The 57671-nt window shown below is 43.5% G+C and carries 50 protein-coding genes (2 of these 50 cut by a window edge); 31 read left to right on the top strand and 19 right to left on the bottom strand.

Features of this window, described 5'->3' with window-relative positions; all coding sequences use genetic code 11:
* Positions 1-681, top strand: partial view of a DNA helicase IV gene (gene helD, locus R7E00_RS12255; RefSeq protein WP_033906474.1) — the end only. Its footprint begins 1389 nt before the window's first position; the window shows 681 of its 2070 coding nt (coding positions 1390-2070); its start codon lies beyond the left edge, outside the window; it ends in the stop codon at positions 679-681.
* Positions 682-758: 77 nt separating this feature from the next.
* On the opposite strand, the gene R7E00_RS12250 is transcribed toward helD, so the two are convergent.
* Together R7E00_RS12250 and torT are read right to left on the bottom strand one after the other, a co-directional pair.
* Positions 759-1214, bottom strand: coding sequence for a methylglyoxal synthase (locus tag R7E00_RS12250; protein ID WP_005376571.1), 456 nt, complete (start codon positions 1212-1214; stop codon positions 759-761).
* 64 nt (positions 1215-1278) lie between these two features.
* Entirely contained in the window at positions 1279-2328 is a 1050-nt protein-coding gene (torT, locus tag R7E00_RS12245) for a TMAO reductase system periplasmic protein TorT (protein ID WP_254901919.1), read from the bottom strand.
* A 43-nt stretch (positions 2329-2371) separates the two neighbouring features.
* Between torT and torS the strand changes: the two genes are divergently transcribed.
* Positions 2372-5335 (top strand): TMAO reductase system sensor histidine kinase/response regulator TorS, encoded by a 2964-nt coding sequence (gene torS, locus R7E00_RS12240; protein WP_262606056.1) that lies wholly within the window; start codon positions 2372-2374, stop codon positions 5333-5335.
* 50 nt (positions 5336-5385) lie between these two features.
* Here the strand turns inward: torS and R7E00_RS12235 are convergent, their stop codons facing one another.
* The 3 genes from R7E00_RS12235 to R7E00_RS12225 form a co-directional block, all read right to left on the bottom strand.
* The gene (locus tag R7E00_RS12235) at positions 5386-5577 is read right to left on the bottom strand and encodes a hypothetical protein (RefSeq protein WP_005376565.1); all 192 of its coding nucleotides are present in this window, start codon (positions 5575-5577) and stop codon (positions 5386-5388) included.
* A gap of 18 nt (positions 5578-5595) precedes the next feature.
* A complete protein-coding gene (locus tag R7E00_RS12230) occupies positions 5596-7950 on the bottom strand; it encodes a fatty acid cis/trans isomerase (protein ID WP_017635366.1) in 2355 nt (784 codons plus the stop codon).
* 80 nt (positions 7951-8030) lie between these two features.
* On the bottom strand, positions 8031-8417 hold the full coding sequence (locus tag R7E00_RS12225) for a winged helix-turn-helix domain-containing protein (protein WP_206954606.1): 387 nt from the start codon (positions 8415-8417) through the stop codon (positions 8031-8033).
* A 306-nt stretch (positions 8418-8723) separates the two neighbouring features.
* Between R7E00_RS12225 and R7E00_RS12220 the strand changes: the two genes are divergently transcribed.
* Positions 8724-10271 (top strand): arylsulfatase, encoded by a 1548-nt coding sequence (locus tag R7E00_RS12220; RefSeq protein WP_005376560.1) that lies wholly within the window; start codon positions 8724-8726, stop codon positions 10269-10271.
* A gap of 134 nt (positions 10272-10405) precedes the next feature.
* Here the strand turns inward: R7E00_RS12220 and R7E00_RS12215 are convergent, their stop codons facing one another.
* Positions 10406-11263 carry a LysR family transcriptional regulator gene (locus R7E00_RS12215; RefSeq protein ID WP_017635364.1) on the bottom strand — a complete coding sequence of 286 codons (858 nt, stop codon included), beginning with the start codon at positions 11261-11263 and terminating at the stop codon, positions 10406-10408.
* A gap of 141 nt (positions 11264-11404) precedes the next feature.
* Here R7E00_RS12215 and R7E00_RS12210 point away from each other — a divergent pair, with 141 nt between their 5' ends.
* The 11 genes from R7E00_RS12210 (at position 11405) to yegS (ending at position 23510) form a co-directional block, all read left to right on the top strand.
* Positions 11405-12931: an arylsulfatase gene (locus R7E00_RS12210; protein WP_017635363.1), complete on the top strand. Its 1527-nt coding sequence runs from the start codon at positions 11405-11407 to the stop codon at positions 12929-12931.
* 106 nt (positions 12932-13037) lie between these two features.
* Complete coding sequence (locus R7E00_RS12205; protein WP_053303500.1) at positions 13038-14339, top strand: anaerobic sulfatase maturase; 1302 nt, start codon at positions 13038-13040, stop codon at positions 14337-14339.
* An 85-nt stretch (positions 14340-14424) separates the two neighbouring features.
* Positions 14425-15408: an AAA family ATPase gene (locus R7E00_RS12200; protein WP_085569081.1), complete on the top strand. Its 984-nt coding sequence runs from the start codon at positions 14425-14427 to the stop codon at positions 15406-15408.
* Between the two features lie 12 nt (positions 15409-15420).
* Entirely contained in the window at positions 15421-16383 is a 963-nt protein-coding gene (locus R7E00_RS12195; protein WP_017821549.1) for a DUF58 domain-containing protein, read from the top strand.
* On the top strand, positions 16384-16962 hold the full coding sequence (locus tag R7E00_RS12190) for a DUF4381 domain-containing protein (protein ID WP_017635361.1): 579 nt from the start codon (positions 16384-16386) through the stop codon (positions 16960-16962).
* Complete coding sequence (locus tag R7E00_RS12185) at positions 16955-18025, top strand: vWA domain-containing protein (protein WP_025767855.1); 1071 nt, start codon at positions 16955-16957, stop codon at positions 18023-18025. The genes R7E00_RS12190 and R7E00_RS12185 overlap by 8 nt, the downstream gene beginning before the upstream one ends.
* Entirely contained in the window at positions 18018-19748 is a 1731-nt protein-coding gene (locus R7E00_RS12180) for a vWA domain-containing protein (protein ID WP_262606055.1), read from the top strand. Before R7E00_RS12185 ends, R7E00_RS12180 begins: the two co-directional genes overlap by 8 nt.
* Positions 19745-21046, top strand: coding sequence for a BatD family protein (locus tag R7E00_RS12175; RefSeq protein WP_262606054.1), 1302 nt, complete (start codon positions 19745-19747; stop codon positions 21044-21046). The genes R7E00_RS12180 and R7E00_RS12175 overlap by 4 nt, the downstream gene beginning before the upstream one ends.
* Positions 21047-21095: 49 nt before the next feature.
* Positions 21096-21521, top strand: coding sequence for a bifunctional diaminohydroxyphosphoribosylaminopyrimidine deaminase/5-amino-6-(5-phosphoribosylamino)uracil reductase RibD (locus tag R7E00_RS12170; RefSeq protein WP_262606053.1), 426 nt, complete (start codon positions 21096-21098; stop codon positions 21519-21521).
* A gap of 172 nt (positions 21522-21693) precedes the next feature.
* Positions 21694-22599: a LysR family transcriptional regulator gene (locus tag R7E00_RS12165; RefSeq protein WP_262606052.1), complete on the top strand. Its 906-nt coding sequence runs from the start codon at positions 21694-21696 to the stop codon at positions 22597-22599.
* 8 nt (positions 22600-22607) lie between these two features.
* Positions 22608-23510 carry a lipid kinase YegS gene (gene yegS, locus R7E00_RS12160; protein WP_054729303.1) on the top strand — a complete coding sequence of 301 codons (903 nt, stop codon included), beginning with the start codon at positions 22608-22610 and terminating at the stop codon, positions 23508-23510.
* An 80-nt stretch (positions 23511-23590) separates the two neighbouring features.
* On the opposite strand, the gene R7E00_RS12155 is transcribed toward yegS, so the two are convergent.
* The 4 genes from R7E00_RS12155 to R7E00_RS12140 all read right to left on the bottom strand — a co-directional run bounded on the left by R7E00_RS12155 (position 23591) and on the right by R7E00_RS12140 (position 27668).
* Entirely contained in the window at positions 23591-23926 is a 336-nt protein-coding gene (locus R7E00_RS12155) for a YgiW/YdeI family stress tolerance OB fold protein (RefSeq protein WP_017635355.1), read from the bottom strand.
* A gap of 15 nt (positions 23927-23941) precedes the next feature.
* Positions 23942-24589, bottom strand: coding sequence for an AcfA family outer membrane beta-barrel protein (locus R7E00_RS12150; protein ID WP_262606051.1), 648 nt, complete (start codon positions 24587-24589; stop codon positions 23942-23944).
* A gap of 165 nt (positions 24590-24754) precedes the next feature.
* Positions 24755-26368: a VRR-NUC domain-containing protein gene (locus R7E00_RS12145; RefSeq protein WP_262606050.1), complete on the bottom strand. Its 1614-nt coding sequence runs from the start codon at positions 26366-26368 to the stop codon at positions 24755-24757.
* Between the two features lie 67 nt (positions 26369-26435).
* The gene (locus R7E00_RS12140; RefSeq protein ID WP_005388232.1) at positions 26436-27668 is read right to left on the bottom strand and encodes an OFA family MFS transporter; all 1233 of its coding nucleotides are present in this window, start codon (positions 27666-27668) and stop codon (positions 26436-26438) included.
* A gap of 576 nt (positions 27669-28244) precedes the next feature.
* Here R7E00_RS12140 and R7E00_RS12135 point away from each other — a divergent pair.
* Positions 28245-28601: an NADH:ubiquinone oxidoreductase gene (locus R7E00_RS12135; protein ID WP_262606049.1), complete on the top strand. Its 357-nt coding sequence runs from the start codon at positions 28245-28247 to the stop codon at positions 28599-28601.
* 102 nt (positions 28602-28703) lie between these two features.
* Here R7E00_RS12135 and dcuC read toward each other — a convergent pair whose 3' ends face one another.
* Together dcuC and R7E00_RS12125 are read right to left on the bottom strand one after the other, a co-directional pair.
* Complete coding sequence (dcuC, locus tag R7E00_RS12130) at positions 28704-30071, bottom strand: anaerobic C4-dicarboxylate transporter DcuC (protein ID WP_005376528.1); 1368 nt, start codon at positions 30069-30071, stop codon at positions 28704-28706.
* Between the two features lie 359 nt (positions 30072-30430).
* Entirely contained in the window at positions 30431-31555 is a 1125-nt protein-coding gene (locus R7E00_RS12125; RefSeq protein WP_017821552.1) for an acyl-CoA desaturase, read from the bottom strand.
* A 271-nt stretch (positions 31556-31826) separates the two neighbouring features.
* Here R7E00_RS12125 and R7E00_RS12120 point away from each other — a divergent pair, with 271 nt between their 5' ends.
* The gene (locus R7E00_RS12120; RefSeq protein ID WP_005376525.1) at positions 31827-32375 is read left to right on the top strand and encodes a GNAT family N-acetyltransferase; all 549 of its coding nucleotides are present in this window, start codon (positions 31827-31829) and stop codon (positions 32373-32375) included.
* 89 nt (positions 32376-32464) lie between these two features.
* Here the strand turns inward: R7E00_RS12120 and R7E00_RS12115 are convergent, their stop codons facing one another.
* Positions 32465-33082 carry an HAD family hydrolase gene (locus R7E00_RS12115; protein WP_017635351.1) on the bottom strand — a complete coding sequence of 206 codons (618 nt, stop codon included), beginning with the start codon at positions 33080-33082 and terminating at the stop codon, positions 32465-32467.
* 363 nt (positions 33083-33445) lie between these two features.
* On the opposite strand from R7E00_RS12115, the gene R7E00_RS12110 reads away from it, so the two are divergent.
* Positions 33446-35491 (top strand): response regulator, encoded by a 2046-nt coding sequence (locus R7E00_RS12110; protein WP_065275248.1) that lies wholly within the window; start codon positions 33446-33448, stop codon positions 35489-35491.
* Between the two features lie 103 nt (positions 35492-35594).
* Here the strand turns inward: R7E00_RS12110 and cqsA are convergent, their stop codons facing one another.
* Complete coding sequence (gene cqsA, locus R7E00_RS12105) at positions 35595-36776, bottom strand: alpha-hydroxyketone-type quorum-sensing autoinducer synthase (protein WP_017635350.1); 1182 nt, start codon at positions 36774-36776, stop codon at positions 35595-35597.
* Positions 36777-37113: 337 nt separating this feature from the next.
* Complete coding sequence (ylqF, locus tag R7E00_RS12100) at positions 37114-38058, bottom strand: ribosome biogenesis GTPase YlqF (RefSeq protein WP_005376521.1); 945 nt, start codon at positions 38056-38058, stop codon at positions 37114-37116.
* A 447-nt stretch (positions 38059-38505) separates the two neighbouring features.
* Here ylqF and R7E00_RS12095 point away from each other — a divergent pair, with 447 nt between their 5' ends.
* The 5 genes from R7E00_RS12095 (at position 38506) to R7E00_RS12075 (ending at position 46335) form a co-directional block, all read left to right on the top strand.
* The gene (locus tag R7E00_RS12095; protein ID WP_262606048.1) at positions 38506-42171 is read left to right on the top strand and encodes an ATP-binding protein; all 3666 of its coding nucleotides are present in this window, start codon (positions 38506-38508) and stop codon (positions 42169-42171) included.
* Entirely contained in the window at positions 42155-43321 is a 1167-nt protein-coding gene (locus tag R7E00_RS12090; RefSeq protein ID WP_054576033.1) for an EAL domain-containing response regulator, read from the top strand. The genes R7E00_RS12095 and R7E00_RS12090 overlap by 17 nt, the downstream gene beginning before the upstream one ends.
* Positions 43314-43910, top strand: a complete 597-nt coding sequence (locus R7E00_RS12085; RefSeq protein WP_017635347.1) for a response regulator transcription factor — start codon at positions 43314-43316, stop codon at positions 43908-43910. The genes R7E00_RS12090 and R7E00_RS12085 overlap by 8 nt, the downstream gene beginning before the upstream one ends.
* Positions 43911-43919: 9 nt before the next feature.
* Positions 43920-45290, top strand: a complete 1371-nt coding sequence (locus tag R7E00_RS12080; protein ID WP_262606047.1) for a GGDEF domain-containing protein — start codon at positions 43920-43922, stop codon at positions 45288-45290.
* Positions 45291-45447: 157 nt separating this feature from the next.
* A complete protein-coding gene (locus R7E00_RS12075) occupies positions 45448-46335 on the top strand; it encodes a LysR family transcriptional regulator (protein ID WP_025767842.1) in 888 nt (295 codons plus the stop codon).
* Here the strand turns inward: R7E00_RS12075 and R7E00_RS12070 are convergent.
* Positions 46332-46940, bottom strand: a complete 609-nt coding sequence (locus R7E00_RS12070; protein WP_054701768.1) for a response regulator transcription factor — start codon at positions 46938-46940, stop codon at positions 46332-46334. The genes R7E00_RS12075 and R7E00_RS12070 overlap by 4 nt on opposite strands.
* A gap of 683 nt (positions 46941-47623) precedes the next feature.
* On the opposite strand from R7E00_RS12070, the gene R7E00_RS12065 reads away from it, so the two are divergent.
* On the top strand, positions 47624-48604 hold the full coding sequence (locus tag R7E00_RS12065; protein ID WP_025998672.1) for a chemotaxis protein: 981 nt from the start codon (positions 47624-47626) through the stop codon (positions 48602-48604).
* A gap of 49 nt (positions 48605-48653) precedes the next feature.
* On the opposite strand, the gene R7E00_RS12060 is transcribed toward R7E00_RS12065, so the two are convergent.
* Positions 48654-49184: a prepilin-type N-terminal cleavage/methylation domain-containing protein gene (locus R7E00_RS12060; RefSeq protein WP_005376513.1), complete on the bottom strand. Its 531-nt coding sequence runs from the start codon at positions 49182-49184 to the stop codon at positions 48654-48656.
* 444 nt (positions 49185-49628) lie between these two features.
* Here R7E00_RS12060 and R7E00_RS12055 point away from each other — a divergent pair, with 444 nt between their 5' ends.
* The 4 genes from R7E00_RS12055 to R7E00_RS12040 all read left to right on the top strand — a co-directional run bounded on the left by R7E00_RS12055 (position 49629) and on the right by R7E00_RS12040 (position 52482).
* On the top strand, positions 49629-50351 hold the full coding sequence (locus tag R7E00_RS12055) for a sulfite exporter TauE/SafE family protein (RefSeq protein ID WP_005390054.1): 723 nt from the start codon (positions 49629-49631) through the stop codon (positions 50349-50351).
* A 102-nt stretch (positions 50352-50453) separates the two neighbouring features.
* Positions 50454-51359, top strand: a complete 906-nt coding sequence (gene rarD, locus R7E00_RS12050; protein ID WP_085569263.1) for an EamA family transporter RarD — start codon at positions 50454-50456, stop codon at positions 51357-51359.
* A 209-nt stretch (positions 51360-51568) separates the two neighbouring features.
* Positions 51569-51955, top strand: coding sequence for an MAPEG family protein (locus tag R7E00_RS12045; protein ID WP_005376510.1), 387 nt, complete (start codon positions 51569-51571; stop codon positions 51953-51955).
* Complete coding sequence (locus R7E00_RS12040) at positions 51949-52482, top strand: hypothetical protein (RefSeq protein ID WP_054574616.1); 534 nt, start codon at positions 51949-51951, stop codon at positions 52480-52482. Before R7E00_RS12045 ends, R7E00_RS12040 begins: the two co-directional genes overlap by 7 nt.
* Before the next feature lie 284 nt (positions 52483-52766).
* Here R7E00_RS12040 and R7E00_RS12035 read toward each other — a convergent pair whose 3' ends face one another.
* Positions 52767-54131 (bottom strand): endonuclease/exonuclease/phosphatase family protein, encoded by a 1365-nt coding sequence (locus tag R7E00_RS12035; RefSeq protein WP_258628168.1) that lies wholly within the window; start codon positions 54129-54131, stop codon positions 52767-52769.
* A gap of 394 nt (positions 54132-54525) precedes the next feature.
* Here R7E00_RS12035 and R7E00_RS12030 point away from each other — a divergent pair, with 394 nt between their 5' ends.
* Positions 54526-54840 carry a DMT family transporter gene (locus R7E00_RS12030; RefSeq protein ID WP_005376506.1) on the top strand — a complete coding sequence of 105 codons (315 nt, stop codon included), beginning with the start codon at positions 54526-54528 and terminating at the stop codon, positions 54838-54840.
* A gap of 79 nt (positions 54841-54919) precedes the next feature.
* Here R7E00_RS12030 and R7E00_RS12025 read toward each other — a convergent pair whose 3' ends face one another.
* Complete coding sequence (locus R7E00_RS12025) at positions 54920-55825, bottom strand: DMT family transporter (protein WP_053303529.1); 906 nt, start codon at positions 55823-55825, stop codon at positions 54920-54922.
* A gap of 169 nt (positions 55826-55994) precedes the next feature.
* On the opposite strand from R7E00_RS12025, the gene R7E00_RS12020 reads away from it, so the two are divergent.
* The 3 genes from R7E00_RS12020 to R7E00_RS12010 all read left to right on the top strand — a co-directional run.
* Positions 55995-56453: an NUDIX hydrolase gene (locus R7E00_RS12020; RefSeq protein WP_005376504.1), complete on the top strand. Its 459-nt coding sequence runs from the start codon at positions 55995-55997 to the stop codon at positions 56451-56453.
* Between the two features lie 104 nt (positions 56454-56557).
* Positions 56558-57130, top strand: coding sequence for a GNAT family N-acetyltransferase (locus tag R7E00_RS12015; protein WP_262606046.1), 573 nt, complete (start codon positions 56558-56560; stop codon positions 57128-57130).
* A 125-nt stretch (positions 57131-57255) separates the two neighbouring features.
* On the top strand, positions 57256-57671 hold the 5' end (the start) of the coding sequence (locus tag R7E00_RS12010) for a coniferyl aldehyde dehydrogenase (protein ID WP_213899953.1). It continues 997 nt past the right edge of the window; 416 of the gene's 1413 nt are visible here — the first part of the coding sequence; it begins with the start codon at positions 57256-57258; its stop codon lies beyond the right edge, outside the window.

Genomic DNA, 57671 nt, shown 5'->3' with positions numbered 1-57671 from the left:
AAACAAGCAGGTGCCACGTTATTTGCTGTTGGCGACGATTGGCAAGCGATCTATCAGTTTGCAGGAGCGGATGTCGATCTTATCACTGGCTTTAAAGAACGCTTTGCTCACTCTACCGTTCATCACTTAGATACAACTTATCGTTTCAACAATCAGATTGGTGATGTAGCGAATACATTCGTGCAGCAAAACCCATCGCAGTTGCCGAAAACACTAAACAGCCACAAACAACGCAAGCAGAAGAGCGTACATACCGCGCCGAGCAATCAAGTGGAAAAGATCTTGGATCACTTGAATCAACAAGCCAAGCAAACCAAGTCAGTTTTATTGCTAGGACGTAACCATTATCATAAGCCCGATTTGTTCGACGATTGGTTGCGACGTTTCCCTAATCTCGATATTCGCTTTATGACTTGCCATGCGAGTAAAGGACGCGAAGCTGACTTTGTGATTATTCTTTCTGTGGATGAGGGGCAATTCCCCGCTAAGAAGAAGCAAATTCACATTGATGGTGCGTTGACGGAGTCCAAAGACAAATTCCCTTACGCAGAAGAGCGCAGGCTATTTTACGTGGCGATTACACGTGCGAAAGAGAAGGTTTGGATCACGCATACTGGCGCGGGATCTGCATTCGTTCAAGAGCTCGTTAATGGTGACTATCCCATCGTGACTTCCCGTTAAATGCAACGTTTAGAATGTTAAAAACAGCAAGGGCGATACTTGGTATCGCCCTTGCTTTATTTGGTTGGCATCAAAGCTTACATGCGCTCAGCAAGATAGGCTTCGTAATCTGGTACTTCGATGTCTACTTCTTGCTCAAGAAGAGGGGAGTTAAACAGGAACTTAGCGGTGGCTCGGTTCGTTGCTACAGGAATATTCCAAACACTAGCAATACGAAGAAGCGCTTTAACATCTGGGTCGTGAGGTACGGCATTCAGTGGATCCCAAAAGAAAACGAGAACGTCGATTTTGCCTTCTGAAATGAGAGCGCCTAGTTGTTGATCACCGCCCATCGGACCACTGATCATGCTCTTGATCGCAAGTCCAGTTTCTTTACTCAGCATGTGTCCTGTCGTGCCAGTTGCGTAAAGGAAGTGACTCTGTAGCTTTTCTTTGTTTTCTTTTACCCAGCGAAGTAGCTCAGGTTTGCAGTTGTCGTGAGCAACCAAAGCCACATGTTTATGGGTTGGCATGGTACGAATGGTTTTTTGCATCAAGATGTTTCCGTTTGTATGATTTTAAAATTGTTGTGACTCAATAGAACACGTTTTTGGTCTTTCAATCAACAGCCTTAACACGGAATGTCGGCCTATATTCTGACGGAGATAACGATTCTTCGATCGTGTCGTCATGAAGCGTCTTCGGAGTCAGTGGTTTGATGGTTGGTGAGGCATGTTTGTCATAAGCTTCACCTCTTAAGTAATGCGTTGCTTGCATCACGGAAAGCCGACCTTGCTGCACCATTTTATCTGTTGGTGCGAAGAGTACTTTGTTACGTAACAGGCCTCGATATACACCATGACTTAAGTACACAGAAACTAAACCGATCTCCTCAGCTTTGCCTGCACTGCGCAGCTCACTGATGGCCGCTTCAATCGCCACTGCACTGCCAACAATGTAATCTATATTTCCCATATCGATCACACGTTGAACTAGGTTACGTTGTAACTCCTTGTCGTTGTCTGCCCAAAATGAGTCAACAATGTTGATATCACTTCCTTGTATCGCTTCATAAAATCCGGCAGTAACGGGTTTCGTACCACCACGAGTTCGCGGCCCCAAAAGTAAGGCAATGTTGGTTTTTCCTGACCCCTTTGGATGGCGAGCTGCCAAATATTGACCCGCTTCGTATCCCATCCAATGCCAGTCAACACCAACAGTCCCTTTTAGCAACTCACTTTGTTCTTCATCCAAGTCGAGTTGGTTCACAGTAGCAAAAACGGGAGTATTCCCCACCCAATTTTTAAGTGAATGCTCGTAAGCCTGTGGGTCCACGGTCCCAAGGATAACCGCATCTGCTCCCCATTGGTTACACAGTGCGAGTTGTTGTTCTTGACGGGTTTTGTTTGGGTAGCCGCCCGCTTCAAGGACTCGTAGCTCGACACCTTCTCTTTTCGCTTCGGACACCATTCCATAGTTTACTGACAACCAGTATGAATCCTTTAGGTGAGGGTATATTGCACATATTTTCTCTGCGGCAACCGCTGGCAAAGAAGCAACTAGGGTTAAAATGGCTGCAGAATGTTTGAAAAATGTGCGAAATGCGTGTTGATTTTTAACCATGAAATGAAGTTCGTTGGCATAGATTAAGTAAACACTGCAAAATATAACGTAATATGTCGCTGAACACGAACATTAAGGTCATGAAAATATGCTGCTAGCAACTGCAAGCATCGGTCGTAAACTTTTGTTGTCTTTCATTGCGATGGCAATACTGGTCATGTTATCGGCACTTATTGGTGTGTCTGGATTTTCTTTGGTTGCCAAAACCGAAAGAAATGTCGTGGATTCTGCGATTCCCGCCATGATTGAGGCGAGGCAAGTCTCTGAGTTGAGTACTCGTATTATTTCGTCTGTACAAATGTTGTCGAACGCAAGAAACGAGCAGGAACGAAAGGAGTCAGGGCGAGTGCTGTTCGAACAGCTCGAGTCTTTACTCACTCACATCAAGGAGCTCGGGAGTGAGTCGTTCGATTCTCAATTGTTAGAAGCTTTAGAGAATAACGTCCAGAACGTTATCGACAATTTGGCAGAACTCGGTGTTTCGGTTGAAAAAAAGCTGTGGCTTGCAAAAGAGATAGATACTCGTGTTGAAGAAATGCGTCTGCTCAGTGAAGAGCTAGAACAACTAACTCGTACGCAAGTTCAGAATACAAGCACCATTGCTGTTGCTAACGTCACGCATATTTATGACTTATTAGAATCGAATAAAAAATCGCAAGTTTATCAGGCGCTAGATGCACTGGTGGAGGTCGATCTTGATCTGACTGAGCGATTGCATGAACTGCACTTGTTGGCCTTTAAAATGTTGAATCAGATTGAAGAGGCACGGACATTAACGAATATTGAGCGAATTCAACAGGTTCAAAGTGATTTCGATAGCAACCTCAAAATCATGCAACGCCGTGTACTCGCTGTGGAAGATCCTACGCGCTCTAAGCAAATGAGCCAACTGCTCATAGAGCTTGGCAAGCGTCAGGTCGTATTTTCTATACTGATGCAGCAATACGAGAATAACGAACAGTCACAACAACTGATGCAAAAGACATTAGAGTTGTTCTCAGAGCTTAATGGCACGGTCAACAAATTGGTTGATGATTCAAACAAAACCACTACCGTCGCTGTAGACCAATTGACCAGCACACTGAAATTCGCTCAGTGGTCTTTAACCGTTATTTCAATTGTTGGTTTGATTGTATTGGTGCTGATTTTATGGCGTGTGGTGTACCTTTCTGTTGTGAAGCGGTTAGCGGAATATTCCGCTGCGTTGCTGTCTGTGGCGCAGGGTAACTTAGCGGTTGAGTTGGAAGTGAAAGGCAAAGATGAGTTGGCGCATATGGGGCAGGCCATCATCACGGCTCGTAATACCGCGCAAGCACTAAAAGTGGTAGCAGAGGGTGAAGCTCAAGCCAAGCGAGAGCTTGAGGAGCATAAAGAGCATTTAGAAGAGCTCGTTGAGCAGCGCACTTCGCAGTTAAAACAAGCAAACCGCCGTTTGAATGAAGAGGTTTTGAATCACGCTAAAGCTCGCAAGCAAGCAGAGCAAGCGAGCCGAGCAAAATCGGCATTCTTGGCGACGATGAGCCATGAGATAAGAACGCCAATGAACGGAGTGTTGGGGACAGCACGCTTGCTGATTGACTCAGGCCTCAACCCAATTCAAAAGCGTTATGCAGAAATCATTAATCGTAGTGGTAAAACGTTGCTCGCGATCCTTAATGATGTACTGGATTACTCCAAGATTGAAGCGGGGCATTTAGAAATTCGTCACATGGGCTTCGATTTACACCAAATGGTGGAGGACACTTTCCAGTTAATGAACAGTCGAGCACAAGAGAATAAGCTGCTGTTCTCCTACCATATTGAAAGTGATGTTAGTCGCTACTGGAAAGGGGATGTCACCAGAATCAGTCAGGTGCTGAACAATCTCGTTGGTAACGCGATTAAGTTCACTGACGAAGGAGAAATTGATATCTACGTTAGCCTGAACCCTGAGGACGAGTCGCAAGTCCTGTTTGAAGTATCAGACACTGGAATAGGAATTGCCAAAAAATACCAGAGAACGTTGTTTGATGCCTTCACGCAAGCTGAAGGTGGGATGAGCCAAACTGGAGGTACGGGGCTTGGACTTGCCATCAGTAAGCGAATCATTGAAGCGATGGGCGGTGTTTTAGAAGTCGATTCCGAAGAGGGAAATGGTAGCCGATTCTGGTTCTCTATTCCGTTAGAGGAAAGCGAACCTGTTGAAACAGGAACCGTGGCAACCGCACGTTGCAAAGTGAAAGCAAAGGTCTTGCTAGTAGAAGATAATGAAGTCAACCGAGTGGTCGCGGAAGGCTTTCTAGAAAGCATGGGGCATCAAGTCGTGATGGCAGAAAACGGCTCACAAGCAGAGCAACTGATCAGCACACAAGATTTTGATATCGCTTTGGTCGACATCAACCTCCCTGATTGTGATGGAACTGAGTTGATCCAACGCTTAAAGCGGATTGAGTGTAATAAGCCGGCCAATAAAGCGCTTGCCGTCACGCCAATGATTGCAGTGTCTGCACACGTTTTTGCGGAAGAAGTTGAGCGCTATCTAGCCGCTGGTTTTGACGGATACTTGCCTAAGCCATTAGCAAAAGAGGCACTCGCGGCATTGATTCAGGATGCGCTAGACGGAAAGCCGTTGTTGTTGCCACAAAATGCCGACTGTACCCCGTTTGATCAAATTTCACCTCAAGAACAAGAGCTACAATCAAAGATCGTTCAAGCACCTAAAATAAAGGAACCCGATGTGGTTATCATTAATCCGAGCGTGATTGAGTCCGATATGAAAATCTTGGGCAGAGATAAGATGTTGCACATTATTAATCTGTTTAGAGCCACCAGCACCGATGTATTAAGCAAGCTGCAAGCGTCTGCTGAGGACAATGATAGTAAAGAAGTAAAGAACCTTGCCCATAAATTAAAGGGCAGTGCAGGAAGTTTAGGACTAACTGCGTTAATGAACGCTTGCCAAGCAATTGAAGCCGCGCCTCAACCTCTAGATACCTATAATGCGACTAAAGATGATTTAGTTTCTCAAGTGTCTGCATCAATTCAAGCTCTGGATGAGTTAATGGCGAAGTAATCCATCGAGCATTGAAAATAAAAAAACCTCCGGCTTTCCGGAGGTTTTTTCTATTCGGTCATGTCATCTTCCCACTCGAATCGAGTGTCTAGGGCATAAGGGTCATCATCAAAAGGATGTTCCACTTTGCCACGTAAGTATTCGAGTTGATGCTCAAGCATATTGACCGTTTCGTAGTCTCCCTCAGAACAAGCAACGTAAATCTGTTGTTCAAGAGCGGCAATGTTATCTCGGATACCCATGAGAACCCCCTTAAATCATCATCGATTCTCAAAACGATTATAGTCAAGTAATCCAAATTCGATCGGTTGTTTTGTACGGTACCAATTGTGTAAACGATCGCTAAATGACCAGAATTTTTCTGAGCTTCTACGAATCGCAAAATTATCCAATAACTTAACGTAATCGGACTCGTTTTGGATGGCACTAAATTGATCGACAAAATCTTTTACTTGGTTTTCGTTGATCGAGAAAAATGCCGCAGGGTAGCTTCCCACAACGCCGCGTACAATGGTCATGTCATCGTTAGCAAAGTCACGGTTACTTTCTTCATCAAACAAGCTAGAGATGTTTGTGTGTGCATTGTTGTGAAGTAAGGTGAACAGTTCATCTTCCCCTGATTGACTTCTCACCATAAGCATAGTGATTTGCGGAACGGTTTTTAGGCCTTCACCACGAACGTGGTCAATACGTTTTAGCTGCTTTTCACTACTCGCAGAAAGAGCCGTGTCTTGAATTTCGTAGCGAGGCAGAAGCACATCTGAAACATGTTCGCTCAACAACTCCACCAACTCCGTTTTTGGATCGTCACTCTTATACTGAACGCTGGTTGGTTGGTTAAACGGCTTCACATTTCGTTGTAAAAAGTCACTCAACTGCGGGCTTTGATCTTTATACCAGCTAGATTGCAGTTCATGGCGCATATCGGCGGGTAACAATGAGATAAAGTTACTTTCGCCTTCTAGACGCAAGAAGTCCATAAACATTCGTGTCATGAGCTGATGGCCGAAGTTACCGTAAACGTCAAACCCAGCAACAAGCAAATAGTGGATACGCTCTAGTAACGCGTAGTCAAGAATCCACACTGTTTTAGGCTGCTCACCAACTAACCCTTGAACAACAGAAGCACTATCAAAATGGCGGAATATCGTTAATGCCGCATTATGGTTGGTGCCATTACCGTCCCAAATTACATCGGTGGATAGGTTTTCACCTTCTTTAAACCAGTTATTAGTGAACTCAGATTTAGCCTCTAGGTAGCGAGCTTGCTGGCGCGCGTACTTGACCCAGTTGGTAACAGGTAGCGTGTTACTTTCTTGTTCTGCCGGTAGTTTTAGGTTATCAGCCTGAGATCGGTAAAACTCATTTACTTCTGGGATGTCTGCTTTATCTGGATCAAGGAAAAACACCCAAAAGCGATCATTGATAACATTCAATGCCAGTTGGCCACGACAAACTGGGCCTTTGATGTATGCCATTATTGTATTTTGTGCATTATCTAGCATGAACTTAAAGCGCGACTTCACTGGAAGGTCGATGAATGATGTCATCGGGTTTGCAGCAACTTCTGGTTCATAACTCGGTAGCTGACTAACCATGTAATCAGCATCAATAAACCAAGTTTTCCAGTTCTCTATGCGTTGCTTGTTTAACGCGAATGGCATGTGAGTTTTATCTACTATGGTCCCTTGCTCTGGAATAATTCGATAAAACACACGTTCAACCCCTGGATCATCGTACGGGCGACGCGTTGAAATACGTTTGACGGGCTGTCCTGGTGGTGTAGCAGAGCGGACGAGCGTGAAGAATCGGGGATCTTCATCGAGTTCCGAAAAGTAGAGATGAGATAAAAATAAATGCTCATATATATACCTAGCCATCAGCTGATTTTTCAAATCAGAGTGGTTAAGTAATGCTTCGTACTTATCTATTTGCGCTTGCTCTTTCTCACTAACAGGTCGGTGAACGTTCATTATTGCGCCGTTTTCCAACCAAGTCATGAGTGTGTGGTATTCACTGTTTGATAGGTTTGGCATACCAAAAGGCATTCCCCAGGTCGGGTTATCCTTTTCGTATTGCTCGTATTCTTCAATCGTTGGACAGGTTTGCTCTCGGTCTATCGAAAAGTCAAAGCCTTCTAACTGGACTTGGTCAGGCAATGGGTGGCGCTCTTTTTGTTGTAGCAAACGTGCGATAAGGCCTGCATCAATGTTGGCTGCCATGCTTTGATCACGTTCGTTGAGAACCGGATGAAAACCCGCATCGCGCCACTCTTGGGTTGTTTCTGCATCTTCGAATAAGCGTGTTGGTGCTGCGGCTGTGAGTCTTGTTCCTTCATATACCAGTGCTTTACTCGCACCACGGTCAATGCCCTCAACAGAAGAGAGCTTAAGTTGACATGGTGCATCGTAGCACGCGTGGCAGACGACACAGCGGTTATCCATAATGGGTTTAACTTCGCTTTGGAAGAAGTTTGCTTGAGGGGTTTCCACGTCAACTGTGCGTTCACGCACGAGCTGTGGACCAAACAGTTGGTCATAGTTAAGACCAGCATAGGTTGCACAGCCGGCAAACAAAGTAGCAATGCAAAGTGTAAAAATTAAGCGTAAATTCATTGAGTTATTTTACGTGATTAGAATTTGCATTAATTAAAGCAAAATAAGCGGTCAATTACCAAAAGTTGGGTCAATTAGCGTTAATTTTTCTGTTGATTGTCTGAGCGCTTGAAAATGTAACCCTGGCGGTGGACTGTCTGAATTCTGTCTGTTGGAACGCCTTCGTGAACTAGACGCTTTCTCATTCTGCTCATGTGCATATCGAGTGCTCGATCATGTTCAGTAAATTCACGTTTTAGTACTGTTTCGTAAAGAAAATGCTTACTAAGTACTTGATCTTGATGGTGAGTGAGAGTTTGCAGCAGCTTAAATTGAATGCTTGTTAACTGAACAGATTTCTTGTGTGGCAAGTAATTGAGTACCACAGAGTGAGTGCGCTTATCTAGTAATAGCTCCTCATCATTATGGTGAACGCCGTTGTGTTGGCATTGGGAAGTTTTTCCATTTGAAACCTTGGAGTCAAGCACACGGGTACCTTAATTATTAATAGTAGTAAAACGTATTATCATTAATATTTATATAAAAGCAATCAGGTACTTTATGAGCACTGTGATATGCGTAGACAATCTTAATACTTGAGATTAACAGTAGCGATGAATGGTGCGATGGCGCTCTGAACTAAAGTGCTATTGGAATGCGTATTAGCTACAAATAACGGTGTAATGTTAGGCAAAGATAGAAAGAATTCTCATTTAGTAAATTCGCTTATCCGCTATTTGTGAACTATACATTCTGTTGCAGGAAGCACTTTTCTAATACACACAGAGGTTTATATGACAGCGAAATATGGCGTTAAACGCCGATTAGCGATTCTTGCCGCCGCTTTAATCGGTGCGACAAGTAGCAGTATCGCAGCAGAGAAACCAAATATTCTCGTCATTTGGGGTGATGATATTGGCCAGTCCAATCTCAGCGCTTACACGTTTGGCTTGATGGGGTACAAAACACCAAATATAGACAGTATCGCCAAAGAAGGCATGATGTTCACTGACTATTACGGTGAGCAATCTTGTACAGCGGGCCGTTCTACTTTCATTACGGGCCAAACCGTTCTTAGAACAGGTTTGAGTAAAGTGGGGCTTCCAGGTGCTGATCTTGGCTTGAAGGAAGAGGACGCAACCATTGCCGAAATGCTGAAGCCGATGGGCTATATGACAGGGCAATTTGGTAAAAACCACTTAGGTGATAAAGATGAGCACCTTCCTACTAATCACGGCTTCGATGAATTTTTTGGCAACCTTTATCACTTGAACGCCGAGGAGGAGCCAGAAAACGTCGATTATCCTAAAGATCCTGAGTTTCGTAAAAAGTTCGGTCCGCGCGGCGTTATCCGTTCGTACGCTGATGGCAAAATTGAGGATACAGGACCTCTAACCCGCAAGCGCATGGAAACCGTGGATGAAGAGACGTTAGATGCGGCACTCGACTTTATGGATCGTGCAGTCAAGGCTGAAAAACCTTTCTTTGTCTGGTGGAACGCAACTCGTATGCACTTCCGTACTCATGTGAAAGAAGAGAACTCTGGAAAAACAGGTATCAGCGAGTATGCAGATGGTATGGTCGAGCATGATAACCATGTAGGTCAGCTACTGAAAAAAGTGGATGATTTGGGTATTAAAGACAACACAATCGTCTTTTACTCCACCGATAATGGCCCACACATGAACTCGTGGCCAGATGCAGGTACAACGCCATTCCGTGGAGAGAAAAATACCAACTGGGAAGGTGCGTACCGAGTTCCTGCGATGGTACGTTGGCCGGGTAAAATTAAAGCTGGCTCTGTTTCGAATGATATCATGCATCACATGGACTGGATGCCAACGTTCGTTGCTGCCGCGGGTGATGACAATATTAAAGAGAAATTGCTCAAAGGTTATAGTGCGAATGGTAAGAAATTCAAAGTTCACCTAGACGGCTATAACTTCCTACCATATTTGACTGGTAAAGAGGATAAGGCCCCACGAGAAGAAATTTTTTACTTCTCAGATGATGGAGACTTAACTGCACTTCGCTATAACAAATGGAAGCTGGTCTTTATGGAGCAACGAGCAAAAGGTACGTTGCGTATTTGGGCTGAACCATTCACCACACTTCGTGTTCCTAAGATCTTCAACTTGCGTATGGATCCTTACGAAGTGGCTGATATCACTTCTAACACTTACTACGATTGGATGCTAGACCGTGCTTACATGCTTGTTCCTGCGCAAGCTTACGTAGGCAGATTCCTTGAAACGTTTAAAGAGTTCCCACCAAGGCAAAAAGCAGCAAGCTTCTCGCTCGATCAAGTGATGGAGAAACTAAAAGAGAACCCAAATAAGTAGGAAAAGCTAAGTGAAGTATCACATATAGAAAGAGGCTCATTAAAATGAGCCTCTTTTTTATCTGTAAAATTCTATCTATTCAGGTTTGTAGAAAGCTTGATGACGAAAACGCCTAACGCTTCAATTGACAAGAGTTATAAACAAATTGGTTCGTAGTGGGCTGCCGTTAAGTTGGCTTTGATTTTTTCACGTAGAGCGATGTGGGCTGGGTTGTTTACCTCTCGCTTATGGTAGACGAACTTGTAAGGGATAGAGCGTATCGAAATGGGGCAGGGCAAAATTTGAAGCTTGAGCGCTTTGCTCCACTTGTTTGCAAAAGATTGAGACACGATCCCTAAACTGTCTCTTTGGGCGACATACAGCGCCATGCCCGCTAGCGAAGATGTGATCAAGTCGACTTTTCTTTCTTGAATTGTTTCCTTTGCTAGTTGCTCGAACCCCGACATGTTGTTCCATTTTCCTGAAAATAAACAGTGAGTTTCCTCATAAAATTGCTCTTTTGTGAGCGTGCCGTGTACACGGGGATGGTTCTCACTACAGATAACCACGGCTTCTTCCTCATAAGCATCTTCAATAATAAACGCTGCATCTTTCGTGATCACCGTATCGATTACTAGATCGACTTTTTGTTGTCTTAACAGCTCAAATAATAGGAATTTTTCGGGTGGTGATTCATAAAAAATAGTGTTCTTTATCGGGTCCATAATGTGCAACAAAATTTCCGAACAACACACTTCAAAATGATTTTTATCAGATATCGCATTGTCAATAATATTAACCGCTTGCTGGAATTGCGGCAGTAATTGATAAGCGGTGGAGGTTAGTGCGATACCTCGCCCTTTTTTAACGAATAATTGCTTATCGACGACTTGCTCTAAACGCTTTATTGCAGCGCTCACAGCAGGTTGTGTAAGCCCTAATTGTTCCGCGGCTTTTGTATAAGATTGAAACTCCGCAACAACAAGAAAAGTTTGGATCAAATTCAAGTCCATAACGTCACTCATAAATTTAATTTATAGGTTAACTAATTTTGACTGCATTTATCGCCTGAAATTAGTGCTTTATCTTATATCAACAATGGTATTGAAAAGCGAATACCATTTTTTACGCACTAGCGAACTCTTGGAGATAATATGAAAAATGCGACCAAAACGAGCAGTAAAAAACTCGTACTTAACGCATGTACGTTAGCTTTGGGCGCTGCATCTGCAGTTGCACATGCAGCGGACAAACCCAACATTCTTGTCATTTTTGGTGATGATGTTGGTTACTGGAACCTTAGTACCTACAACCAAGGCATGATGGCGTACAACACGCCAAACATCGATAGCATTGCTAAAGAGGGTGCGAAGTTCACTAACTTCTACGCACAGCAAAGCTCGACAGCAGGCCGTTCTGCATTCATCACTGGTCAAATGCCAAAACGTACAGGTCTATCAAAAGTGGGCTTACCAGGCGCTCCGGAAGGTATCTCGGAAAAAGATCCGACGATTGCAACCGTGCTTAAGCAAATGGGTTACGCAACCGGACAATTTGGTAAGAACCATTTAGGTGACCGAGACGAGCATCTTCCTACCAACCACGGTTTTGATGAATTCTTCGGCAACCTATACCACTTGAACGCAGAAGAAGAGCCAGAGAACGTGGATTACCCTAAAGATCCGGAGTTCAAGAAGAAATTTGGCCCTCGTGGCGTTATCCATTCTTACGCTGACGGCAAAATCGAAGATACCGGTCCACTTACGCGTAAGCGTATGGAAAATGTTGATGGTGAGTTTCTTGATGCCGCAGAAAGCTTCATAGAAAAACAAGTAAAAGCGGACAAGCCGTTCTTTACTTGGTTTAACACCACTCGCATGCACAACTTCACACATGTTCCTGAAGAATACCAAGGTAAAACAGGTGCCGGTTTCTACGCGGATGGTGTTAAGCAGCACGATGACCAAATCGGTCAGCTACTTAACAAGATCAAAGAGTTAGGTGTGGATGACAATACAATCATTGTTTACACCACTGACAACGGCCCTATGGTTGATTTGTGGCCGGATGCAGGGATGACACCGTTCCGCTCAGAGAAAAACACTGGTTGGGAAGGGAGTTTCCGTGTGCCAATGTTAATTAAATGGCCTGGAAAAATTGAGGCAGGTAAAACATTCAACGGCATGATGTCATTAGAGGACTTTTTCCCGACACTAGTTGCTGCGGCAGGTGATACCAAAGTTAAAGACGAACTGCTAAAAGGCAAAAAAGTTGGCGATATGGACTACAAAGTTCACCTAGACGGTTACAACCAACTGCCATATTTAACGGGTAAGTCAGACAAATCCGCACGAAATGAGTTCGTTTACTGGAGTGACGACGGCGATCTTGTGGCATTGCGCCAAGGAAAGTACAAGTTCCACTTTATGATTCAAGAGAATGAAACGGGTATGGATGTATGGCGTAAGCCGTTCACTAAACTTCGTGTGCCACTGATCTTTGACTTGAGCATTGATCCATTTGAACGAGGCGATCAAGGCATGGGTTATTCTCGTTGGATGTACGAGCGTTCATTCTTAATGATGCCAGCAATGGATACAGTGAAAGAGGTGATGGGTACATTCAAAGAATTCCCTCCTCGTATGGAAGCAGGTTCGTTCGTACCTAAGTCTTCTAAGTAAATTAAGATTATATAGCGCTTTTTGGAGCGCTATATACCCAAATAGCTTCACTTTTGCTGTACAGCGCTCAGGAGGTTATTTGGGTATATGTAATAGTGAGAAACGTATGAGTAAGATTTCCCCTCGCCATTCTACTACTATGCCTATTGTTCCTCTTAAAACGGCGTCTAAAGCGCCGGTTCTGGGCGCGTATGACCGTCGATTCCATGTGATGGCAAAGCCAGGCGGAGCAAAGTGCAACATCGATTGTCAGTACTGCTTTTATCTGCATAAAGAAAATCTACTGCACCAAGAAAAGCAGCCAAAAATGGACGACGCAACACTGGAAGCGTTCGTGAAAAGCTATATCGAAAGTCAGGATGGCGAAGAAATTGTATTCTCATGGCAGGGCGGGGAGCCGACGCTGCTTGGGTTGGACTATTTCCGCAATGTCGTAGCTTTGCAAAAGAAACATCAGCCGAAAGGCGTTCGCATTGAAAACGATCTTCAGACCAACGGCATTTTGCTAAACGATGAGTGGTGTGCGTTTTTAAAAGAGCACAACTTCCTAGTTGGCTTGTCGATTGATGGACCACGAGAGCTGCACGACAAATATCGCAAAACCCGCAGCGGTAAGCCAACGTTTGATCTCGTGATGAAAGCGGTAGATAAGCTCAAAGCGCATGGCGTGAAATTCAACGCGTTGGTCACGGTGAATCGTCACAATGCGAAATACCCGCTCGAAGTATATCGATTTTTAACCCAAGAATTGGGTGTGACTTATATTCAGTTTGCGCCGGTGGTAGAAGCCAACAACTTCCAAACAACCGCGCCGCAGTTTTGGAACGAACAGATGATCCCAACCAAAGGCAGTGATCTGGCTAAACCGGGGCATCCAATGTCGATTGTAACGGATTGGTCAGTCGATCCTGAAGACTGGGGACGCTTTTTAATGGCGACCTTTGAAGAGTGGGTGAATAACGATCTTGGCCGTGTGTTGGTTAATCTGTTTGAAACCGCGGTGGCGCAAGTAATGGGGAAACCGTCTCAGCTTTGCGTGACGGCGGAGTTTTGTGGCAAAGGGTTGGCGATTGAGCACAATGGCGACGTGTTCAGTTGCGACCACTATGTGTATCCAGAATACAAACTCGCCAACATTCATGAACACTCACTGAATGAAATGGCCTTCTCTACAAGACAATATACTTTTGGCATGGCAAAACGCGATTCATTGCCGACGTATTGTAAGCAATGCCCTTACTTGCCTTATTGTTGGGGTGAGTGCCCCAAAAACCGTTTGATCAAAACGCCGAATGGTGAGAGTGGTCTAAACTATTTGTGTTCGGGAATCAAAATGTTCTTTGATTATGCGTTACCGATGTTGGTTGGTCTTGCACAACTTCTCCAATCTCAAGAACCGCAAAGATAACATAGTGAATATAACCTTAAGTTATTTCATTTGTTCTTATACTTAACTATCGAAAAGACGGCTTAAACCATTGAAAAGGTATCCTATGAACCACGCACAACAAGCGATAAAAGAACTCATCGAACAAACAGAAAAAAGCGTCATTGGACAAAGCCACGTGGTTCGAGCTTTAGTCATTGGGTTATTAACAAATGGGCATATTCTGCTAGAAGGTTTACCGGGAACGGCAAAAACACGTTCCGTAAAATCGTTGGCGAACTTGTTAAACACCAGTTTTGGTCGAATCCAGTTTACGCCGGATCTTTTACCATCTGACGTGACGGGTACTGAGGTTTATCAAGAGCTGGATGGTAAGCCGCAACTCCATTTTCAGTCAGGGCCCATTTTTAACAGCATTGTACTTGCTGATGAGGTCAACCGTGCACCAGCCAAAGTACAAGCGGCACTGCTTGAAGCCATGGCCGAAGGCACAATCACGGTAGGCGATAAAACTCACGTATTGCCAGACTTATTTATGGTGCTTGCAACGCAAAACCCAGTAGAGCAAGAGGGCACGTACCCACTGCCAGAAGCGCAAATGGACCGCTTTATCATGAAGGTTACCGTCGATTATCCAGAAGATGACGCCGAACGTGACATCATTCGTTTGGTGCGCTGTGAAGAATTGGGTGCGGAAACCAGCAGCGAAATTGTTACGCCAAAACACATCGAGCCAGACGTGGTGCTAGAAGCGCGTCGTCAGTTACCAAACATCGTGGTATCAGACCTAGTGGAAAACTACATCGTTGCGTTAGTGATGGCGACTCGTAAGCCAGAGCGTTATGCCGATTCAAACTTAGCAAAATGGATTGAGATTGGCTCTAGTCCTCGTGCTTCTATCGCACTCGACAAATGCGCTCGTGCGTATGCGTGGATGCAAGGACGTGACCACGTTACTCCTGACGATGTGCGTGCCATGGTTCCGTCTGTATTGGGCCACCGTTTTTCTTTGACCTACGATGCACTGGCAGATGGGGTCGATCATCAACGAGTCGTACAAGAGCTGCTAGATTGTGTAGAAATTGGGTAAGTGGGAGGCATTATGGCTAAGCCAACTCTTGCGCCAAAATCACAGGGGATGGATCCCCGTTTGTACTGCGATTACGCTCGTTTAGTACGTCTGCAAGCACAAGCAGAATCATTCAGTTTACTCCCTCACCTAAAGGCGGGTAGCGTACTCTCTGGCCGACACAATTCGTTGTTTCGCGGTCGTGGATTGAACTTCGAAGAGCTGCGCCATTACCAATTGGGTGACGATATTCGTAACCTTGATTGGAAAGTTACGATGCGTACAGGTAAGCCGCACGTACGCAGTTATACAGAAGAAAAAGATCGCAACGTAATCGTGTGTGTCGACCAGAGAAGCACAATGTTTTTTGCTTCGACGCAAGTAATGAAATCGGTTGTCGCGGCAGAGATCGCAGCGATGTGTGGGTGGCGAGTATTAAAAGATGGCGACCGAGTCGGTTTTGTCATCGCATCCCCGCAGGCGTTGTTTCACAGCAAGGCACAGCGTTCGCAAAACGATCTTCTGGCGCAACTTAAACGTCTCGCTAAAGCCAATCAATCGCTCAATGTGGACTCCTGCAATTCCGAAAAAGTAACGTTCAGTCAATGGATTGAGCTTATTAAACGCATGAAGCTCAAGCAATCCACTTTGATTTTTATCAGCGACTGGAGCGACTGCGAGGAGCACCACCTTGATCACCTTAAACAGCTACAACAGCACAACGATGTTCTTGCAGTGATGGTCAGTGACCCATTAGAACAAGCGCTACCAGACGATTTGGCAAAATCGAAATGGGTGGTTGGTGATGGGCAGTATCAACTCAATTTAGACAGCAAAGCAAAGGTAGAAGCTGCGAGCGCAAAGCTTGAGGCTCGAACTAGCTTACAGCGTCAATCACTCTCTCAACTTATGGCGATGAAACACCTTCCGCACATCGAACTCGATACGACAGGTGAGCACATTAAACAATTCCAAAAACTGGTAGGAGGGCGTTAAATGAGTGATCTTCCTACGCCTCCAAGTACCTACATACTCAGAGAGCTGCATGATGTGGCCGTACCATCTAGCGTGAGTTGGTACCCGCAAACTATTGGCTGGAAAATTTTAGCGGCAGTTGCGTTCATTGCATTGGTATATTTCGCATATCGCTTGGCTCGGCAATGGTGGCATAATCGTTACCGAAAAGAAGCACTACTGGCGATTTCGCAAATCAACCCGAGCGACAAAGACATGCCAAAAGTATTGTTCTCTGTGCTTAAAATAGTGCTGATTCATATTGATAGCCGCAACGCGAAATTGTTTGATACCGCCTTTCTGCGCAAGCTCGATGCGCTGTATCCGCAAACCAGAGACTCTCAAGCAAACTCGCAAATGGTTTTTAACGATGAGCTTTCAAAGTGCTGGCTACAAAGTATTGTTGACCCAAGCGTTACGCTAACCAACGAAGAGCGAGTAACGCTTATTGCTCGTGCGAAAAACTGGGTGAGTGAGCACCGTTGTGATGCTCAAAAAAGCGCGGCAAATAAATCACCACGATTGAAACGCAAAGCACATCAGGGAGGTCAACATGAATGATCTTCTTGCATCGATAACTGGTTTGTCTGGTTTTGAATTTGCTCACCCAATGTGGTTTCTGGTTTTGCCCTTGCCGTTGGTGGTGTACTACTTGGTGCCCGCATATCGCACTAAGCAAATGGCGATCAAAGTGCCGTTTTTTAGTCAGCTGGTGGAAGCGATTGGCGAGACGCCATCAGAAGGTGCAAGCCAGTTGACCCCGAGTTGGTGGCAACGAGCAACGTTAATTCTCTCATGGCTTTTGGTGGTGTGTGCGATGGCAAAACCCACCGTGTTAGGCGAGCCTCAAGTTCGCGAGAGTTTAGGCCGCGATGTGATGGTGGTGGTGGATCTTTCGGGCTCCATGGCCGAGCCAGATTTCACCTCACGTACAGGCGAAAAAATTTCTCGTCTTGATGCGGCAAAAGAAGTGCTATCGGAGTTTGTTCAGTCTCGTAAAGGTGACCGATTAGGCTTGGTGCTTTTTGGTGATGCTGCTTTCGTGCAAACGCCATTTACCGCAGACCAAAAAGTGTGGCTCGAACTGCTTAACCAAACCGATGTGGCAATGGCAGGGCAGAGTACCCATCTTGGTGATGCGATTGGCTTAGCGATTAAAGTTTTTGAGCAAAGCGATAAGTCGCGTGGTGCTTTAGAACAAGACCAAAACCGTGAAAAAGTCGCGATTGTATTAACCGATGGTAACGACACGGGCAGTTTTGTTGAACCGATTGATGCGGCGAAAGTTGCGAAAGCCAAAGGCGTGAGAGTACACGTCATTGCGATGGGCGATCCGGAAACGATAGGTGAAACCGCGTTGGATATGGACACGATTCATCGCATTGCGAAAGAATCCGGCGGTGAAGCGTTTGAAGCACTCAACCGTGATGAACTATCGGCTGCCTACGACGAAATTGGCAAACTGGAACCTCAACTTTACGAAAGCACCACATACCGCCCAAAACAAAGCCTTCATCATTACTTGATGGCGTTAGTGGTCATCATGCATTTGCTCGCGTTCAGCGTCGCAACACTCAAAAGAAGGGCTGTTACACGATCATCATTAGGAGAGAGCGATGTTTGATTCTCTTAGTTGGACGCAATTCTTTACGCAGTTTCATTTTATTCGACCACTGTGGTTACTGGCTTTGGTCCCCATGTTTTTCTTGGTGTGGTTACGCTGGCGAGAAGAAAGCAAGCCAAGCTGGAAGGATATTCTGCCCGAACATTTACGCAATGCTTTGACGATAGGTGAGCGAGGTTGGCGTAAGCAACTGCCGCTTAAGCTCTTGATGCTGATTGTGTTCATCGCCATTGTGATTTGTGCAGGCCCAACGTGGCAACGTGAATCTTCCCCGTTTGGCGAAGATAAAGCCTCTCTGCTGGTGGTGCTTGATAACAGCGAATCGATGCTGCAAAAAGATCTCCCACCAAACCGCCTTGAGCGTTCCAAACAGAAAATACGCGATTTGCTAGCCGTGCGAAAAGGCGGAAAAACGGGGTTAGTCGTGTTTGCGGGCAGTGCTCATGTCGCGATGCCTATAACTCAAGACAGTAAAGTATTTGACCCGTTTTTGGCGGCCATTACGCCAGAAATTATGCCCGTGCAAGGTAAGCTTGCCGAAAAAGCCTTGCCGTTAATTGACCAACAATTGCAAGGTCAACCAGGCTCTACCGTTCTGTTGGTGAGTGATGGCGTTAATCCAGCCACGATTGAGCAATACCAAGCGTATTTCTCGGGCAAATCTTATCAACTGTTAATTCTTGCGGCAGGGAATGCTGACATTGTGAGTAACAACCCAATGGATTTGGATTCTCTACAAGAACTGGCTAGTCAGGCTAACGGTCGATTGGTGGAAGTGACCGTCGATAATAGTGATATCGAGCAACTGAATCGATACGTTGAGCGCAATATGCAGCTTAATGGCGAATCTTCAATGCCTTGGAAAGACATGGGGTATCAACTTCTGTTCCCAATCGCGCTGATCATGATGCTGTGGTTTAGAAAAGGGTGGTTAGTGCAGTGGTGCGTGATTGTAATGGTGAGCGGCACGTTATTGATGCCAACAAGTGCATTGGCCGAGAACATTTCAGTTAAAGCCGAGCAGCCACAAGTTGTGCAAAAAGTGACGGCTTTCGACAAGGTGGCGCAATGGTGGTGGGATTTGTGGCTAACGCCAGATCAACAAGGACAGCGTTTGTTCAACCAACAAGCGTATTTAGAAGCCGCGAAACACTTTGTCGAACCATTACGCAAAGGGACGGCGTACTACTACGCTAGCGAGTTTGAACTCGCCCACAGTGCGTTTTTGGAGATGCAAAACGACCCGTCCGAAGAGGTTCGAGATTACGGTCTTTATAATGCGGCGAGTGCATTGGCGCGTCAGCGTGAATATTTGGCTGCACGTGACTTGTTAAAATCCCTAGCCAACAAGCCAACGTTGAGCAAGAGGCTAAGACCGGATGTTGAGCATAACTTGAAAGTGATTGGTGGTATTGTAGAGGACATCAACCGGATGAGTGAGAGTCAGGCAGGAACGGAGCAAGAAGCATCAACCGAGCTAGGCGATAACCCTCAAACCGCAGAAGGGGCGGATGAAAAAACGTCAGCGGAGTTGATGATTAAAGAGACGTTAAGTGCAGACGACATCTTAGGTAGCCAAGAATTAGCCGACAAATGGTTAAAGCGAGTCGAAGCGGATCCTAAATACTTCTTAAATGCGAAGTTTCAGATTCAATTGCGTTCAATAGAAACCGGAGAATCAACTTCTACTGCGAACGAAAATACAGAGGAGGCGGTGCAATGATGAAAAGCCACCGTTTTACGCCCTTTGCTTTACCCTTGTGGTTAGTTATCTGTTTCGGTTTCCTCCTGAGCAGTAGTGTGTTGGCTCAAGATATTCGTGACGTTCAACGAGAGCATGGTGTTGAGTTACAAGCGTGGGTTGGTAAACAACCAACGGCTGGAGAGAAGCGTAAAACACCAAGTTTTAGCGTCAATGAGCAAGTTATCTTAACCATCGAAGTGGCAACGCCGCGTTGGTTTACGGGTGGTACGAGAATTGGCAATATTGAAATACCCAATGTTATCGCCAAACAGCGTAATCAACTAGCAACCAACTTTACTGAGCAAAAAGAGGGGCAAACTTGGTCGCGTCAACGCTGGGAAGTGACTTTGTATCCTCAAGCTTCTGGTGATTTTGTGATTCCACCTGTCGCAGTGGGCGTTCAGGTGTCTGCGCCGGACGGCGAGAAGGTGTCAGGCACACTTTACACCCAGCCGATTAAGTTCAAAACCGTATTGCCATCGGGCCTGCTGAGTGGTGAGATACCTTGGTTTTCTGCAACAGATGTAGAGGTAAAGCAAGAGTGGGATACCTCCACTGAGTCACTCAAAGTTGGGGATGCAATCACGCGTAAAATCACCATTTCGGCTCAAGATTCACTATCTGTATTGCTACCAGACTTGTTGAAAGGAGAATCAACAACCCGTTATCAAGCGTATCCTCAACCCCACCGTTTGACAGATACGCAAACACGTGGTGATTACCAGTCAACACGCACAGAAGAGAGCGTGTACGTGATTCAACAAGGTGGTGAATTAACCCTGCCGGATTATGAGTTCCGTTGGTGGAACAGTAAGACTCAGCAAGTGGAAACGGTGATGTTAGAGGGCAAAACTTTTGCCGCGAAGCACACGTTGAAGTCCTTCATCAGAACGTACTTTGAATGGATTGTTTCCACGCTTATGTTGCTGGGTTTTGTGATTATTTCATCGGTAGCCATTAAACGTTACTACCGCAACAGACCAACACCAGCATGGTTGACGTTCCACCGTTTGTTAAAGGCTAAACGTTGGTCTGAAGCAAGGACCATATTGTACAAACAATTGCGTTTAAATACGGCCGAGCTAGAAATGACCAAAGCCGATACGAGTGAATCGTGGCAAAAAAGTGCGTCGCGAATGCAAAATGGTGAAAATAGCGCTCATTTACTGAAGTCGATGTGGCGCAAAATCCAGACCAAACAAAAACGCTTTAAATTCCGTATTCCGCGAGCGTTACCAGAACTGGACAAAGTCATTGGAAGAGATGGCAATGAATAAAACGGGGCGCTAATATAGCGCCTCGTTTTTATTAGAGAATAGAGTTCAAATGAGCCAAGAGTTTATGCGCCGCGCATTGGAAGTGTCCCAAAATGCGCTTCCTGAATGTCAACCCAACCCGCCGGTTGGCTGCGTGTTAGTGAAAGACAATCAAATCGTTTCTGAAGGTCATACTCAAGCGATTGGTGGCAATCACGCGGAAGTGGAAGCGCTGAATGCGTATCAAGGCTCGTTAGAATCGGTGACGGCATACGTTACGCTGGAACCGTGTTCGTTTGTTGGTCGCACGCCAGCTTGCGCGGTGACATTAGTCAAATCCGGCATAAGCAAAGTCGTCGTAGCCATATTGGACCCCGACCCACGCAACAGTGGTCGAGGTATCGAGATTCTAAAACAAGCAGGTATAGAGGTAGAAACGGGTTTATGTGGAGAGGAAGTCTGCGAGTTTCTTACCCCTTACTTAGGCAAAGCCTAATCCAAGCTTTATGTTGCACAGTGATGCCAGTTTATGTGGTGAATGAAGTGCGTCAAAATTGAGTTAAAACTCATTAAAATAAGCCATCCCGCTCATTTTTTATACGTTGTTACGCGAAAAATCATGTTGTTAGAGATAAGATAGAGAAAATGACTTTCGAAAATTTAATAGCATGAAACCGACTGACCTTAATCTTATTCCTATTTTCACTGCCATCTATGAAGAGCGTAACTTGTCTCGGGCGGCGGCGCGTTTAAACATCACCCAACCTGCGGTGAGTAAAGCTCTATCAAGGCTACGTGATATCTACGATGATCCATTGTTTCATCGTTGCGTTAAAGGTGTCGAACCAACCTCGTTCGCGATGGATATTTATCCTGCTCTTCTTGCTTCAGTACAAAATTTCACTTCGACATTATCAGCCTCTAGAGAGTTTGACCCTAAAGTGTCGAATAGAGTGTTTTCTATTGCCTGTGTGTCCGTTGCAAGCTTTGAGTTGCTACCTCAAGTCATGAAACAAATCCGTGTGTCGGCGCCAAATGTTGCATTAGAAGTACATCCGCTTTTTACGGAAGACTTTGAAAGTGATCTGCGGTTACAACGCTACGATTTGATCATTGATATCACACCAAGAGCAAGAACGGTGTTAAAACTGGAAACTGTACTTATGGAGCGTTTGGTGGTGGTATGTAGCGAAGCGCATCCACGCCTGAATGATGAGATTACGGCTGAACAATTTTTTGAAGAAGAACACGTAGTGGTTTCGCAGTGGCAGAGTCGTAAGAGCTTGTTAAACGCCGATGACATTGTCGACTTGGATAAGAGAAAGATTAAGTATCGAGCCTCAGGCGTACTAGAAATGCTCCCAATTATTTGTGGTAGTGAATACATTGGTTTAATGCCTGAGTCGATGATCAACTTGTTCAATAACACCTATCATGTTAAATCTTTATCAATGCCATTTGATGAACAAATGTATGAGCTTTGTACAATCTGGCATCCTAGTCGCACAAACGACAGCGCCCATCAGTGGTTACGTTCACAGATTAAGCAAGCAGGAAAAGTCATCAACCAATAGGAAGTGCAATGAAAAAGACAATACGTGCCATCCTTAACGGAAAAAAAGCTGGGAATCCAGAGTTAAGAGATGCAATCATGAAAATGAGAGAAAAAGGCATCGACGTACAGGTGCGTGTGACGTGGGAATCTCAAGACATGCCGCGGCTAGTTAAAGAAGCGGTTGATGAAGGCATTGAACGTATTGTTGTCGCTGGTGGCGATGGGACCGTCAATGAGGCGGCTTCTGCGATTATTCAAATTGTCAAAGAAAAACGCCCTGAGTTAGCCATTATTCCCCTTGGTACCGCCAATGACTTTGCTGCCGCTATTCAAGTACCTAATTCCATTAAGGCGTCTTTATCTCTTGCTGTTGAGGGGCAGTCCGCTTTGGTCGATTGCGTCAAAGCGAACGATCGCTGCTTTATTAACGTGGCAACAGCAGGGTTTGGCGCAGAAGTTACAGCAGAAACGCCTGTTGAACTCAAAAACTTTCTTGGCGGTGGAGCTTACACGCTAACTGGTGTTGTAAAAGCACTTGGCTTTAAACCATATGACGGAACAATAACGATTGAAGGTGGTGCGTATCAGGGAGAAATGTTGCTCGGTGCGTTTTGTAATGGGCGCCTTGCTGGAGGTGGGCAAGAGTTAGCTCCAAAAGCGATGATTAATGATGGGCTGATGGATCTAACATTGGTGCGCCCATTTTTACCTCATGAGCTGCCTAAAGTAATCGACGAGATCAATAACCCGAGTGAGAAAGGAGAGTTTGTGAAGTACACAAGAGCAAGCTGGTTGGAGATAGACTTCCCGAATCCATTACCTCTTAATTTAGATGGAGAACCCTATCATTCGAGAACCATTAGATTTGATGTTCAGCCTAAGAGTATACGATTAGTCGTACCGCAAGATTGTCCTTGCTTGACTAGCTAAACGAGCGTTTTCCATGATTATTGCTTAACACAGCCACTAAAATGTGGCTGTGTTGCTTGTGTTGAGGTATCGTCAACTTCTTAACGTTTTTGAATGGTCTCAACGTCTATCTGCGTAGTTGTCCAATCTGAGTCAACCTCTCCTCGAATCATTACGGTATCTTTTGGTGTCACTTCTTGACCCATCCAATCTTCGTTGTCGATCTCTACTTCGATTTCACCAGTGTTGTCTTTGAACAAGTAAGTCTCGTTACCAAATGATTGAACAATATGCCCGGTTAGCACTACAGCGCTGTCGTCGGTTGCGTTGCGCGCCTCTTTCACCGTATTGATTGCACTGACTTCTGGACCATTAAACGCGGCGAAAGCCGAGCTTGAAAGTAGGGCAAGCATGGATGTTAACAATACTCTTTTCATTATCCTCTCCTGATATTAGAAGTAATAAGTTGTGCCTACATTAAAGGATGCAGTGTTTGCGTAGCTGTCTAGTTGGTATTTTGCGTTTGCGCCAATGGTGAGCTTTGGCAACACTTGGTATTCCGCGCCCACAGAGAACATTGCGCCTAACTCGTTGTTTTTCTCTGAGCTATGGAAAAGCGTGTTGCTTATTTCCACATCGTCATTCACGACAAGCTCATATTCTTGATGTTGAGCAACCTTGGCGTCGTATTGCGTGTAAGTTAAACCCGCTTTGAATTTTGTTGTCCATTTATCACTTAATGCATAGTTAAACACTGGTGCTAGCGAGACTTGTTTGGCTGTGATCGAGGAATCCCAATCCATTTCATGATGGTAATCTTTGCCATCAATTGTCTTGATACCAAGGTTCTTAGAACGGCCGTCATCAAGGTCAAACTGGCTGTAACCTAGCTCAATTGCCCAATTGTCATTAAACGAGTAACCGATAAAACCTGAGAAAATACCATCCTCAAGTTCTGGATTAAGTGTTACATTTTCAGCTGAAAAGTGAGGTTCCAAGTCATGGTCAGTGGTGCCTAGTCCATATTCCAGACCTACATAAGGAGCCGCAGATACCGAAACTGAGCAGGTAACAAGTAACGCAAGAAGTGTTTTGTTCATTTTATTTTGCCTCTTCAAATCAACTTAGTGAGTAGAAGCGCATTTTGTGTGAAGAAGCGTGAAGCGATCGTGAAGAAACGAAAAAATGTTTAGAAAAAAGAGCAAGGGGCGATAACCGAGGGGCGGTTTGAGTGAACAAACACCAAGCTCTTTATATAGAGTAAGTTAAGTTGCTGCGACGTAACACACCGCAAACGGGACATTAAGGCGAGTAAACTCTTTAATCCAACGCCATTGGTTGTCTTGGAGTTTATCGCCTGGCCCTTTTACTTCAATCCATTCGAACTCGTTTCCTTTAAAAGCAATCAGATCAGGCATCCCATTGCGGTAAAGCTTTAGGTCACTCAATTGTATTTTAAATAGCGCCACCAACATGCTAGTTGGGATTGTATCGAGTGCCGTTTCGAGTAGCTCTTTACTTATTAAGCTCCAATGCACAAATGGATTGCTGATACCAAACTTCTCATCGTACCTAGTTAACAACGTATGAGTATTGCCCGTTTCCAACTCATCAAACGTCGCATCTATCAAAGCTTGGCGTTTGGTAACAAAATCAGAATGGTACAAATCCAGAGGACGATGTTGATAGGCATTGATGAATGCGCCTTCGATGGGAGCGAAAATCGCATCCCAAAAAGTGAGACCAAGTAATGCATTAAGCAGTGCATTTTCGGCGTAAAATACAGTCCAGCCTAAGGACTCAAAATACGCTTTGCTGGCGAGTTCGACTCGCTGTTGAGATAAATCCAGTTCAAGGCGGTATTCCGTACAGGTTGGCTTCGTCACTCTTGGCACTTTCTCGCCTTGTTTTCGTTTTAACCGTTGCTCAAGTTTTTGTGCAACTTCGAGCTCAGACACATCGATCGGTGAGTGAAGCATATCTGTGACAATGTCACCAAATAAATCATCATGGTTTAATTTGTCATAGATACGTGCGCGTCGTTCTCGGCTCGGTGTGAGTTGAGTTTGCCCAAATAGAGATAGGGCGGTCTCTAGATCATTAAGCCGTTCGTAATCACGTGCTATGTCATTCAACATGTGCTCGCGTTTACGATCTACGTAACGGTGTTTAACGGGCTGAGGCATTGCCTCAATTAATAAGTCGAGATTGGCTTTGTCTTTTCGGTCAAATTGCCAGTACAGGTTGGCCAACTGGCTCAGTTCAATTAAACGGTCTATTTGCTCACGTGAATCAAAGAAACGGCGCACTTTACTCAATTGATATTGCTCGAACTGATGCAAACCTAAGTCATCAAGCACAAACTGACTTAAGTCTTGATGGGTGTTGGCAAAAAACAGAGTGAGCAACACGTCGATCATATGAGCTGAATTGAGTTTGACGATCGTAAACTCAAGCTTCTCTATACGAACAAATTCCGCATTACTCAAACGTTCGACAAGGGCGTCTTTCTTGAGTGATTTCGGCAGTTCGGGATAAAGTGTGGAGATTTCTGGTTTGGTCAGTAAATTGGCCGCTAACTCTTGATGAGAAAGGGGTGGGGAAAGGGCTACAAACTCATGCTGACTCAATTCTACCAGTGCTTCATTGATAGAAGGTATTTCTTGATAACTCAGCTTATCGCTTCGAAACCAACACCCCTTTCGGCTGTATAAACGCACCAAAAGGCACTGGGCGTGTTTGCTCAAAGAATCAAACGAGCAAAGCCATGCGTGTTCTTCCTTGGTCAGTAAATCGCTGTACCAAGTTACTGCGTGATGAGTCAGCTTGAAGAAGTTCTCTAGATAGTAGTCTGGTGCAAATTCGATAGGGCTTTCCATAAACGACCGATAACAAAAAAGGCTTAACCCATAGGTTAAGCCTTTTTGCTATCAAATCAATTCGCAATTATGCGTTTTTTAGCTGTGCTACTTTCGCTTCAGACAATGGCTTAGTGATGAACGCTAGTACGATACATACTGCCATCATTGCTGAAGAAATTGTGTAAGCCAAGGTGTAGCCGTCGCCATTTGTCATCGAGAAACCAACAACCGCTGCGCCGATTGCACCACCGATACCCCATGCTGTGTAAAGCACACCGTAGTTAGTGCCGTAGTTTTTCAGACCGTAGAACTCAGCCGTTAGAGTAGGGAATACCGCTAGAAGTGTGCCGTAACCTACCGCTGCGATTGCTGTACCGATGATCAGTGTAAACTCAGAGTCGAACGTCGCGAACAGCACCATGTTTACGCCTTGTAGAACGAACGCGAGTAGAAGCGTACGAACACCGCCGATTTTATCTGCAAGCATACCCGCGGCAACACGACCGCCAGAGTTGAATACAGCAAGAATAGACGCTAGGTAAACCGCGTTTGGCAAGTTTGCTTGAACGCTTGCGATTGTCGTGATGTTACCAATGATCATTAGACCAACAGAAGCTGCAAACGCGTACATGATCCATAGAGAGTAGAACTGTGGCGTTTTCAACATTGCTTTCCAAGTTAAGTCATCTGACTTTTTCACCGCTTTAGGTGCTTGGCCTTCTTTTACTTTAGGCTCAGCAGGTGTGTAGTCTGCTGGTGGGTTGTTGATGGTTGCTGCAAGAGGAACTGCAATCGCTAGGATACCAACACCAAGAACCATAAAGCTAGTTTGAATGCCCATGCTGTCTATTAGCGCAGAAGTTACTGGCGCAAGGTAAATAGCCGCTAGACCGAAACCTGCCGCAATAATGCCGTTAACCATACCTTTCTTCGAAGCGTGGAACCACTTCATCGCAGAAGGTGATAGGCATGCGTAACCAAAACCGATACCTGCACCTGTGATCACACCGAATGTAATGTTCAACATTAGTGGAGAGTTCACAAAGCCAGAAGCGATCATGCCCAGACCTGTAAGAACAGTACCTAGGATAAGGATCATTCGAGGGCCCATGCGGTCTTGAAGAATACCTGCAATAAGAAGACAGATAGAGAAAGTGATGGTTGCAGTTGCGTAAGGTGCAGAAGCTTCTGCAGCACTCCAGCCTGATTCAGTTACCAGTGCCTTGTTGAATACACTCCAAGCATACAGGATGCCAAGACAAAGGTTGATACAGAACCCTGCTAACAGGATGCGCATAGCTTTATCAATCTTGCTCATTTTTATTCTCAGTTTTTCCTCTTATTGGCAATGCCGCAAAGAAGGTTGGTTTAAAGATGTTTTTTCTCAAAATTAGTTTGCGTTTTTCAACGTTTAACGCAATGAGCGCGGATTATAACCAATAAATATGTGATTGGAATCTCTTTTTACGGTTACTGATAAAATAATTTGCAACATTAAAAGTGGATGTGAATTCATGGTTTTGTATGTAGTAAGAACGTTGTAAAAAAGTGGCATTTTTTGTTCACTAATAACGAATGATGAGTCAAGACAGAGAGGTTTTACGCTGTTGAGTGCACAGTTCACATTTCAAATAAAAAATTTCAAAATGTTTCCATGTTAACCATCTGTAACAAAAATGGCGAATTTATCATCTGGCTGTCGTAAGTATCAGATGCAAAGGGTTTCTTAATTTTTAATTGTTAACCTTTTGTAATAATTGAAGCTGATTAGCTTTTGTGTTCATTAAGTGAGCAAAAAAGTAACTTGTAATTGCTGATTTTAGGCGCAGAATATAGTGAAAAATGAGTTTTCATTTATGAAGGGATGCTTTTTAGATTTGTTGTGAGGTGACTTATGAAACTGTTCCTATTACTCATGGCTTCGGTATCCGCTGGTATCGCATCAGCAGACCACATCCATTCATTTATGTTGGGCTTATCTATTGCTTCTTTAGCGGTAGGTAGCTGTTATTTCTTCGCATTTCGCAGCTCGCGCTTTCCACAGCTTGCTTTATTCCTACTCATTTGCGGTATGCTTTCTAAGTTGACGATAGCCGTAGTCGGTGTGATGTGGGGAATGTCCGCGGAATTAATCACGTCTCCAATCGTATTCGCACTTTCATATTTATTCTTTTCGCTTGCCGTTACCTACTTATGGTTTAGCTACAGAGAGAGCATCACTAAGATTCCTGACCGATTTAAGTCAGCGTAAATCATCACATTAGAATAAAAAAACGCCAGCACATTTGCTGGCGTTTTTAATTAAACGTAATTTTGTTCGGATATTGCTTTTAGTTTGATCGTGGCAATACCGTTAGGCACTCATTGGAACAAGCACCATAGTACCAATAATCACCGTGATAAGGCCTGCTAGAACTGGAACGGATGTGCGTTTTACAACCTCAAACGGGCTGATGTTTGCCATACCTGATGTCGCAACGATTACGCCAGATACTGGTGAGATAGTACGGCCTAGGTTTGATGCTTGAAGCATCGGGATAATTAGGAACGCAGGGTTTAATCCCATTTTAGCAGCTAAAGATGGTGCTAACTCCACGAACGCATAGAAAGGCGCGTTGCCCGAACCCGTTGCAATTGCTGCTGCAACTGTCAATGCAGTTAGAATAAGCATTAAAGCAACGCCGCCTGCACCAGCATTGTCTGCGAGATGAAGTAGGTTATCGATAGCGCCGATAGACATCAGACCTTGTGCAAAAACCCCTGCGGCAACCAAAAGCATCACAACGCCTTTAAACGCGTCAGCCATGCCCGCGTAACAAGAATCTAAATCTTCTAGTGATTTCTTACCATCGAACTTATTTACAACATAATGGATCAGAGCTCCAAGGAAAATCGAACCAACCACAATAGTGTAGATGTCTAGACTAAGTCCTGGAATGGTACGACCGTTGAATAGGAAAACGCCGATGATAGGTAGAAATGGAAGAGCTGCATAAAACGCTGGTGCGTCAGCTTTGATCTCTGATACATCAATTTTTTCCATTGGCGTATTTTCTTTCTTATCTAAGTATTTGTTCCAGAAGAACGCTGCCGCTGCCATGACGATGATTGCGCAAATAGAAACAGGCAACACAGTTTGTACCGCAAACACATCAAGCTCTAAACCAGACTTTTCTGCTGCGATAACAACATCACCAGAAGTAGGAGAAAGGATGATTGCCGCTGGAGAGGCACACACTGCAACGGCTGCTGGACGAGAAATGCCCATCGCGACCATCATTGGGAATAGTGTCGCCATTAATAGTACGCCAAGGCCTGTTGCAGAACTTACCGCAAGAGACATTAAACACGCCACAATGTAAGCCGCTACCAAAAGGACGTAAGGAGACTTGATGACAGAAAGCGGTTTAGAGAACTGTTTCACTACCACGTTGTTCGCGCCGATATGAGTCATGTATGACGCAAAACCACAAAGCAGCATGATTTGCATACCAAGACCGCCACCGCGGTATTGAAGCATGTATTTCACGTATTCAAGCGCATCTGTCACCATGTTACCAGTTGAGGTGATTTTTGACGGCAGCACGTCGTGCCCCAAAACGCCAGTCATAAGAAGTAAAGCAATACCAGCGGTCAGTAACACGCCCGCAGCTTTATAGCCTTTGACAATAAAGTAACCCACCGCAATGGTAACCACTAAGCCAATTAAGAGCTCTAACATAGGGATCTCCGAATGTTATGTGAAAAAGAAAGAAACTGTTTCAGTTTATGACAAGGAATTTACAGAATTCTTAGCTGTGGCACGAGACAAATATGGGGCTTGCATGATCTGAGACAAATAATAATTTAATAAATAATTTCGTTAGATTGTATTGTTGGAATTTGGTTTTCTAAGTGTTATGTGCTGGTTTGAAGCTATTTATAGGAAGGAAAATATGACTAGGAAAGTGAATGAATAAAGAGTGAATTGATTCACAATAGGAAAAAGACTTTACTCAGTAAGCAATTATTGGAAAACACTCTTCACAACAAAAAAGCTTCGCCGAAGCGAAGCTAAGTAATCGTAAGAATGAGGATAAACTATGCGTATCGACGAACCATAAGGTTCCAACTACGCTGCTGCCGTTCGAACTCTGCTTTAATTTGCTGGTACTTCATTTTCGTTACAGAACATTCGTATTTTTTTACCACACTGGCAGTTTTGGCACCGAGTACTTCTTTGCGCATCTCGTAGTATTCCTGCATGTGATGAACTAAAGTATCAAACTCGTGCTGTAGCTGATCGAGGATTGTTTGCGTGTTCGGTTTCGATTCTAGCTTTTCTCTTGCTTTCTTCAAAAGTTGACTCGCACGGGCTTTTTCAATTCTAAATGTAGGCGTTGTGCGCAACTTAGATGTGAGTCCTAGCCAAGAACATGACTTTATCAACCACTTCGTTGGGTCGTAATGCCACCAATACACGCCATTGCGATAGTCATTCTCGAAAATATGATGGAAATTATGGTAACCCTCTCCAAATGTGAAAAAGGCGAGTACACCATTATCGCGAGCAGTGTTTTTGTCTGTGAAAGTTTGCTTACCCCAAATATGTGCGAGGGAGTTAATGAAAAAAGTCGTATGGTGACTCATAAAGAGTCGAGCCGCACCAACGACCAATAACATCCCCCAGATATCACCGTAGATCAGTCCGAGCATGACTGGGAAACCAATATTAGTCAGTAGGGCAAGTGGAACATAATACTTATGCTGCCACATGACGATTTTGTCGCGCTTTAGATCACGGCAGTTTGTATATTCGTTTTCCTTTGATTTATTGTAATCACGTAACATCCACCCAATGTGAGAATACCAAAAACCCCGCTTGGCTGAGTACGGATCTTTATCGTTATTGTCGACATGTTTGTGATGCACACGATGATCAGAAGACCAATGTAATGCACTATTTTGCAAAGAAAATGCTCCTCCAATCGCAAAAATGGCGCGCAAAATAGGATGAGCTTCGTATGTTTTGTGGCTCCAGAGACGATGATAGCCTGCTGTAATAGAAAGGTTAGTAAAACTAAATGCAATCACTCCCCAAATTAGATGTTCCCAACCCAGTCCAAAATGATATGCATACCAAGGCATTACAATAAAAGTTAGAACAAAACTGGCAGAAAATATTAATGTATTCAACCAGATAACAGGTGGTTTGTTTTGAGTCACAGGTGTATCCCTAACTTTGAGCTAACAACTGTTCGCCAGAATATCAGCGTACACATGTAAGTCAAATTAAAGTTAGACAAATGTGATGATTCCTTTGGGTGTAGATTAAGGAACTTGATGGGATATTTTGCTTTTAATTGAATAATGAGTAGTATTAAAAAATGAGCTCTGGCTTAAGGTGTATAAAATCTGCCAAGAAACAAGTGTTATAAAGGTGGAATATACCGAGACTCTATAAAGAAGCAAAAATGTAAGAAAATAGGAATACGTAATGGATTTACGATTAGCGGAATATAAGGACTACGAGCGCATTGCGCATCTTCATGCGGATAGCTGGAAGCGTCATTACCGTGGCATTCTTAGTGATAACTATCTTGAGAAAGAAGCGATTGACGACAAACTACTGATTTGGCAAACCCGTTTGACCAACCCACCATTCAATCAGCACATTGTCTTGGCGGAGGAGGGAGGTTTGCTACTTGGCTTTGTTTGTGTGTTCGGCAACCATGATTTCGAGCGTGGAACCTTTATTGACGCATTGCATGTTGATGACAGTTACCGTGGTCGTGGGATTGGTAAGCAGCTATTACTTGCTGTCGCAGAATGGCAACAGCAGTACTTTAAAGACACAGGTCTTTATTTAGAAGTTGTGTCGCAAAACATTTCTGCGATTGAATTCTATCGCCACATTGGTGGTCAAGAGGATCAAGAGCGAACTTGGCGCGCACCTGATGGCAAAGAGGTGTTAGAAAAAGTATTCCGTTGGAAGAACGCCCAGTCATTAGTTAGTGGGATTGAGGAAAACGTGATTTACTCCTAACCTAGCGTTCTAAAACATTAGATAAGAGCAGTCTCAACACTGCTCTTTTTTGTTTATGCACCCTAACGTTATGTTTTAATGAAAGCTTTCTAGAAGTTAACCCCCATGGCTTTTAGTTCGAGCTCACATTGCTGAGCATTTTCAAACTGAATAGCAGCCATGCCAACTGCTCGGGCACCTTCAACATTGTAAGGCATGTCATCAAGAAATACTGTCTCTTCGGGGTTAAGCTGATACTTTGAAAGTAGAGTTTGGTAGATCTCCGCTTGTGGTTTTAGTAATTGAACTTCAGAAGAGATGATTGCTCCATCAAACAGTGGCCAAAACTCATAGGTAGTACGAAGATGTTCCACAATTTCGTTGATGTTGTCTGTGAGCGCATATACGCCATATCCGGCTCTTTTTACTCGTTTTAACAGCTCTATACTGCCGTAAAGTAATATTTGAGTGTGTTTTACATAATAAAAGAAGCGGTCCATTTCTTCCGTCGTTACTTGGTGTTCACGTTGATAACGCTGTTTTGCTTCCCTTTCGGAGATCGTCCCTTTATTTAAATCTTTCCAGATTTGTGATGAAAATAGCATCTGAGCCATTTTCTCTGACTCTACGGAACCACCAAATGTTAAGCGAACGATTTCTACTGGAGACCAGCGTACCAACACATTACCTACATCAAAAATGACATTTTTTATCTGGACAGAATTCATAACACACCCCAAGCCAATTGTTCTTCACCACGCTATATGCGGTGAGTGCTGTTTTTGAATCGTTGGAAAGTCGTGCCAAAGGCGCGACTTAAGTTTCTTACACAAAATGAGATTAACATCCAATTGGATACAGAGCGATTATCGCAAAATTGCACTAAACTATATGCAACTTTGTTTATTTGGTTGTAAATCAAGTGTAGCTGTCTTAAAAGATTGAAACTAAAGATAAGTATTGCGAGCTGTTTACGTCATTTCGCGCTGCTTATAAATGATGATTAATATATAATTAGTTAATAATAAAACGATAAAAGTGAATCAAAATCACACTATTGTGCGTCAGGCGGAGTAAGCAAAACAGATTATATGGACTCGATACGTAAGGTTTATCAATATGCAGAACCAAACCTAACTCTCGTTGGCTGGATGGGGTTTCTTGGCTTTCCGCTGTACTACTTTGTCTGGGAGTTTGCCTTTCCACAGGCTTATGAAAATTTATCTCTTAGATTGTTTTGCTCGTTATTGTTTTTCGGCATCATTTTTAGAAACCGCTTATCATCGACTTGGAGAGATTATGTTCCTATTTACTACCAAGTGACGATAACGCTGTGCTTACCGTTTTTCTTTTTTTATATGTTACTGATGAATGACTGGTCCAATGTATGGGTTATGTCGTTTATGTCTGCAATTTTCTTACACATTTTACTGGTTCATGTTACTAGGGTCATGTTTGCTCAAACCTTTGCTGGGATAGGTTTAGCAACATTCTTCGCTTGGGTTGCAAAAGGGTTCCATCTTGACTTGACCATGGATTGGACTCATGTGCCAATCTTTCTGTTTATTTATGTCTTCGGTAATTTGTTCTATTTTCGTAACCAAGTTGAACATGAAGCGAAAGTCTCGCTGGCAAAATCATTCGGGGCAGGGATCGCACATGAAATGCGTAACCCGTTGAGTGGGCTTTGCACTTCAATAGATGTTATCCAGTCGATCTTGCCCAACATGAAAGAGGCAGGAAAAGAGCAGTACGTCATGAGTGTAGAGGATGTCACCTTATTACGTGAAGTGAGTCAGGATGCAATGAACATTATCCAATCGGGTAATGAAACCATCGATTTATTGCTAACTTCGATTGATGAAAATCGAGTTTCTCGTTCTAGCTTCAAAAAATATTCAGTTCACTCGGTCGTTGAACAGGCAATTGAAAGCTTCAGTTATAAACGTGCCACTGATCGGTTTGCCATATCGCTGGATGCGAGAAGTGAGTTTGAGTTTCTAGGTAGTGATACATTACTTAAATACGTTATGTATAACCTCTTCAAGAATGCCTTCCATCACCGTAAATCTGAAGATTTTCACATACATGTATCCATGATAAGTTCAGAACGCTTTAATCAAATTGTTGTAACCGATAATGGTGCTGGCATTGCTCCTGATGTTCTACGCAATATCTTTCAAGACTTTTACACCACTGGCAAATCAGGAAGTTATGGTTTGGGTCTACCGTTTTGTAAAAAAGTCATGCGTTCATTTGGGGGGAACATTGAGTGTCAATCTCAGTTAGGGGAGTGGTCTCAATTTACGTTAACTTTCCCACTAACGACATCTGATACCGTTACTGAAATCAAAAACGATCTGACTAAACTCAAAACCATTCTAACGGTGACTAGCCAAGATATCTTGGTGTCTAAAGTAACAGATATTAGCCGTTTTATGGGCTTTGACTCGACGATTTTAGATGCCAACCAAGTACTCAAAAAGAAAGAGTACGAGTTCGAATTCGATCTGATTTTTATCGATCTTGAGAGCTTAGATCCAAGAGCAAACCAATTGGATAGATTAGAATCTCTCTTGTCTTTCACTGAAGCACGCATAGTTTATCTTTTTGAGCATCATCCGACTCAGAGAGCACGTAAGGCTGCATATGAACCTATTTGGATCGAAACGCAAGCCTGGTTATTGAATACTAAACCAACTATTGAGCGTCTCTTATATGATTCAAGCTATGTACCGACACCAACGGCCTCGGTGACGTTAGATAATTCAAATAAGCGCACAATTATGGTCGTGGATGATAATGAATCTTTGCGTAAATTCACGGCAATGTTACTTGAAAAGCAAGGCTTTGAAGTGATTCAGAAAGAAGACGGGCAGCAGGCTCTGGATACACTAGAGCAAGAAGATGTTGATCTCATTCTGATGGATATCGAAATGCCAATTATGGATGGTGTAGAAGCGTCTAGGCGAATTCGAAGCTCGGATAAAAACTATGCGTCGGTACCTATTATTGCACATACAGGGGATAGTTCACCTGTCACGTTGGACAAAATTGGGTCTTCGGGTATGTCTGACTTCATCGTAAAACCGGCGGATAAAAATCGTTTGTTCGATAAAATCGCAAACTGGATCTAATCATTCGCGACTTGTTTTCTTGAGGCGAGTTGCTCACAACGAATAACACGAATAAAGAGCTCAGCAAAACTGTTGAGCTCTTTAGTTTTATCTACACACTAACTTACACAAACTCTAAGTCAGGGTGTGCAAATGCTTGTTGGCAGACAGTGAGTACATGATCAACTTCAGCAGCTGTCATGTCTGCATTGACTGAAAAACGGATGATGTTTTTGTTCCTTCCAGTTGCAGGGCGGCAAAACACTGCGCCGTAAACATTTCGCTCTTCGAGAAAGTCGCGGACTCGCTCAGTGTTTCTCTCGTTACCACATTCTAATGCGATAATTTGTGATTCACTGCGAATAGTAAATCCAATGCGTTTTAAACCAACGGCTAAAGACTTGGCTCTTTCAAACAGAATATCTCGCTTATCATCTGATTTTCTTATGACGTCCAGTGTTTTCTCTAGCCGAATGATCTCTTGCGGTAATACGGTAGAACTAAATATTGCAGGGTACGCCACAAATGGAAGCGTCTTCGCCAGTTTTTCTGGGCCTAAAATCGCGCCAGCACGATAAGCAAATGTCTTGGCAAGACTAACGGTAATAAAATCTACCTTATGAGTTAAGCCAAGACCCTGCAGTATCCCCGCACCTTGTGGACCGTGTGTACCTAAAGAGTGTGATTCATCTACAACCAGGCCGCAGTCAAACTCCTGTGCTATTTCGTAGATATCACGTAGAGGAGCGATGGTCCCGATAGTGCTGTAAACCGAATCCACAACAATGATCCCTGAACCGTGACGTGAAATCTGTTTTCTTAGGTGACTGGTGTTGTTATGCATGAACGGATGAATTTGTGCTCCGGCAATACGTGCGCCTTCCCACAAAGACATATGTGCAAAGAAATCAATGTACACAGGTATGTTCGGTGCACAAATAGTCTGCAATAAACCGACATTCGCAGCCCAACCAGATTGAGAAAGTAGACAACTAGGCATACCAACGAAACTGGCTAGTTGCGTTTCAAATACAGGTTTCGATTCATCGTCTTGTAAGAAAATCGCGGACATCACGACGTTGTCATCGTGCTGGGAAATCGCATCACGATGCGCGTTTTGAATCTCCTTATTATGAGACAGTGCAAGGTAATCATTGCTTTGCAGGACAACGGCATTACACGGTGGGCGTTTACCAAGAACAAGGTGTTTTTTGTTCTCATTCGGTTCGATTAGATCTTGAATATAAAAATCTAGGCGTTCCTCGATAAAGGAGGGAAGTGGTTTGCTTTGTATAGTTTCACTCATAATAAATCTCTTCTTCATATGGAAAAACGCCAGCGCTGACACTTATTCATATTGCGGATTTTGGGGAGAGTGTCACTAACCAGGTTGCATAAGTTTGCAGACCCTTGCAAACTCGACATTTGAGGGTTGGATGGTGGCTGTAACTCTATAGGGGCCCGGGGTCTAAACTAGTTTGTGCTTAAAGTTTATACGGCGATTTTGCGGTGTTTTTTCGTGCTTCATATCTGGGATTTTGGATGAGGAATATAAAGTTTGAAAAGTGAAAAAAATGGGCGCATTAGATAACAAAAAAGGCGCGAAAATCGCGCCTTGAAACATGAGTAGATAAGAGACAAGCTTATCGCTTATTACGTAAATAGCGCTTACGACGCTCTTCTTTACGCTTCGCTTTCTCTTCTTCTTTACGGGCGGTTTCAATCTCGACTTCAATCAGCTCTTGAGTGATCATTTCTGGGCGTTCTAATGTAATTTGGCCCAAAGTGCCTTGACGAAGTTCGTGCAATAAGATCTCTGATACTTTGTGCAAGTCAACACGTCCACCTGCACGTAGTGCACCGCGGCGACGACCAATTTCTTCCATGATCTCGATATCTGATTCTGGAAGCTCTTCAATTTGATAACGCTCTTTAAGTTTGTCTGCATAATGAGCTGCTAGGTATTCAATGGTATAGAATGCGACTTCGTCATATTCCATCGCTGTATCTTTTACCGCGCCAGTAGCCGCAAGGCGGAAGCCACTGTGTGGATTTTCCACTTTTGGCCATAAAATCCCTGGAGTATCAGATAATACGATGCCATTTTGCAGGTTGATACGTTGTTGACGACGTGTAACCGCGGGTTGGTTACCTGTTACAGCGATTGTTCGACCTGCGAGGGTGTTAATGATCGTCGACTTTCCAACGTTTGGGATGCCCATGATCATGGTGCGAATGTTTTTACCAATTTCTTCTCGGTGTGGGGCAAGTTTGCGGCAAAGCTCCATGATTCGATGCACTTCTTGTGGTTCAGAAGTCGTGATCGCCATTGCTTTTACATGTTGCTCTTGCTCCAAGTGCTCAATCCACAGTTGAGTTAATTCTGGATCGGCCAAATCACGTTTGTTCAAAACTTTAACGACAGGTTTGTCACCACGGATTTGAGAAATCAAAGGGTTTTCACTACTGAAAGGAATACGAGCATCCAGTACTTCGATGATCACATCCACTTGAGGGATTGCTTCTTCGATCTCTTTACGTGCTTTGTGCATGTGGCCAGGAAACCACTGGATTGAGTTATTAACCATTTGAATTTAATACCTTAATTTTTCTAATGCTCCAGCGGTTGTAAAAGTAGCAATGTGAGTCTTGAGTAATACAATACTAGAACGCATTTTCTAAAACTGTGTTTACTTCAAGCTGCTCGAAACCGCGGAGTTGAGCTTTCTTTCATGTTAATACGTCAGTTTATCATGGAATGATGATGAATCATTCAAGATGAAAGTAAAAAGCTATGGCGTGCAAACCTAAAAGCACACATCCCTTATGTATACCGACTCGCAGTGAATATCCGTCTGGGTGAGAGACCGAACGCAAACGCTGTGTAGTCAAAGGTGGATTGTGTTGTCAGATTGTTCTGACGAATTTTGGTTTTTTACTTTTATATCAGAGTGTTATTTTTATTTCACTATTGAGCTAAGTTTGACTTTTATCTGACAAAAACTAGTCTGAGCTTCCATTCAGAGGAAGCAGTCATGCTCAGTATTCTTAGAAGTATTACGGTATCGTCCGTCGCCTTAATTTTTTTAGCGAGTTCTTTTTGCTCAACTGCCAAACAGAGTCCTAAACCGAAGGTCATCGTTGGTGTTATTGCGCAAGACGAAGCTAAAGACTCGTTTGACGGTAGCGTTGGTCCTTCGTACGGAATTAGTCTTGAGTATTTGTCTAACATTACTAAAGCTTTGGATTATGAGTTAGAACTTCGGACTTACAAGCATATTCCGTCTTTACTTGCGGATGTCGAAAGCAAGAAGATTGATGGTGCGGTTGGATTTAGTAAAACAGCAGCAAGAGAAAAGCGTTTCTTGTTTTCGATGCCTTTCTTTTCGAGCACTATCGCTGTTTGGTATCGGAATGCCACTTACCGAGATAGTGATGCGCGTGATCTTAAATGGGTGTGTGTTGAGGGCAGTGTGTATTGTGACAACCTCACTGAACGTGGTATCGATAAGATACATTATGTTAAAACACGTTTAGAGGCGTTTAATGAAGTTAAGCGAGGTAAAGCGAACGCGCTGATTTACACTTATGTTGGTATTACCCAATATTTGGATTTGAATGACATTGTAAAAGGGGTTGTCGATATTCCCAGTTGGTTGAAAAACGAAGAGGTGAGTTTTATCGCTTCGTTGGACAAACAGAGTCTGATCGATGACATCAACAAAATCCTTCAGTGGGAGCAAAATGGAAAAAACATTCGCTCCGTCGCCTCGAAAAATCCTTACCATATCAGTGATAAGTTATTGGTAGATTACCGACGTAATCATCAAAACAAACTAGTGATAACTTACAGCAGCAGTGACGAAGCTTATCCGTTTCTCTACCGAGATTCGCAAACGGGCGAGTTAGATGGCTTCTTTCCAGATTTTGTCGACTTATTGCAGTCTCGTACTGGCTTGAGCTTTAAGTATGTGAAGCCGACGTCGAGCCTTTCAAATGGATTAACGGCATTTGATGCCGATATAGTCCCCATCTCTTATGTGGGTGAGCTACCTAAGTCAGATTGGTTGTTCACTAAACCATTCATGCACAGTAATTACGTGGCTATCCAAGCGGAGCAGAGCAAGCGCGATAAATCTGCACTGAAAGAAGCGGGTATTCTGCTCACTTTGAAAAAGCAAGGGTTAGTTCATTTGGGCACTTGGCAGCAAGGCCAAGTTGATCATTATGATGATTTGAAAAAGCTGCTTACCGATTTGAAATCGGGCGTTTTGGATGTGGCTTACATTCCTGACGACATCGTTCACAACATGATTGCACAAGATCAAGTCGATGGCTTGGTGATCAATGCGGAGGACGTTTTGACGTTCTCTAATGCATTTGCGGTTGCAAACCACAATACACAACTTCAACACATGTTGAACAGCATCATCGAAACCATTGATTCTAACGAGATCGAAAAACTGCTGCGTTCTCACCGAAGCTTCAAACTGACTTATGGCTATGACGCGGAGCAGATCGCTACATTTGTTGTTGCTGGTTCATTCATATTCTGTCTCATGTTAATTGTGGCGTATTTCATCTTATCTCACATGCGACTTAAAGTGAGGTTAGCCGAATTTAATGCTGACAATGAGGAAGCGGAAAAGCAATGGCTGATGGACATCATCAAAGAGATCAATAGCTTGGTTTTTATCCATAGTGAAAATAACCATATGGAGATGAGCAATTGTGCCAACTACAACAGTAAACAGTGCCAACAATGTAAGTTGAAAAGTGATTCTGCGCACGCTCCTCTGGTGAATAATTTTGATGAACTGACCACTGTTATCGCTGGAAAGCGTATTTCAGAAGAGGTTGCCTCGTCGGGCTGTGAACTTGATATTAAACATGTATATCGAGAACGCAAAGTCATCGCTTCTCCTAGCGGTAAGAACAAGTTTGTACTGACTGTTATTCAAGATATTACCCAGCAAAAAGAACGTGAGCAGGCGTTAATCGATGCGCAAAAAGAAGCGCAAACCGCGGTACGTGCGCGCGAAAACTTTTTGGCAACCATGAGTCACGAATTAAGAACGCCATTGTCGGCAGCACACGGCATCCTCGATTTGCTAAATCGCCAAGTGACGGCAGATTCAAATCGCGAGTTAATTGCCCAAGCCATACGCTCGCTCAATCATTTGAATACGCTAGTAGACGAAGTACTGGATTATTCAAAGTTAGAAGCAGGGCACTTAACCGTCGCCCCAGTTAAGACTGACTTGCTTAAAACCTTGTGCGATGTGTTTCGAAGCTTTGAACCACGAGCGCTCGCGAAAGGTTTGGATTACAAAGTGACAATCAAACCATTTTCGAATGCTTTCATTGAAATCGACGCGCTGCGATTGGTGCAAATTACCACCAATCTACTCTCCAATGCGGTGAAATTCACTGCGGAAGGCGAGGTTGGAATCAGTGTCATTCTTCATGAAAAGCAGCTTATCTTGAAAGTGGCAGATTCAGGTATCGGCATGACGGATGACCAACTCGAAGGCATTCTCAATCCTTTTGTTCAAGCGGATGACACTATTACGCGTAAATATGGCGGTACTGGATTGGGGCTAAGCATTGTTGACCGATTGATCGACTGCATGGGCGGCGTGCTCTGCATCGATTCACAATTTGGCTTGGGCACGACGATTACCGTCAGACTGCCAATTGAGCATTGCGACTCTGAGCCAGACGTTTGTTTGAACTGGACGTATAGCGAGAGCTTACCACTTAATGTTCGCCAGTGGTGTGACGCGTGGAAAATGCGTCCAGCGACGTTAAAAACAATGGTGGCGAACCTTCACCCTATACACGACAGCGATGCCAGTTTTAATGGCCTAATGCTGCGTGACGAACAAAGGGTACTTGGCAGTCTTACGCTAAGAGAGATTCAATATCCAGATACATTGTTCAATTTGCTCAGCCAAACGCAGCAAGAAACCAAGCTTAGTGACGTAAATCAAGAAGTGGTTTCTTGGGTTCTCGGCACGGTACTGGTCGCAGAAGATAATCCCATTAACCAAAGTGTGATAGCAATGCAGCTTCATGAACTTGGAATCGAACCTGTCATTGTGAATAACGGCCGCGAAGCATGGGAATACATCAACCAAGATGAAAACATTGTGTTGCTGCTGACCGATTTTCATATGCCAGAAATGGATGGCTATGAGCTTGTTAGGCACGTGAAAAACTCCGAATTTAAAGCAATTCCAATCATCGGTGTGACAGCAGAAGATGCTCGTCTTGCCATTGAACGTACACAGGATATCGGCATTGATGATGTGCTCTACAAGCCCTATGACCTTAATCAATTAAAAACCGTTTTGATTCCATTTATCGGCGAAAAAGAGAGGGGTAGGCTGCCCGGCTGGATTAAACGGTTCAAAGCACAGGACGCAAAAGAGATTGCGCGCGTGTTTAGTCAATCAATGTCTACAGATATAAAAAACTTAAACGCCGCATCGACTGAGCGAGACAAAAAACGGGTCATTCATGGCATCAAAGGAGCGGTTGGGGCGATAGGGGTAAGCATGCTGGCTGAGCTTTGTATTGAGGCAGAACGAGTTACTGCTGCGGAGTTTGACAGGCGAACAGCGGAGCTAATTTTACGAATCGAGCAGGAGATCGAAAACATAAACTATTGGGTAGAGACAAATGAATACACAATTTAATGTGATGGTGATTGATGACCATCCGCTACAAACCACAATACTTACGCAAATATTGGAACGCTATTGCGCGCAAGTCATCCCTTTTAACTGTGTGGATGCCGCTATTCAGAGTGTGCAGGAACAATATTTTGACGTGATTTTTTGTGATATCCAAATGCCCGGAAAAGACGGCATCGATATGATGGAAATGCTCGATAAAGTCCAGTACCAGGGGCAAGTTGTACTGGTCAGTGCAATGGAATTGACCATTATTTCTGCGGTAAGAGCCATGTGCGAGGGATTTAGTTTTGAAGTATTAGGGAAGCTGCCTAAGCCATACGATGAAAATGAAGTCGTTGATTTGTTGGGTAAAATAAAAGATGAAAAAGCGAAACAAGTCAGCTTTGCGCAACCTATTGAAGTGGAAGATCAAGAATTCCTGTTTGCTCTGGCTGAAGGGCGCGTGAAAAATTATTACCAGCCTTTAGTCGATGTGCAAAGTGGGGAAGTGCTTGGGTATGAAGCGCTCGCGCGTTGGAATCATCCTATTTATGGTGTGTTACCCCCTCATTATTTTTTGCCAATTGTAGAGCGTTGCCGCCTTTCTGGAGAGTTGTTTCAAGCTGTATTGAGTAATGTTATCTATGACATGAAACACCGCGGATTGACGCAAAACGTATCCATCAATGTAGACCATGAAAACTTAGAAGATACGGCGTTCTCTCATTACTTTTTACAGCAATGTTTAGAGAGCGAGATTGACCCATCACAAATCACCATTGAAATTACAGAGCGAGATACATTTCAGACTAGCGCGTCCCTGTACAAGAATTTACTCAAGTTGAGGATGAACGGTGTCACTGTCTCAATAGATGATTTTGGCACGGGGTCATCGACGTTTGAAAAACTGGCTCAACTGCCATTCAACGAGTTAAAAATCGATCGTTCGTTTGTACAAGGTGTCGAATGCGACATCAAAAAACGCAACATCGTTGTTGCTATTTGCGCGTTAGCGAAAAGTTTGAATATACGACTGGTCGCGGAAGGTATTGAAGACGAAGTCACATTGCAAGCGATACGTGAGTATGGCATTGATCTTTGCCAAGGCTTCTACATTGATAAACCCATGCCACTAGAAGCCATAACCATACTAAATGAAAGATATGAATAAATTGAATTACTTGATCTTTGACGATCATCCTCTCGTTTGTGTTGCAATCAAGTCGTTGCTGGAAGAGTTAGGTAAAACAAATGGGGTATTTACTGCAACATCAGCGAAGATGGCATTACAAATATTGAAAAAGGAAGAAATTCAACTGTTGATCTTAGATGTGAACTTGGCAGATTGCGATGGGTTTGATTTCTACAAACGTATTAAATCCCATGGTTATGAAGGCAAAGTCATTTTCTTCTCCGCTGAAACTAGCCAAATGTACAGCCAAATGGCTTTTCGTTCTGGCGCTGATGGCTATGTGTGTAAATCGGAAAATCACGACATTCTTAAAGACGCGATAGAAGCGGTAGAGAAGGGGTATACCTTCTTCAAATTTAAGCAAGTTGTTAATAGCGTTCGAGAAATGCCACAACTTTCAAGCAGAGAAAGCGCAGTAATGAAGTATTTATTACAAGGAAAGTCCAATCGAGAAATCGCTTCAGTGCTATCAATAAGTGACAAAACAGTCAGCACATACAAACGTCGTCTATTGGATAAATTTAACGTAAAGAACATTGTTGAGCTAACAAGAGTGGCGGGGGCGTAAGACCGCATCATGACACTTAAAAGTATCGCGTTGTCTCTTTTCATCGCAACATTACTATTCGTCACTTCTGTCACAATGATTGGTGCGGTGTTAATTTCTTATGAAGTAAAGCAGTTCAACACTTACGCGAATAATTTAGCCAAAATAAAACAAAAAGTAATTCTCATGGGGCTATTGACGGAAGCGCAGCTCGAGCAATACAAAGGCATGAGCGTGAGTGAAGTAGAAGCGCAAACAGAGCTGAGCTTTCAAGATGCGATTTACTCCCTGTCACGTTATGAAAAACTTAATTACGTTGAAGCTGTTGCACGGAAATCGCTTCATCAGGCTGAAGCGTATTTATCAAATGCGTTCAATCGACAAAATGCCGTTATGTATTTTCGTTCTTATACTGGAAACAAACTCATCTTAGAGAAACCGATTGAAGCGCTAGAGGGAGTGAAAGCCACATTTGATGTTGATTGGTGTAAAAGTAACTATTCTTGTGTGTTAGCCGCGTGGAAAGAGCAACTAACGGACCGGGTATTGTTTTCCCTACCATTTAAAACGACATACTCCGATGACATGGCGATAAGCATCATGAGTCCGGTTTACTTTCAAGGTGAGTTAGTGGGAGAGTTTTCGGAACAATTGTACCTCTCGCCGCTTTATAATGATGGGAAAGCGGTGGATGTTCAAATTGCGAATGGGAACAAGCAAATGGTGATTTACTTCGCTGGCTACCCCTTTCCATCATTCGCGTACACCCAATCATATGTCGCAGACAACAACAATCTCATTGTTTACATGTACCCATTCAGTAAAATTGTACTGGATTACGTGTTCTTGTTTATCATCTTCTTTTTCGTAACCTTAGCGTATTACAACAAAGCTTATGAATCTAAAGAGAGCAAACTTCGCCTCGCGAAAGCACTGACGAACGTGACGAAAGATGATTTAACGGGATTGTTTAACCGCAGAGTCTTTCAAGATAGCGAATTCAAACGTCGTTTGGAAACCGCGCCATATTCTGTCATTGCAATAGATGGCGATAGGATCAAGCGAATCAATGACCATTACGGTCACCATGTAGGGGACGAAGTTATTGGGATTATTGCTGATGCTATGTCTAAAGTGTTTCGAAATAGTGATTATCTAGTTCGAACTGGTGGTGATGAGTTTGTTGCGATTCTGCCGGGTTGCAGTATCAGTCAATCTTCAATATTGGCGAAGAAGCTTCGTAGTGTCGTTAAAGATAACCGACTAAAGACCTTGGATATCGAAGTTAGTGTGAGTACTGGTATCGCGGCGAATGAATTACACGAAACGCTTCAGGACGTTATTGTACGTGCAGATGAAGATCTCTATGAGATGAAAAAACACAGACAAAAGTCCCATTAAGCAGCGCTAGTATTGACTCAATGTTAAGTTACGGAACATAACCATGACATAACTGTTTGATTAATTTGACCAAACAGAATGAGTGGTCTTTTATATTAGAGCAGTCAACAAATAGTGATTGCTCTATTTATTCTCGACCTTACATTTGGTGTCGCACGTGAACAAAGATCTCGACTTAAACTTACTTAAAATACTTGTCTTACTGGATAAGCACCGTCAGCTCAAGCCCGTTGCGAAAGCGATGGGGAAGAGCGAAGCGTCAATTAGCAAATACCTTGCCCGATTGCGACTCCAGCTAAACGATGAATTGTTTATTCGGCATCCTCACCACATGGAACCGACGGACTATTTAAAACGTCAATTACCTAAAATTTCCGATGCACTCGAGAAGCTTGAAACTTGTCTAATTAGAGATGAGTTTGAACCGGAAAATTACGAAAAAGACATCACCATTTGTTTGCCGCAAACCGCTCAATACTCATTTGGGCATTTACTTGCAATGGATTTAATGGCGCTGTTTCCCAAGGCGCACATTTCGATAGCAACGATTACAGAGTATACGATAGAAGAGATAATCCTAGGCAAAGTGGATGCGCAGTTACATTACTTCAACGAGGATGTTCCGAAATCTGTTTATCAGAAGTTCATCGGCTATGCGCCTGCTGTGTTAGTTGTCCCTGAAGAGCTGGGAATTACCACCCTAGAAGAAGCAGCCAAACTTCCCTTTATCATGTTAGAGATTATCGGTTGGAAAGAGAAAGAGCAGCTCGTTAAGCGTGCAATGGAAAGCCACGGTATGGTCATCAACCGTATTGCGGCTCTAGACAACGTAAGCAGCGTATTGAAGCTAATTAAGCAAAAAAGCGCCGCAACCGTGCTACTTGAATATCAGGCGCCAATTGATGGATATAAATTTATAAGAGTGCCAGAGCATTTTTACCCAGATGGCTGGCCAAAAGTGGTTGTACAGGTGAAGCAAAGCTTAAGACATGATGCAATGCACCAGCTGTTAATCGGTGCTATTGCAAAATACATGAGCGCTTAGCGGCAAAACTCAATGTTTTCTGACTGAGGAATAGTATGCAGAAGTTCAATCAACGTGTCCGCATGGTACTTTTTCAGAATACGCGTTTTGTAGGTGCTGATTGTTTTAGCGCTGAGTGAAAGTTGTTCAGAAATCTTCTTATTAGAGTAGCCTTGTACAAGATAATGGAACACCATGGCTTCGCGATTTGAAAGTGTTACGTTACCCGACGATGGTGTGTGAGTCGACTTAAACATTGAGTAACCGCGTGAAACACTCACAATTGCGTCGATAATGGTCTCTCTTGTTTCATGCTTGCTTAAGAAGCCGTTTGCGCCCATTTCGTACGCTGCTTTAGAAAGACTCGAGTAGTCGCGTGAAGAAACAAATAACAGTCGGCCACGATATCCCGTCGCTAAAATGTTTTTGGCTAAACGCATACCATCGCGGTCGCCAAGCACTACGTCTAGAATAATCAAATCAATCTTTTGGCCTCGAACAAGATCCATCACTTCCGCACTGTCAGTGGTTTGAATCACTTCAGCTGTGTTGACTACAGATTCAACTAGAGAAGCAAGAGCTTCGCTATACAATGGTTGAGCGTCGATAATAAGAACATTATTCAAAGTTAACCTCACCTAATACATCAACTAGTGTGCTGTCAGGCGACAGCGCAATTGGATGAATAGGATTGTAGGAAAAACCTTGCTAAGAGGAAGGAAAATGACTCTTTCCAAAAGTGAAAATCAGTGTCTTGATTATGGGAATAGCGATGTCAGGTATTGAAATACCTAGTGATAGGATGATTGCTTAAAACTTACGCTGACAGAAAACTAACAAACTGAAAGTGTTCTTTCAGTGTTCTATGCCTTCAGATTTTCTTGCGATGCCTCTAGCGCTTCGATTTAAACCCGTGTGTTCACAAGCGCAGTTTTATACCAAGCCACTTGAAGAGAGCTTGTTCTAAACCAGGCATGAGCACGGTAGCCAACTTTGTGATGATATCTGTTAGATAGGTTTGGCTATTGACGCTGAACATCACTTCAAATTATTTCTAAACTTTTCATTGACTCGGCCGCTAAAAGTGGAGGTGTTAATTCGCACTTTGGCCACTCATAATGTCGTGTTCAAAAATGAGACAATTTTACATGGTTTGGTATGGAAATGTGCGTTAGCCGTCCTTTTGATGGTTTACAAATTTTGTTGTAACGACTAAAAAGGACTTTTGGATTTTTAGCCAGAGAATGGCTTCTCATGGCGTTTGCATCAAACTTTTCTGATGCGTATTTTTGGTTGGATAATTGGCTTTATGAGTAACGTAACCAGCACCATTTTGACAGAAAGTGGTACCAATGAGCTTGAAATCATCGAGTTTCATTTAGAAAAAACATTGCCAGATGGCAGCACAAAAACTTGTTATTACGGCATTAACGTTGCGAAAGTACGAGAAGTGATTCGCGTGCCAGAAACAACCGATTATCCAAACGCACAACCTCATATGATTGGTGTGTTCTCATCCAGAGATGTACTGACGCCTTTAGTGGATTTAGCTGGTTGGTTAGGTGTGCCAACACGACAAGATCTGGAGCGCAAGTTTGTAATCGTTACGGATTTCAACAAAATGACCAATGGCTTCTTAATTGACAGCATTTCGCGTATTCATCGTATCTCTTGGAATGATGTGGAATCACCAAGTCAGTTTTTGGAAGCGGGCGAACAAGATTGTGTAGTGGCCGTTGTCCGTAAAGAAGGCAACCTGATCATGATTCTCGACTTTGAAAAAATCATCGCAGACATCAACCCAGAATTGAGTATGGAAAAATACGATGTGAAAGGAGACAAGTCGGTGGATCTCAACCAGAGAATGGTCGGTAAGCGTAATGCGAAAACGATCATGGTGGTGGATGACTCAGCATTTATTCGCTCTTTGATCCAAGATACATTAGCTTCTTCAGGCTACAATGTGATCACATGTAAAGACGGTGGTGAGGCGCATGAGAAGTTGATGAGCTTGATCGAGGTTGCGAAAGAAGAAAACTTGCCAGTTAAAGAGCTATTAGATGCGGTGGTTACGGACGTAGAAATGCCTCGAATGGATGGTATGCACTTAGTGAAGAGACTACGCGATACCGAAGCGTTTCATGAAATGCCGATCATTATGTTCTCGTCATTGATGAGTGAGGATAACCGAGCGAAAGCACTATCTCTTGGCGCAAATGATACGATTACCAAGCCAGAGATTGGCCGCATGGTGAATATGATGGATAAATACGTGTTTAACTTTGCGTAAAAAACCGATCAGATGAAACAAATAAGGCTGCCGATTGGCAGCCTTATTTTTATTGAGGGCAGGGAAGAATATCTAAGGTGTAACTCTCGTTTGGAGTCTGCGGTGGCCCATATAAAATTCCACATTGTGTAAGGCTAGCTCTTTTTTCGTCGGCTGCTGCAATGACCATTTCGCGAGTTGTTGAACCAGCCGGGTGATGAAATGTTTTCCAATCCGAGTCTTCTTCGTTCAGTCCTTGCACGAGTAACTTCATCGATTCGCTATCAGAATCAGGATATCCATATAAAAAAACACAGCGCTTTGAACCACCAATATTACAGCCGTCAAATGGTAAATCTGCCATTAAAGCACTGTCTACGAAGTTTGAAACGTAAGGCTTGCTTTCCAATCCCGCAATCGCCATTTTCCCATAACCGACGCCTAATGCTGACGCAATAGCGCCTTTCATTCCTTCCAAACGAGCTTCACGTGCATCACTTTGAAGGTTTAAAAAGCGTGGCGCGGCAGTGACAGCAAGAATACCGAGCACGACAATAACTACGACTAACTCTATTAGAGTAAATCCCGTTTGTTTTTTCATATTATTTTCACAGCAAGTTAAAGGTAGAAAAATACTGACCGTACACTTGTTTATTGTGTAAATAAGTACGGTAATGATAAATCGATCAGTAGTATAAAGAGGTGAGTTGTAAAGTGCTATACCGACGCCGCACTAATTGACTGAATCCATTAAATGCAACGGAGAATTCACGGGTCTAATTCGGCTAGATTTTAAGAGGTCATTAATTCCGCTGAAGAAATGCTGCGTGAACAGGCGAGCATGAATCCTCTTCGATGTAAGCAAACATGTACATCAGCGGAATGAAATACAAAATGCAAATGAGGGCGAACCGCACAAATGGATTGTCTTTTTATTCACTTTGATGAATGCTACGCGGAATTCATATCGCAGTATGCCTGAGGTATTCGTCATGTGAATGTGCTTTGGTTTTGTGTTTATTTTTCAAATATAAGAATAATCTAAATGGAATTCGATTCGATAAACTTCCTTGCAATAGGTTTGATATTTCTTGGCTCTTATGTCCAGACCGCAATCGGTTTTGGCTTGGCTATTGTTGCCGCACCTTTACTGATTCTTTGGGCGCCAGAATATGTTCCTGCGCCAATCTGTTTAGTCGCGTTATTTATTTCGTTGATGAATGCGATGAAGCACCGCAGTAGTGTTGAAATCGGCGGCTTAAAGATGGCGTTGATTGGGCGAGTGCCGGGATCAATTGCTGGTGGCTTGCTACTCTTTTTTGTATCTACACAAACTCTCACGCTTTGGATTGGTTTGTTGGTGCTGTTTGCAGTCTTGGTGAGTGTTTTACCGTTTCGGGTTGAGCCTACGCCTTCGCGTATGACATGTGCTGGTTTCTTTTCTGGGTTGTTTGGTACCAGTTCTGCGATTGGAGGCCCTCCGATGGCGTTATTGTTGCAGCATCAAGAAGCAAATCAGTTACGCGGCAACTTATCGGCTTTTTTTGTTTTCAGTTCGATTATTTCACTAATAGTACAAATCCCAGTGGGCTTCTTCACATTGCACCATTTGGTCATTACTATTCCTCTATTACCTGCTGCGGCGCTTGGTTACTGGCTAGCAATGAAAACTACCCAGTCGTTACCAAAAGAAAAGATTCGGTTTGGGGCACTTATGTTGTGTTTTGTGAGTGGCTTTACCGCCGTCGTACAAGCGTTGAGCCAATAATGCCATCTGCATCATAAAGTCACTGCGGGATTGCATTCCTTTTTATGTATGGCGGACTTGTTTACTTACGCCTAATTGGTCGTTTAGATGGGCGATAGTTTTATGAATAACACTCGTTATGGCACTTTTATGGCAGCATTCTCCTTTGTGATCTGGGGATTGCTACCAATTTATTATCGTTATTTACCAAATGCTTCTATGGATGAGTTGCTAGCATGGCGAATCATTGGGTCTGTACCTGTCGGGTTTCTAATTGTACTTGGGATAACCCGTCGAGGGCTGAATTGGAAAGAAATCTGGCTTGATAAAAAATCCTTGTGGTACACGTTTGTGGCGAGCAGTTTGATGTGTATTTCTTGGAGTGCGTTCACTTGGGCTTTGACCCATCATCGGGTCATCGATGCCAGCTTAGGCTTCTTTATTGGACCATTAGTATCTGTTGCACTGGGCGTATTTATTCTTGGGGATAAGCTCTCAATAGGCAAGCTTATTGCAATCGTGCTGGCAACAATTGGTGTTATGTATCAAGTGATTCACTATGGTCAGCTACCCGTTATCGCACTAACGATGGGGTTGTTCTTTGCTTTGTATGGGCTGTACAAGAAGAAGATAAATTATGACTGGAGTACAACCTTGTTTGTTGAGGCGTTGTTACTGACTCCAGTTGCACTCGCATATTTGCTCTATAAACAATGGGCAACTGGTGAACTGGCTTCGGGCACAGATACCACAACATTGCTTTTGTATTTTGGCAGTGCACCTATCACACTTTTACCACTCGTATTTTATTCTATCGCAATACGTATAACTAATTTATCAACCGTCGGTCTAATGCAATACATCGAGCCAAGCTTGCAGTTTGTGTTGGCAGTTATGTTTTTTGGCGAGTTGTTTGACGAAGTGAAAGCGGTGACCTTTGCATTTATTTGGGTAGGGCTGTTGTTCACAATTTTTGAAAGTATTATCAAAGGGCATCGGCGCAAAAAGCTGGTCAAACACCCCTTATAGTGGTTTCAATATTCTCACATATTAGCTTCTTTATTCTTATGCCCTCCATTCGAGGGCATTTTTAATGTCATGAAGCATTGGCTTTCGTTTTTTGCCCGAATAGAAATCATAACTTGAGATTATTTGACGCATTATCATAATGATACCGCTATAGTTATAGCCAAGTGACACGCTTATATAAGTGAAAACCAGATCAAGAAGGACGACATATGATCACTGCTCTGTATGCCAATATTCTCGCAATACTCATTATTTGGTTGGCTGTTCAAGTAATTAAGCAACGTCGCTTAAATCAAATTGCTTATGCCGATGGTGGGGTAGAGGCTCTACAAATTGCTCGTAGTGCCCAGAGTAATGCGACAGAATATATCCCCATCACCCTGATTTTAATGGCACTTTTAGAATTTAATAGTGCTTACCCAACATGGATACATCTCACCGGTATTATTTTTGTAATTGGTCGAGTTATTCATGCTAAAGGCATATTGAAAAAAGACTTGAAAAAGCGCATTAGAGGGATGCAGGTGACATTTCTGGTGATACTTTCATTGGTTGTGTTAAATATGATTTACCTGCCATACGATAAGTTATGGTAAGTCTGCGACGTTACATTCCACCACCTTGGGTACTCGTTCTGATTGGATTAGTACTGAATATTGGCGCGATCATCGTTACTAGCTTAGTCCTTGATAAGTTGGGTAAACAGCAATCGCAGCTCGCAGAGCAAACAGCAAAAAACTTGTATTCCATCCAACTCGCATGGAACAGTGTGGAAACCCTAGAAAGGAAAAGAGAAGCTTTACTGCTGCATGTGCACATAAGTCAGAGCGTAGCGATACCTTTAGAGCTAGAAGAGGTATTAGCAGGGCATTTATCTTCTTGGGTTCTCAACGAGTCGGATGAAATAAAAATTGATCAACTTCCTCAACTGATGTCAAAAATAAATCAGGCACAAGCTTCGTATAGAGACCGCATCGATAATTACTACATTGAGAATGTAGAGCTCAATGAGGTAATGGCAAAGCAGGATGAAAAGATCGCTTGGTACAAGAATATCGGACTCTTCTTGCAAGTATTCGGACTTGCGTTAATCCTTGCTCGCGACTTAGCTAGGAAACAATAAAAGCAAGAGCTAAAGATCAGGTTTATTGCGAAATGCCAATGGTAGTTTGCAAATTGCAATTTATTCGGTGAGCAAACAGTAGCTATTGGTTAAGTTTTAATGAAAGTGATTAAATAACAACCTGTTTTTGTGCGCTGAAAAGTTGGCACGCCTCATGCTTTAGTATGAGTGACCCTTTCTAAGCCGAGGGTCACCTAGCCAACTGACGTTGTTAGTGAACCATCTTGTTCACAAATATATACAGCCAATCACGACTCCTTGTGGTTGGCTTTTTTTTATGCAGTTTAGAACTGTGCTTTAATCCAGATCATGCGATGGTCGGAAGATACATCCTTACCATCACCATACTTACCGATACGTGCATCGTTAAATAGTTTACGGCCTTCTTCATAAGACGCTGACCAGTACACACCAGAGTCTATTACATTCAAATTTGCTGAAGGCAAGGCATAGTCTACCCCTAAGCCAAACGTTGAAGTGATGCGATTCGGATATGGGTGAGTTGAACTGCGGTCAACAGCGTGTTCAGCTGCACCAAAGCTTGTTGGGTAAAGCTCACCATTCATCACGGTTTGGTTAACCAATGGATCGTTGTGCAGCTCTTGCATTACAGAGCTAATACCGTCACCAGCCACTGGATCAAGGTTTTGATCACCCATCATTACGAATTTAGCGCCGTTCGTTAAGCCACCTGTTTTACCCGCATCGTCGTAAAAATAGTCTTTGCCTTGAATGTAATGATGCCAAAACTCCACTTCTGCTGCGTTTTGCGCTTTGTTTTTACCGGTGTCGAATACTGGTGGAGTAGGATGAGACATCAACAAGTGTACAACTTCCTCGCCATTGCGTGTTGGAATGATGATTGGCGCGTCGACGTGATTTTTCGAAGATAGACGCACTTGATCCCACTCTTCCGCTGAGTACCATTCATCACCACACTTCATGCCGTCTGGAATCTTTTGCGAACCGTCACAGATAGTAATGGTTGGAATTGTCGCACCTTCCATATCTTTCCATTTAAATGCTTGGAATGTACGTGTGTTTGCCGTGTCAATTTTATACTTAGACATAAGGGCAAATGCATATTGACCATGGTACATGCCAAAGCCCCATGCATCACCTGGCATTTGACCTGCGGTTCCGTTGTTGTCGAGATCAAACTCACTCAACAACCCTGTATTAGTTGAGTAAGATTCAGCATAAGGGTATTCAATAGGCTCAAGGTTTGCTTCACCGCCCGCGCCATTGATGCTTTGCGCGACAGACAAGTAGTTCTTCTGGAATCCTTCAATGGCTGCTTTGTTTTCGCCTGTTCCCTCGTTGTTGTATTCCGCCATCATAAGAACATCAGGACGATTCTTTTGAATGATTGCTGCAACGTTACGAATTTGAATGACTTTTTCCGCAGTGGTTTTGTCTTCGGCTGCGATTGAACCGTCTAAATAAGAGGTGACCAACGCAGCTTGCTGCGTTGGTTCAATTTGCATTTCATCTACCAAAGTTTCGAAGGTAGCGCGGTCAAAAGAGAGGTTGTAAGTCGCTATTTTTACTTCTTTAGGCTGAACATTGACGTATTCAGTATCGTCATTACATCCAGATAGTAGAGCGGCGCCAACAAGGACAGCGATAGAGGTTTTGATTGCTTTCATGGGTACGTCATACCTTATAATTAATTCGGCTGAATATTAAAGTCATCAGTCATTGTTTTAAGCGATATTAGTCACACAAACGTTTTCATATTTACATGTTCAATTAGTTTTTGTGTGATTTGTGCAATAAATGCAACACTTTCAACACCAGAAGGTTATATGTAAATTGTTAAAAAACGGTGTCGTTATTGATGCGAAATAGAGAGTCCGCCACCGTTAAAAAGAAAAGCGTAGAATTTAAGCGTACATGAGATGTTTGAGTTGTATGTTTATCGCCGTGTTTTATTTTTTATGTTTAAATTTCTGTATATAATAAGCAGTCAATCAGAAGTGAGGACGACCTCACCGCTCTATCTTTTCTCGGGGACGACCCCATCTCGTTGGGAAATGTGACATGGCTTGGGGAATTCTCTTCATTGCGGGCTTGTGTGAAATCGCATGGGCTGTCGGTCTTAAATATTCACAAGGGTTTACCAAATTCGGTGCTTCGGCATTCACTATTGTCTTTATGTTATTGAGCTTTTGGTTGCTTGGCATTGCGTTAAGAACCTTGCCTTTAGGCATTGCTTATGGCGTATGGGTAGGGATTGGCGCAATAGGCACGGCAGTCGTGAGTATTTATCTGTTCAATGAGCCAGCAACACTTATCAAAGCCTTAAGCTTGCTAATGATTGTCGCTGGTATCGCAGGGTTAAAAATATCAGCTTAACGTTAGGCTAAACACAAAACAGCCAGAGTCACTCTGGCTGTTTTTCTAAATGTCGTGTTTACGGTTCTGGGTAGGTATATCAAGCGTTGCGCTTAATAAAAGGTAACCGTAAGTGATGACCAAACGCATTAATTAATGCGCCTGTAACAATCAGACCGCCACCGACGTACGTCCAAATGATCGGAACCTCGCCAAAGAAAATGATGCCCAACAACACAGAAAATACGATCTGGATATACGAATAAGCGGAGGCTTTACCCGCTTGTTGAGTTTGCATCGCTTTGGTTAACCCCAATTGTCCAATTTGGGTAAAGACACCAACTAGAACCAACATGAAAGTCAGATATAGATCGGGCATTACAAAATCGTCGCCAATCAGTAAGAGTGAAGCGGGGAGAGCAACCAACGGGAAATAGAAAATGATCACTGAGCTGTCTTCTGTCTGACTCAGTTTTCTGACAATGACGTAGGCAATTGAGCTACCAAATGCGCCTAAGATCGCAATCATGACGCTAAACATTGGTAAAGCGCTATCTGAGCCTTGCCCAGTTTCTGGGCTTACCATGATATAGATGCCGAGTAAGCACAACGTAATACAAAGGAAAGTTGACGGCTGGATGCGCTCTTTCAAGAAAAATACGGCGAGTAGTGCAGTAAATACCGGATGAATATATTGGAATATCGTCGCTTCTGCTAAAGGTAAGGTGGTCACTGAATAATATACACACATCAGAGCCATCGTGCCCACAGCACCGCGTGCAAATAGTAATGGCTTATTATTGCCCCATACAGAAATTCGTTTTCGCTTTACATCGAAATAACTAATGATAAGTGAAACGAGCGCTCTTGCTGCAACGATTTCAAAAACGGGGATACCGTAGTTGCCGACGTGCTTTACTGTAGCCGACATCAGAGCAAAGCCGAACGCGGAAAGCACCATAAAGCGCACACCGATGGGAATCATAGTGTTGAATGAATTGGACATTTTACTGCTCATTTGTTGCGACAGATCTCACTTTAGCATACTTAGTTAGCGATTAAATCCTCTCAACTCAAACACTTCTGTCGACAAGATGAATAAACAGTAAAATACGTAGCAATTAATCTGCCTCTCTTCAGCGTAACAATAAAAACTCGATATTTAAGGAGCTTACATGATCCCGATAAAAGCAACGCATGTTTCAGGCGTTGTCATTTCAAAAATTGATGGCATAGAAAAAATGCTGTTACTCAAACGCGTAAAAGGTGGCTATTGGTGCCATGTTGCAGGTGGTATCGAAGCGGGTGAAGCCGGGTGGCAAACCATTTTAAGAGAGTTAAAAGAAGAGACACTAATTGACCAAGTTGAGTTACATACAGCAGACTTTCTAGAGCAGTTCTACGAAGCAAAAAATAACCGTATCATGGTTATCCCATGTTTTGTGCTATTTTGTCCGCCTAACCAATCAGTTGTTCTTAACGAAGAGCATACAGAGTATCGCTGGTGTACGCTTGAAGAAGCTAAGCAGCTGGCTCCGTTTGCCAATCAGCATCACCTCTATGAACATGTATGGAAGCATTATGTAGATGTGGCATCACTAACGCCATTTACGCTGATCGATCAAAAGGGCTAAATGAACGGCAACGGCTTTGATTAGTTTTTATAGAGAGGTTTGTTCTCATAAAATGAAGCGTTAGGATTTGCGCTGAGCGTTCACAATAAAAAGGAATAACATCTATGGATGAAGTTACATGCCAAGAGACGTATCAAGGAAATCACTTACAGAAGCGTTTTTCCGTCTCGCAAAGGGTCTCAATTGAGCCCCTCAACACGAAACACGCGTCCGCTTTACTAGAGGTTGTGAACACTCACCGAGAGAGCCTTGAGGGCTATCTACCTTGGACGGATTCTGTCACGAATCATAGAGAGGCCGTGAACTACATTTCCCTGCGAGTGAACAGTAACGCGCTGGATTCCCACTGGTGTGCAATTTATTTTGATGAGCAGCTTACGGGTGTTATTGGCATTAAAGGTGTGGATTTACATACACGTGTTACTGAAATTGGCTACTGGCTTGCCAATAATGGGCGAGGCCATCGTGTGATTGATCAAGTACTCGCAGTATTGATCCCTTTTTTGAAGCGGAAAGGGCACGCACAATTCATTCAGTTCCATTGTATGGAAGATAACATCGCTAGCATCAATATTGCTGAGCGTGCAGGCGCCACATTAAAAGAATACGTTGATCATGAGTTTGATATGCTTGACCGCTCTCAACGACTAGGCATTTATGAACTACGTTTGATGTAGTATCCACCCCAGAGATATTTTAATCAGAGTTCGAACTCTAACTTCACGAGCGCTACAATAGTAACATTGTTGCGCTCGTGTTAACTTGGAGCGTCATTGGTAGAAACTAGGCTAGGAGAAGCATCATGAACGCAATCACAGAGGTTGAAGTAGATAACTTGTTACAGCAAAGCCTCGAACGCTTAAAAGCGGCATATGCAGCCGAGCCTTATCCTAGTTTGGATGAACGTAAACAGCACCTCGTTTTGTTAAAAAAATCGCTGCTTGAGAACAAACAAGCGCTGGTTGAAGCGTTAAGTGACGATTTTGGCTATCGCTCAGAATTTGATACCGCTATGACCGACGTTTTGCCAACGGTCTCGCATATTAATTATACCCTCAAACGACTAAAAAAATGGTGCAAACCCAGCAAGCGCGAATCCGGCTTATTGCTCGCACCTTCTAAAGTCACCGTTCAGTATCAACCGTTAGGTGTCGTCGGGATCATTTCACCGTGGAACTTTCCTGTGATTTTGAGCCTTGCGCCTTTAGTGACAGCATT

Source organism: Vibrio sp. Vb1755 (genome assembly GCF_033338635.1).
Taxonomy (GTDB): Bacteria; Pseudomonadota; Gammaproteobacteria; order Enterobacterales; family Vibrionaceae; genus Vibrio; species Vibrio alginolyticus.
This window is presented reverse-complemented; position numbering and strand designations above follow the sequence as displayed.

Bases quoted from the DNA above. Each gene is read 5' to 3' on its own strand.
- ylqF (WP_005376521.1), bottom strand. From the start codon at position 38,058: ATGGTTAATAACTCAATCCAGTGGTTTCCTGGCCACATGCACAAAGCA.
- torS (WP_262606056.1), top strand. From the start codon at position 2,372: ATGCTGCTAGCAACTGCAAGCATCGGTCGTAAACTTTTGTTGTCTTTC.
- R7E00_RS12030 (WP_005376506.1), top strand. From the start codon at position 54,526: ATGGCTTGGGGAATTCTCTTCATTGCGGGCTTGTGTGAAATCGCATGG.
- R7E00_RS12175 (WP_262606054.1), top strand. From the start codon at position 19,745: ATGATGAAAAGCCACCGTTTTACGCCCTTTGCTTTACCCTTGTGGTTA.
- R7E00_RS12065 (WP_025998672.1), top strand. From the start codon at position 47,624: ATGAGTAACGTAACCAGCACCATTTTGACAGAAAGTGGTACCAATGAG.
- R7E00_RS12040 (WP_054574616.1), top strand. From the start codon at position 51,949: ATGGTAAGTCTGCGACGTTACATTCCACCACCTTGGGTACTCGTTCTG.
- R7E00_RS12250 (WP_005376571.1), bottom strand. From the start codon at position 1,214: ATGCAAAAAACCATTCGTACCATGCCAACCCATAAACATGTGGCTTTG.
- R7E00_RS12215 (WP_017635364.1), bottom strand. From the start codon at position 11,263: ATGGACTTGAATTTGATCCAAACTTTTCTTGTTGTTGCGGAGTTTCAA.
- R7E00_RS12140 (WP_005388232.1), bottom strand. From the start codon at position 27,668: ATGAGCAAGATTGATAAAGCTATGCGCATCCTGTTAGCAGGGTTCTGT.
- R7E00_RS12025 (WP_053303529.1), bottom strand. From the start codon at position 55,825: ATGTCCAATTCATTCAACACTATGATTCCCATCGGTGTGCGCTTTATG.
- R7E00_RS12015 (WP_262606046.1), top strand. From the start codon at position 56,558: ATGGATGAAGTTACATGCCAAGAGACGTATCAAGGAAATCACTTACAG.
- R7E00_RS12155 (WP_017635355.1), bottom strand. From the start codon at position 23,926: ATGAAAAGAGTATTGTTAACATCCATGCTTGCCCTACTTTCAAGCTCG.
- R7E00_RS12230 (WP_017635366.1), bottom strand. From the start codon at position 7,950: ATGAATTTACGCTTAATTTTTACACTTTGCATTGCTACTTTGTTTGCC.
- R7E00_RS12080 (WP_262606047.1), top strand. From the start codon at position 43,920: ATGACACTTAAAAGTATCGCGTTGTCTCTTTTCATCGCAACATTACTA.
- R7E00_RS12190 (WP_017635361.1), top strand. From the start codon at position 16,384: ATGAGTGATCTTCCTACGCCTCCAAGTACCTACATACTCAGAGAGCTG.
- R7E00_RS12095 (WP_262606048.1), top strand. From the start codon at position 38,506: ATGCTCAGTATTCTTAGAAGTATTACGGTATCGTCCGTCGCCTTAATT.
- R7E00_RS12220 (WP_005376560.1), top strand. From the start codon at position 8,724: ATGACAGCGAAATATGGCGTTAAACGCCGATTAGCGATTCTTGCCGCC.
- R7E00_RS12045 (WP_005376510.1), top strand. From the start codon at position 51,569: ATGATCACTGCTCTGTATGCCAATATTCTCGCAATACTCATTATTTGG.
- R7E00_RS12035 (WP_258628168.1), bottom strand. From the start codon at position 54,131: ATGAAAGCAATCAAAACCTCTATCGCTGTCCTTGTTGGCGCCGCTCTA.
- dcuC (WP_005376528.1), bottom strand. From the start codon at position 30,071: ATGTTAGAGCTCTTAATTGGCTTAGTGGTTACCATTGCGGTGGGTTAC.
- R7E00_RS12120 (WP_005376525.1), top strand. From the start codon at position 31,827: ATGGATTTACGATTAGCGGAATATAAGGACTACGAGCGCATTGCGCAT.
- R7E00_RS12055 (WP_005390054.1), top strand. From the start codon at position 49,629: ATGGAATTCGATTCGATAAACTTCCTTGCAATAGGTTTGATATTTCTT.
- R7E00_RS12115 (WP_017635351.1), bottom strand. From the start codon at position 33,082: ATGAATTCTGTCCAGATAAAAAATGTCATTTTTGATGTAGGTAATGTG.
- yegS (WP_054729303.1), top strand. From the start codon at position 22,608: ATGAAAAAGACAATACGTGCCATCCTTAACGGAAAAAAAGCTGGGAAT.
- R7E00_RS12185 (WP_025767855.1), top strand. From the start codon at position 16,955: ATGAATGATCTTCTTGCATCGATAACTGGTTTGTCTGGTTTTGAATTT.
- R7E00_RS12110 (WP_065275248.1), top strand. From the start codon at position 33,446: ATGGACTCGATACGTAAGGTTTATCAATATGCAGAACCAAACCTAACT.
- R7E00_RS12170 (WP_262606053.1), top strand. From the start codon at position 21,096: ATGAGCCAAGAGTTTATGCGCCGCGCATTGGAAGTGTCCCAAAATGCG.
- cqsA (WP_017635350.1), bottom strand. From the start codon at position 36,776: ATGAGTGAAACTATACAAAGCAAACCACTTCCCTCCTTTATCGAGGAA.
- R7E00_RS12135 (WP_262606049.1), top strand. From the start codon at position 28,245: ATGAAACTGTTCCTATTACTCATGGCTTCGGTATCCGCTGGTATCGCA.
- R7E00_RS12020 (WP_005376504.1), top strand. From the start codon at position 55,995: ATGATCCCGATAAAAGCAACGCATGTTTCAGGCGTTGTCATTTCAAAA.
- R7E00_RS12145 (WP_262606050.1), bottom strand. From the start codon at position 26,368: ATGGAAAGCCCTATCGAATTTGCACCAGACTACTATCTAGAGAACTTC.
- R7E00_RS12090 (WP_054576033.1), top strand. From the start codon at position 42,155: ATGAATACACAATTTAATGTGATGGTGATTGATGACCATCCGCTACAA.
- R7E00_RS12235 (WP_005376565.1), bottom strand. From the start codon at position 5,577: ATGGGTATCCGAGATAACATTGCCGCTCTTGAACAACAGATTTACGTT.
- R7E00_RS12205 (WP_053303500.1), top strand. From the start codon at position 13,038: ATGAGTAAGATTTCCCCTCGCCATTCTACTACTATGCCTATTGTTCCT.
- R7E00_RS12200 (WP_085569081.1), top strand. From the start codon at position 14,425: ATGAACCACGCACAACAAGCGATAAAAGAACTCATCGAACAAACAGAA.
- R7E00_RS12195 (WP_017821549.1), top strand. From the start codon at position 15,421: ATGGCTAAGCCAACTCTTGCGCCAAAATCACAGGGGATGGATCCCCGT.
- R7E00_RS12180 (WP_262606055.1), top strand. From the start codon at position 18,018: ATGTTTGATTCTCTTAGTTGGACGCAATTCTTTACGCAGTTTCATTTT.
- R7E00_RS12165 (WP_262606052.1), top strand. From the start codon at position 21,694: ATGAAACCGACTGACCTTAATCTTATTCCTATTTTCACTGCCATCTAT.
- R7E00_RS12085 (WP_017635347.1), top strand. From the start codon at position 43,314: ATGAATAAATTGAATTACTTGATCTTTGACGATCATCCTCTCGTTTGT.
- R7E00_RS12150 (WP_262606051.1), bottom strand. From the start codon at position 24,589: ATGAACAAAACACTTCTTGCGTTACTTGTTACCTGCTCAGTTTCGGTA.
- rarD (WP_085569263.1), top strand. From the start codon at position 50,454: ATGAATAACACTCGTTATGGCACTTTTATGGCAGCATTCTCCTTTGTG.
- R7E00_RS12060 (WP_005376513.1), bottom strand. From the start codon at position 49,184: ATGAAAAAACAAACGGGATTTACTCTAATAGAGTTAGTCGTAGTTATT.
- R7E00_RS12210 (WP_017635363.1), top strand. From the start codon at position 11,405: ATGAAAAATGCGACCAAAACGAGCAGTAAAAAACTCGTACTTAACGCA.